The sequence below is a fragment of the Rhizobium sp. 42MFCr.1 genome, assembly GCF_000377185.1.
GTDB classification, from domain to species: domain Bacteria; phylum Pseudomonadota; class Alphaproteobacteria; order Rhizobiales; family Rhizobiaceae; genus Rhizobium; species Rhizobium altiplani.
The window spans coordinates 1-56528 of the sequence record NZ_KB897830.1 but is presented as its reverse complement, the minus strand read 5'-3'; the positions used below and the strand labels follow the sequence as shown (position 1 = coordinate 56528).

Here is a 56528-nt window from a genome sequence, read left to right as displayed (position 1 = left end):
ATGTCGGCGGCCGGCGGATTGCGCCGAAGCACGAGGAGGAACCGGTTGCCGCGCAGGAGGATGGCGGAGGAGGCCGCCTTCGGAATGGAACTCATGGGGTTGCCGCGTTGGTCTCTGTTGGGATGTGCTTGGCGCCGCCATCGTTCCGCCGGATATTGAACGCGGCGATTCGATGGAGCTCTCGTGACTTATATCATTTATACTGCAGCAGCTGTTTTCGAGATTGCCGGCTGCTTCACCTTCTGGGCCTGGCTGAGAATGGCAAAGCCCGTCTGGTGGCTGGCGCCCGGTATGGTGTCCCTCGCGCTATTTGCATGGCTCCTCACTTTCGTGCCGAGTGAGGCCGCCGGCCGCACCTTCGCTGCCTATGGCGGCATCTATATCGTGGCTTCTCTGATGTGGCTGTGGATCGTCGAGAACCGTGTGCCCGACCGCTGGGACATTGGTGGCGCGCTCGTCTGCCTTTGCGGCTCGGCAATCATCCTACTCGCACCGCGCGGCTGAGGCGGCTAGCCTTGACCGTCGCCGGACGGAGTGCAAAGACATCCGAATGTGTGGACGTTATGCCCTGACGATATCCCCGGAGGAATTGAAGGAAGTTCTGGGGATCATGGATCTCGAGGACTTTCCCGCGCGTTACAACATTGCGCCGACCCAGCCCATCCTCGTCGTCGTTTCGGATGAAACGCGGGAGAAGGGCAGCAACCTCCCGGAGCGGCGCGCGGTGCTCGTACGATGGGGCTTTACGCCGGGATGGGTGAAGGATCCCAAGCAATTTCCGCTGTTGATCAATGCCCGCGCCGAAACGGCGATCGGCAAGGCGTCGTTTCGTGCGGCGATGCGCCATCGGCGCGTGCTCGTGCCAGGCTCCGGCTTCTATGAATGGCATCGCCCCGGCAAGGAGAGGGGCGAGAAGTCCCAGACCTATTGGATCAGGCCGCGCCGCGGCGGCATTGTGGCGTTCGCCGGCCTGATGGAAACATGGTCGTCCGCAGACGGTTCGGAAGTCGACACCGGTGCGATCCTGACGACCGCGGCAAATGCCGCCATCGCTCCGATCCATGACCGCATGCCCGTCGTCATCAAGCCGGAAGACTTTTCGCGCTGGCTGGATTGCAAGACACAGGAGCCACGGGACGTCGCCGACTTGATGAAGCCGGTCGAAGAAGATTTTTTCGAGGCGATCCCCGTCTCCGACAAGGTCAACAAAGTGACCAATGTGGGGTCCGACCTCCAGGACAAGGTGGCTGTTGATAAGCTGCCGTCGCCGCCTGAAAAGAAAAAGCCGGATGACGGCCAGCTCAGCTTCTTCTAATCTGATAATCCCACCGCATAATTCTTCCGGAAAATCACATGATCTCCATTTCTGCCGCGCTTTCCGGCTTCTTCCTTGGTGCGTCGCTCATTATCGCCATTGGTGCACAGAATGCGTTCATTCTGCGCCAGGGCCTGCTGCGCTCACACGTCTTCATCCTGTGCCTGATCTGCGCCGTATCGGATGCAGTGCTGATCGCAGCCGGCGTTGCCGGGCTGGGAACGCTTGTTGCCCAGTCGCCGACGCTCCTCTCGGCTGTGACGCTAGGTGGGGCAATTTTTCTCGGTTCGTATGCCGTTCTGGCATTCCGTCGCGCTCTTCATCCCGGCTCGATGCAGGCGGGTTCTCCGCAGACACTGGGTCTGAAGGCTGCAGTCGCGTCTTGCCTAGCCTTTACCTTTCTGAACCCGCACGTCTACCTGGACATGGTCGTTCTGATTGGCAGCCTGTCCGCGCCCTACAGCGGTGCAGACCGCATCGCCTACGGTGTCGGTGCCGCGACGGCGTCGTTCATCTGGTTTTTCGGCCTAGGCTACGGCGCTCGCCTGTTGCAGCCGGTTTTTGCAAAACCCGCAGCCTGGCGGGTTCTCGATGTCATCATCGGCATTGTCATGGGGCTGCTGGCGATCAGTCTGCTGGTCCGCTTCTTCCACCCGGCCTAGGCTTCCGGCATGCCGGCGAGCGCCAACCCTGCGAGGATCGGCTCGATCCGGTTAGGGTTCTTGGCGGCTTGGCCGGCGCGGATGCGGGCGACTGTGACGCCGGGCGAGAATGCAAGCAGACCCGCAAGGTGCCGCCGCGCTTCGTCCATGCGTCCGAGTTTTGCATTGGCCGCAATCATCATCCAGAAGCACGGACCGTAATAGGCATTCGCCGCCATGGATTTGCGCCCCCAGGCCAGAGCCTCTTCATAGTTCCCGCGGACCATTTCGACATGAGCCAGCCCGGTAAGGTTCCAATGAGCACCACGGCTGTTTGGACTCAGTCGTTCGGCGCGCAGGAAATATGTGACGGCCTCATCGAGACTGCCGCAATGGAGGTTCGCGACGCCCGCATAATTGACGACGTCGAGGTTGTTGGGGTTGAAGGCAACGGCCTGGCAGACCAACTCGAAACCTCGATCGTACTGCTTCAGGTACTGCATCAGAGTATTGCCGCAGATCCCCACGACGGACGCGTCGCCGTGGCCATGCACAAGCGCCCGCTCGATGTAGTTCTCGCAGAGTGCTCGCTGATCCTCGACCCCCGGCAGCTTCCAGCCCAGAGTGCCGCGTTGCATAAGCAACCCGACTGCCGTCGCAAGATAGGTCGCGTTGTTAGGCTCGAGGGCGATTGCCTTGTTGATCAGGGCGAGGGAGGCGTCGTTCCGCTCTGGCATGTCGGAGTAGAAGCTTCCCATGGTCTGAAGGTAGAAATCATAGGCTTCAATGCTCTCTGGCCGCTCCCTTCGGGAAAGCGCGATCTCGGCAGACTTGATCTGGGGCTCAACAATCGAGACGACGCTCTCAGTGATGCGATCCTGGAAATCAAAAATTTCTTCCGCAGAGCCATCGTAGTGCTCTGCCCACAGGTGCGCACCGGTCGCGCCTTCGACGAGCTGTGCGGTAATGCGCAAGCGGTTACCGGCGCGCCGCACGCTGCCTTCCAGCACGTAGCGTACGCCAAGCTCGCGAGCGACCTGGCGCACATCGATCGCGCGGCCCTTGTAGATAAAGGAGGAGTTGCGGGCGATCACCGCGAAGGAGCGGAAACGACTGAGCGCCGTGATCATGTCTTCGACAACGCCATCGGCGAAATACTCCTGCTGGACATCGCCGCTCATATTCTGGAAGGGAAGCACGGCCAGCGACGGCCGGAGGTTGTCTTTTGCCTTTTGCAAGAGAGCACTGGTAGGGCTTGGGTGAGCGTCCGGCTGCCATTTCCAGATCCGGACTGGCCGATCGATGTTCCTGAGTTGGACGTCGCCACCGTCCTCGAATTCCGCGTCGACGCGGCCTACGATGTTCTCCCTGACGCTCGATGCGATGCAGACACCGCCGGGTTCCGCCAGCGGTTCCAGACGCGCGGCAATGTTTACGCCGTCACCATAAATATCGTCACCATCGATAACGACATCGCCGAGATTGATCCCGATGCGCAACGTGATTCCTGGATGGGAGGCGACGTTGCCCGAAGCGGCGGCGGTGCGTTGCACCGAAAGCGCGAACTTGACCGCATCAACGGCGCTGCCAAACTCGACGAGAGCGCCGTCGCCAACAAGCTTGATGACGCGGCCGTTGTGATTCTCGACCTCAGGATTGAAGACAGACAGCCGGTAATGCTTCAACGCGGCAAGCGTGCCTGCCTCATCCTTTGCCATCATCCGCGAATAGCCAACGACATCAGCGACAAGGATCGCACTGAGCTTGCGATTTGTCTGGACGTCGATCATATCGCCTCCGAACTGGCCTATGGACATCCTAGCAGTTCGGTTCAACCACGTCGCGCGGGATAAGGACGCGCGTTGGATTTTCAATGAAGCATGGAGGCAAGAGCCTGATCTTGGCGCTGTCGGTCCCATCGACAGCGCGGCATTTGCCTCGCCCTAGGCAATCTTCTTGACGAGCGGTGGCTTGCTCTTGAGCATCAGGGCGGCCGCAAGAACGGCCTTCAGGCCGAGCGGGCGGTAGTTGGCGCTGAGGTCGGACTTCGCCGGCTGTTCGACGCTTGTCTTCTTCGGGGTCACAATACTCTCCTCACGTGTGCTGTCCCTAGACTCTTATATTTATTACTCTTTTGCGTGTAATAGCGACAAAATCGAGGCGCCGCTTATCAGGAATTGTGTATCCGATGCATATTTCGCGAGGCTTGAGTCAGGCATTCTTCGGCAAAGGAGAGTTGAAAAATGTCAGATGTGACGGCCGATATCGTCCTCGCCGACACCCGGTTCCTCGATGGTCAGCGTGCCGTATTTCCGCTTCCACTTGCGCGCGCCGAACGGCAGCGTCAGCAGGTAGATGACGGCGGTCACGACCATGACTTCCCATGTGAAGCTCGACAGTAGCGCCACGTAGAGAACGACCCCGAGCATGACCGGCAGCACCAGATCACGCCGCAGCCTGCTGCCCTCGGACTTGCCCGACCAGACAGGAAGGCGGCTAATGAGCAGGAACGCGATCAGAACCGTATAAACGGATGAAAAATAAGCGAAAGTGCGATCGGTCGTCAGCCCAAGGAAGCCGAGATAGACGGGCAGCAGCACCAGCATCGCGCCGGCTGGCGCGGGCACGCCGACGAAATATTCCGACTGCCAGGTTGCCTTGTTCTCGCGCTCGGCCATGACGTTGAAGCGAGCCAGACGAAGGCCCGCCGCAATGGAGTAGATCAGGGCGGCGATCCAGCCGATGGAGCGGGCCTGATCCAGTGCAAAGACATAGACGACAAGCGCGGGCGCGACGCCGAAATTCACGATATCAGCCAGCGAATCCATCTGCGCGCCGAACTTCGACGTCGCCTTCATCAGGCGGGCAACGCGGCCGTCGATCCCATCGAGGAATGCGGCGAGAAGCACCATGCCGACCGCAAGCTCGTACCGGTTCTCGAATGCAAGGCGGATGCCGGTGAGGCCGGCACAGATCGCCAGGATCGTGATGAGATTGGGAATGATAAGGCGAAGCGGGATCTCGCGAAGCCGTGGTCCGCGGCCCGAATCGTCAGGCGGACCGTTGGGCTCGAAAGGCGGGAAGGGCGTTTCCATGTCGCGCTCCAGTCTAGCTTCGACGGCTGACGACCGGGCCCTTGGTGGAGCCGAATTCGGCCAGCACGGTTTCTCCGGCAATTGCCGTCTGGCCGAGCGTCACCCGGGGCGCTGCGCCGGCCGGGAGAAATACATCAAGGCGCGAACCGAAGCGAATCAGGCCGAAGCGTTCGCCGGCATCCAGAGGCTCGCCGGTATTGGCCCAGCAAAGGATACGCCGAGCAACGAGGCCGGCGATCTGAACGACCCCGATCTGGCCGTGCGAGGTTTCGATGACAAGACCGTTGCGTTCGTTGTCTTCGCTTGCCTTGTCGAGTTCGGCATTCACGAAGCTGCCCGACCGGTAGTTGACGCTGACGATCCGCCCGCGCACCGGGGAGCGGTTCACATGGCAGTTGAAGACGTTCATGAACACCGAGATGCGCAGCATCGGCTCGCTGCCGAGATTCAGTTCGGCGGGCGGTACGACCATCTGGACCGACGACACTTTGCCATCGGCCGGCGAGATGACGAGATCGTCATCCTGCGGCGTCATTCTCTCGGGATCACGGAAGAAATAGGCGCACCACAGCGTCAGGATGAGCCCGATCCAGAACAGCGGCTTGAAGATCCAGCCCAGAATGAGCGAGGCGACGAGGAAGGCGGCGATGAAGGGATAACCTTCCTTGTGCACCGGAACGATCGTGTTGCGTACCGTATTGAACAAGCTCATTTATGCCGCGCTCCTAAAGCATGTCTCCCGAAAGCGGCAACCGGTTTCGGGCCAAAGACATGCGTGAAAACAAAGAACTAAAGCGCAACAAGCGAATCTGAAAGATCGCGTTGTGCTTTGACGCTCTTTTCTCATCGCTGGTTACAGGGAAACCGCAGCTGGGGCAATGCTGCGGCTCCTTGACCACACATCTATGACGGGCTTCTGAACAGCAAAGCAGCTCAAATGCCGTCCATTCAGGCTAGCTCGCCGGAGCAAGCCTGTTCACAACCCCCATGTCATCGCTCTCGCGGACCTGCTTCAGATGCTCTTCGGCCTGCGTGGCCTCGCGCTGGCGGTTCCACATCGAGGCATATAGGCCATTTTTCTGGAGAAGTGCGGTGTGGGTGCCGCGTTCAGCAATCTCGCCGCTTTTCAGAACGATGATTTCGTCTGCGCCGATAACCGTTGACAGCCGGTGGGCGATGACGAGCGTTGTGCGGTTCTTGGATACGACATCGAGTGCGGTCTGGATATCGCGCTCGGTGGTGGTGTCGAGGGCCGACGTTGCCTCGTCGAGGATCAGAATCGGCGGCGCCTTTAGGACCGTTCGGGCGATCGCAACGCGCTGTTTCTCACCGCCGGAGAGTTTCAGGCCACGCTCGCCAACCTTGGTATCAAAGCCCTCGGGCAACAGATCGATGAAGTGAGCGATCTGGGCGATCTCGGCTGCTGCCTTGACCTCTGCATCAGTAGCCGATGGACGCCCGTAGCGGATGTTGTAGGCAACCGTATCGTTGAAAAGGACGGTGTCTTGCGGGACCATCCCGATGACCGATCGCAGGCTCTTCTGGGTCACTGTCCGGATGTCCTGGCCATCGACCGAGACCGAACCGCTTTGAATGTCATAGAAACGATAGAGCAAGCGCGACAAGGTCGATTTACCGGCGCCCGACGGACCAACCACGGCGACCGTCTTGCCCGCAGGCACTTCGAAGGAGATACCTTTTAGGATCGGACGGGCAGGGTCATAGGAAAAGTGCACATCCTTGAAGGAGATGGCACCTTGCCTGATATCCAAAGGCGCCGCCTCGGGCGCATCCATCACTTCAGCCTTGACTTCGAGGAGATCGAACATCTGCTCGATATCCGTCAACCCCTGGCGAATTTCACGATAGACAAAGCCGATGAAGTTCAAGGGAACGGAAAGCTGCAGCAGCATGGCGTTGACGAAGACGAAGTCGCCGACCGTCTGCTCGCCACGTTGGACGGCAAGGGCCGACAGGATGAGCATCACCGTCGTGCCCAGGCCAAAAATCACGCCCTGGCCGAAGTTGAGCCAGCCGAGCGAGGTCCAGACATCCGTGGCCGCCTTCTCGTAGCGTTCCATCGACCTGTCGAAGCGCCGGGCCTCCATCTCCTCGTTGCCGAAATACTTGACCGTCTCGAAGTTGAGGAGGGAGTCGATAGCCTTGGTATTGGCGTCGGTATCGCTGTCGTTCATCGCCCGGCGGATCGCGATGCGCCAGTCGCTGGCGCGGATCGTGAACCAGATATAGGCCCAGACGGTGAACGCGGTGACGGCGAGATAGGAAAAGCCGTAGCCCCACCAGAAGATGATGGCCGTCAGCAAAAATTCGATCAGCGTCGGCACGGAGTTGAGGATCGTAAACCGCACGATGGTCTCGATCCCTTTGGTGCCACGCTCGATGACACGCGAAAGTCCACCCGTCTTGCGTTCGAGATGAAAGCGCAACGACAGTTCATGCATGTGCACGAAGGTCTTGTAGGCCAATTGCCGGACAGCATGCTGCCCGACGCTGGCAAAGAGCGCGTCGCGCAACTGGTTCAGACCGAGCTGGATGAGGCGGGTGAGGTTGTAGGCAATGACCAACGCCGTCGCGCCGACAAGCAGGTCCGGCAGCTTGCCGGCGAGGTCCATCTTCCCGTTCAGCGCATCGGTCGACCACTTGAAGAAATAGGGGACGAGCAGCAGTACGAACTTGGAAACGAGGAGGTAAACCGAAGCCCAGACGACCCGCATCTTGAGATCCGGGCGACCTGTTGGCCACATGTAGGGCCACAGATTGAACAGCGTCCGCAGGAGGTTGGAATCAGAGACTGTCTTGTCGTTTGCCATGCGAATCTCCCGCCGAAAGGCGCTGATGGCGCTGCGTTGCCGACAAATTTGGGAGCCGCGGAAATGCCGAAAGGGGCTCGCCGGACATGATCGTCGTCACCGCCACACAGGGGTTGGCGGGACCAATACAACAAATGGGTGCCGCAGGAAAAGAGCGGCCGGACGTGATATCCGTCCGGCCGCTCTATCAAGATGGGATCGCCTTAGAGGTGTTCGCCCGACAGCCGCTTGCGGTGAAGCTCTTCCGCGTTCGGCAGGGCATCCTTGGGAAGGCCGAAGATCTGTCCCGGCAAGATGCGGTCCGGGTTTGTGATCTTGTCCTCGTTGGCGACATAGATCGTCGTGTAGCGAACGCCCGCACCATAGACGCGCCGCGATATCTGCCAGAGCGTATCGCCGCGGCGGATAATGACCGTCTCGTTGCTCGGTGCGAGCGGCGCCTGCTCGATCGTCGTCGGACCGCCCTGGTCTCCAGCGATCTCGTTGGTCGCAGGTGCATTCGGCGCGGCCGGTGCAGTGGAAGGAGCGGTCAGCTGGGCGATGTCGGCGCCGAGCTTGCCCAGCGCATCGCCGACGGATTTCGCATCCTTTGGCAGAGCCTGCAGCATGCTCAGGGCATCGGCTGCGGCCTGGGCTGTGGTCGAAGCCTGCTGCCTAACGTCGGCTGTGGCATCGGCCGCGGTGCGGAATTCCACGATGGCACGCAGGGCGAACTCGGTGGCAGAGCGGGCAGCCGCGAGCTCTTCCACTCCCGGTATCTTGCCGTCGGCGAAGAGCCCGTTGAGCAGGGAGAAGGCCTTGGCGGCATCATTCTTCAGCTTTCCGAGCGTACCTTCATCCAGTGGCACGGTCCCCGCCGCGCTTCCGCCGTTAGGCTTCACGCTCTGCGCGGCAACCGTGACCTGATTTCCTTCCGGGCGGTTGAAATTCACCGACGCGCGAACGGCGACCTTACCGGCGTCATTGAGAACATCGACGCGAATCTTGTGATCGCCGACCGAAAGCGGCATCACGCCATCGACAACAAAATGACCGTCGGGACCGGCCTTCGCCTTGCCGATCAGCTGGTCGTCGGCATAGGCGACGACGTTCGCCGAGGCCTTCGCCATGCCTGCGACAAAGATCTTGTCGCCTTCGATCTCGACGGCGCTGACCATGACATCGTTAGCCGTCGTCGGACCTGCACCAGCCGGCGCGCTCGCGGCATCCGACGAACTCGGAGCAGTACTGCCATTGGAGGCGACCTGAGTATCCGGCTTGGGCGCGGTTATGACGCGGCTGGCGGTGCCCGGCTTGGAGACCATCGCCAGCAGTTCGGAGTTCTTGCCATCCGTGGGAACGGATACGGTCGCAACTTCTTCCGATGTCGAAGCTTTGCCATCCTTGCCGGTGGCTCGCAGGACGAGCTGGTGGTCGCCGGCGGAGAGCGGATTATCGAGCACCGCAACGAAATCGCCAGTCGGGCCGACGTCCGTCGTCGTTACGACCTTGTCCCCATCCAGGATTTCAAGCTTGCTGTTCGGTACTGCCGAACCGGCGATGACCGTAGAGCCATCCGGTTCTACGCGCAGCACGTCGAAAGTGGGGAGCTCGTTGGCGTTTTCCGCAGGCGAGGCCGCGACCGACGGTTCGCTGGCCGGCTCCGGGGAGCCTGTCAGCGCCGCTTCGGCTTTTGCGATCGCCGTTGCCGCATCGGCAATATTCTCCGGTAGCGCCTTGACGATCGTCAGCGCCTTGGCTGCACCGTCTTTTGCCTTGGTGGCGGCGGCAGCCGTGACCGGGTTCGTGCCATCAGGAATCGCAAAGTCCGCAAGTGCCTGCAGTGAGGTCGTCGCCTTCGACTTGGCTGTCTCGAAAACTTCCTGTGTCGGACCCTTGCCGTCTGCAAAGAGCGCCTTAAGTTCGGAGATGGATTGGCCCGCCTCCGAAGCAAGCCGACCGACTTTCTGCGTGGTCTCTGCATCGTCGGGAACTGAAGGGCGCGATGTCTTGGCGGTTTCGGTGACTGATTTCTTTACTTCGGAGCCGGCCTGGTTAATTGCATCACCAACTTTGGCGGCGTCTCCGCCGATGCGGGGCATGACAAAAAAGACCATCAATAGAATTGCGATTACAAGCACTGCAAGGGCCAGCAAGCCGGCACGGTTTCTCATCATCACGTCTCCCCAGGCGGCAATCTTGCCGGACTTACTAAAATTGCTAGCGATTCCCGCTGCTTTGCACAAGCAGTCAAAGCGGTAAGGCAATAGTACGACGCAGCTTTTCCGTCATTTTTCTTGACTGGAGGCAGAGAGAATAGTTGTTTGCCCCTATGACAGATCAATCTCATTCCATTCGCTCCATTTGTGTTTACTGCGGCTCGCGACCGGGCAGCGATCCTCGCCATATGGCGGCCGGCCGTGCGCTGGGTAAGGAAATCGCGGACTACGGCCTGCGCCTCGTCTATGGCGGAGGCACCAAGGGCATCATGGGGGCTGTCGCGAGCGGCGTGCTTTCGAACGGGGGCCAGGTGACCGGGATCATTCCCGAGTTCCTGATCGACATGGAGGCTACTCGACATTCCCTCGGCCAGCTCAATGAACTGATTGTAACGCCTAACATGCATACCCGCAAACATGCGATGTTCGAGCGCTCTGATGCGTTCGTCGCGCTGCCGGGCGGCATCGGCACGCTCGAAGAAATCGTCGAGATCATGACCTGGGCGCAGCTCGGCCGTCACGAGAAGCCGATGGTCTTTGCCAACGTCAACGGCTTCTGGGACCCGATGATGGAGCTCATGCGCCACATGACGGACGAAGGCTTCGTCCACACCGCCCATCGCGTTCAGCCGCTCGTCATCGACGACATATCCGAGATCATCCCTGGCATCATGGCGCAGGCGGCTGAAATTGCTTCGGTCGACAGTGACGGCGAGGACGCCGTTATTTCGAAGATGTAGGGCCGGGAGTTAGCGCTCCCGGTTCCCTTTGACCATCGCCCAGCTGTAGAGGAAGAGTCCCGCCCAGATCAGTGGGAAGGCGATCATGCGTGCGGTGCCGAGAGGTTCGTGGAACACGAAGATCGCAATCAGGAAGATCATCGTCGGCGCGATGTATTGCATGATGCCGATGGTCGAAAGCCGCAGCAGCTTGGCGCCGTTGGCGTAGATCATCAGCGGTACGGCGGTAACGACGCCGCAACCGAGCAGCAGGGCCGTATCGGCCCCGCCGGTGCGAAAGAAGTGTCCTTCCCCGCTGCCGAGTTCGAGATAGAGAATGTAGAAAAACGCCGGGATGCTGAGGATCAGCACTTCGAGAAAGAAACCCTGGTTCGGGCCGAGCGGCAACGTCTTGCGAAACAGAGCGTAAAGCCCCCAGGAAATCGTCAGCGTCAGCGACACCCATGGAACACCGCCGCTATCGAGCGCCAGCACGACGACTGCAAGTCCAGCCAACGCAATCGCTCCGATCTGAATGGGGTGCAGCCGCTCCTTCAATAGCACGGAGCCGAGTAGGATGCTGAATAGCGGGTTGATGAAATAGCCGAGCGCCGCATCGAGCGAATGGCCGGCGCCGATCGCCCAGACATAGGTACCCCAGTTGACGGTGATCAGCGCTGCCGTGAGCGCTGCCATGGCCAGCATCCGCGGTGACCGCAGGGCTATCCGGATATCCTGGGTGCGGCCGAGAACGATGAGCACCAGACCTGCCAGGGGCAAGGACCAGAGAATTCGATGAGCAATGACCTCGGCCGGCGAGATATGAGCGACGGCCTTCATGTAGATCGGTAGGAAACCCCACAGAAGATAGGCTACCAGCGCAAAGGCGAAGCCACGGGGACTGTCTTCGTTTTTGGCAATCGCGGCGCTTGCATTAGCAGACATCGAGTGTTTCCATATTTGTTCTCGTTATGAGCCGCTTAACTTAACGGACGTGAATAGGCCAATTCATTTCGGTGAATATTGCCGGCCATCGCGATGGTGAAGGATATGGACGACGAAGCTCTTGCGCAGTGTCGCAGAGCATATGCATCACGGGTGCTTACGAAGGAAGGCATTCAGGACGACGATGCGTTGTTGCAGGCCTACGCGACTGTCCCGCGCGAGCGCTTTCTGGGGCCGCCACCGTGGAGGATGGCAGGTTGGTGCGGCTACGTCGATGTTCCCTGGGGCGATGCCTCCGTCGTCTATCAGGATGCGTTGTTTGCGCTTCAGCACAAGCGGCACGTCAACAACGGCAGCCCGAGCCTACACGCCCGGGGAATACACAAGCTGGCGCTCCGGCGCGGCGACATGGTCTGTCATGTGGGCGCCGGCAGCGGCTATTATACAGCGATCATGTCCCTGCTCGTTGGCGCCGAGGGTTGCGTGATTGCCGTGGAGTTCGACGGGGAACTGGCGGCGCGCGCTGAGGCCAATCTTCGGGACTATCCAAATGTGAAGGTCGTCCATGGCAACGGGGTGGAGTGGCCACGCGAACCGACCAATGCCGTCTACGTCAATTTTGCGGTTCACCGTCCCGCCGATCCCTGGGTGGAGCACCTGTCGATCGGTGGTCGGCTAATCTTTCCGCTCGGCGTTCCCGACGTCGATGCCACGGGGCCGACGGGATTGGCTTCCTATGCCGGCTTTTTCCTTTTTCGCCGTGAAGACGATGCTTACGCGGTGGAGTTTCTGTGCCCGGTGGCTTTCGTTTGGGCGGAGGCCGTATCCGGCGGATTTGACAGCTACAGACGGCTTGAAGCCTCGTTCGGCCGCGGCGGGATGCAACATGTTTGCGCCCTGCGCTGGAAAACCGAGCGACAGGGCGACGAATGGTATTCGGAGAAGGATTGGGGCCTTGTCTACAGCCGCTGACGGCTACTCCGCCGCGATCTTGCCCGCCAATTGCCGGTTCTTCATCAGCTTGTAGATGACCGAGTCAACAAGCGCCTGGAACGACGCATCGATGATGTTCTCGGACACGCCGACCGTCCACCAGCGCACGCCGTCGCTATCGGTGGATTCGATGAGAACGCGGGTGATGGCCTCGGTGCCGCCATTGAGAATACGCACCTTGAAGTCGGCCAGCACCAGATCGTCGATCTCATGCTGATACTTCCCGAAATCCTTGCGCAGCGCGAGGTCGAGCGCGTTGACCGGGCCGTCGCCTTCGGCAACCGACATGATCGTCTGCCCCTCGATGACGATCTTCACGACCGCTTCCGAGACGATCTTCACGCGGCCATGGGAATCGAAGCGGCGCTCAACCATGACGCGGAAGCCCTCGATCGAGAAGAATTCCGGGATGGTTCCGAGGGTGCGGCGCGCCAATAGTTCGAAGCTCGCGTCGGCGCCCTCGTAGGCGTAACCGGAAGCCTCCCGCTCCTTGACCAGCGCAATCAGGCGGTCGAGTTTCGGATCATCCTTGCCGACCTCGATGCCGCGGCGCTTCAAAGCGTTGATGAAATTCGCCTTGCCGCCCTGGTCGGAGACCATGACCTTGCGGAAATTGCCGACGCTATCAGGCGTCACGTGCTCGTAGGTGCGGGGATCCTTGAGCAGCGCGGAGGCATGGATGCCGGCCTTGGTCGCGAAGGCCGAAGCGCCGACATAGGGCATCTGGTGGTCCGGCGAGCGGTTCAGAAGTTCGTCAAATGCATGCGACAGGCGCGTCAGGTTGGTCAGCCGTTCACTGTCGATCGCCGTCTCGAAGCGATGGGAATAGGTTTCCTTCAGCGCCAGTGTCGGGATCAGCGTCACGAGATTGGCATTGCCGCAGCGCTCGCCGATCCCGTTCAAGGTGCCCTGGATCTGGCGAACGCCTGCCTCCACGGCTGCGAGCGAATTGGCCACCGCCTGACCGGTATCGTTATGCGCATGGATCCCGAGACAGTGCCCGGGAACGCCCGCCACGATCAGCGCCTCGACGATCGCGCGGATTTCCGGCGGCTGCGTGCCGCCGTTGGTGTCGCAGAGCACGACCCAGCGCGCGCCGGAGTCATAGGCCGTCTTTGCACAGGCGATGGCATAGGCGGGGTTTGCCTTGTAGCCGTCGAAGAAATGTTCGCAGTCGACCATTGCCTCCTTACCGGCGGCAACGGCGGTCTTGACGCTCTCGGCGATGCTTTCGAGATTTTCCTCGTTGGTGCAGCCGAGCGCGACCTTCACATGGTAGTCCCAGCTCTTGGCAACGAAACAGATCGCGTCGCTCTCAGCCTGCAGGAGGGCTGCGAGGCCCGGATCATTTGAGGCCGAGATGCCGGCTCGCTTCGTCATTCCGAAGGCGACGAAGCGGGCCCGTGTCGTGCGCTTCTCGCTGAAGAAGGCGGAGTCCGTCGGATTGGCGCCGGGATATCCGCCTTCGACATAATCAAGGCCGAACTCATCCAGCATGCTCGCGATCGCAATCTTGTCCTCGACGGAGAAGTCGATGCCGGGCGTCTGCTGCCCGTCGCGGAGCGTCGTGTCGAAGAGGTAGATCTTTTCGCGTGTCATGATGGTCGTCCTGTCGGCCTTGTGCCTCGTTATTGCTTTCCGGCGAACTTGTCCGTAGCCCGGATCAACTGGTCGAGGATGCCGGGCTCCGAATAAGCGTGTCCGGCGCCTTCGATCAGATGGAACTCAGCCTGCGGCCACGCCTTGTGCAGCAGCCAGGCGTATTTTGCCGGGCAGGGCATGTCGTAGCGGCCATGCACGATGACGCCTGGAATATCCTTCAGCTTGTAGGCATCGCGCAGCAGTTGGCCTTCGTCCATCCAGCCGGCATTGACGAAGAAGTGGTTTTCGATCCGGGAAAAGGCGTAGGCGAAGTCGGCATCCTCGAACTTGCCGCTGGTCGATTTTTCCGGCAGCAGCGTGATTGTCTCGCCTTCCCAGATGCTCCAGGCTTGAGCGGCCTCAAGGGCAACGGACCGGTCCGCACCGGTGAGCCGGCGATTGTAGGCCAGCATCATCTCGTGGCGCTCTTCGGGCGGGATCGGCGCGATGAAGCGCTCCCACTTGTCGGGGAACATTTCCGACACGCCGAACTGATAGTACCAGTCGAGCTCGGCTTTGGTCAGCGTATAGATACCGCGCACGACCAGTTCGGAAACGCGTTCCGGGTGCGTCTCGGCATAAGCGAGCGCCAGCGTCGAGCCCCACGAACCGCCGAATATCTGCCACTTCTCGACGCCTGCCATTTCACGCAGTCGCTCGATATCGGCGACGAGATGCCAGGTGGTGTTGGCATTGAGATCGGCATACGGCGTGGACTTGCCGCATCCGCGCTGGTCGAACAGCAGCACATCGTAGAGTGCGGGATCGAACAGGCGGCGGTGGCTCGGAGAGAAGCCGCCGCCCGGTCCGCCGTGCAAGAAGACTGCCGGCTTTGCACCCGCTGTGCCCGAACGTTCCCAATAGATCTTGTGGCCATCGCCGACGTCGAGATGCCCTGAGGCATAGGGTTCGATTTCGGGATAGAGGGTACGGAGCACTTCAGTCATGTTCTACGCCTTCGGTTGGCCAGATTGCAGTATCGTAATCGGGATGCTGGAAGGAGATGATCGCCTCCTGCCGTGCATAAAAATCGGGTTCTTTGTGAATGCGTTGGTCGAAGATAGTCTCGACCCAGGGAATGCGGGCGTCGTAGTTGACCTGGATCTGCGGGGCCAGGTCGCTGCGATCGTCGAACGTGCCGATCGCCAGTTCGAGGCCGCCCGGGTGGCGGTAGGTCATCGGCGTGCCGCAGTTCTTGCAAAAGCCGCGCTCGATATTGACCGACGACTGGAAATAGCTGGGTTCGCCGCGTGACCACTCCATGCCCTCGTCAGGCGCGGTCACAAGGGCGGAAAAGAGGCCGCCGAACTGCTTCTGACACATGCGGCAATGGCAGATCGAGGGGCGGCCAAGCTTGCCGCTGGTGCGGAATCTGACCGCGCCGCATTGGCAGCCGCCGGTTCGAATGGGTTCGCTCATGCTGACGCTCCGGTTGGCCAATGTGCTGTGTCGTGGTCGGGGTGCTGGTGATTGCTGGCGGCAATCGCGTTTTCGCGCTCGGGCGTTTCCGCTTCGGGCTCGATGGGCAGTACGTCGAGCTCATGAAACCAGCTCATCTTGCGTCCGGTGTTCGATTGCATCACCGGCTTGACGCTATCGGGATCGTCCAAGGAGCCGAGCACGATGTTGATGAAATCCGCATCCGGAACATCATAGAAAAGCGGCGTCCCGCAGTCGGCACAAAAGCCGCGGCGGACGATATCGGACGAGTGAAACCACTTCGGTTCGCCACGCGTCAGCGCAAAAACCCTTCGCTTGGCGGCGGCGAGCGGCATGAAGTAGTTTCCAGCCGCCTTCTGGCACATGCGGCAGTGGCAAAGGTGCGGATAGCCGAGTTCACCCACGACCTGGTAGCGAACCGCGCCGCATTGGCAACCTCCGCTCAGAGCCGCAGCTGTTGTCACGGGTTCCTCTCCTCGGGCCAGGTGGTCGTGTCGTGATCCGGATGCTGGTAGGAAACGATGTCGAGCACGAAGGGCGCAGCCTCAACGTCCTCTTCGGTCTCGCGCGCGGGCAACTCATGCAGGTGATCGACGAAGCCGATCTTGCGCTCCGTGCCGAACTGAATGACCGGCGGAAGCGCCGAGGGATCGTCGAAGGCGCCAGCCGCGATCGCCATGCCATCCGGCGCCTCGTATGTCAGCGGCGTACCGCAATCGGCGCAGAAGCCGCGCTCGACCAGGTTCGACGAGCGGAAGCGCTTACGCTCGCCGCGCGTCCACTCGAACTCTGCGCCACGGACGGAAACCAGGGGTGCGTAGTAGGCGCCAAACGCCTTCTGGCACATGCGACAATGGCAGATGGATGAATCCTTCAACGTTCCGCGAACCCGGAAGCGGATGGCTCCGCACTGGCATCCGCCGGTATAGGTGTTCATCTCTTCACCTCCCATGTCGTTACCCGCTCGCCAGTAGCCGGATCCTTGCCGTCCTTGAGCTGGATGCCTTCGGCAAGCAGCGTCTCGCGGATCTTGTCGGCCTCGGCGAAGTTCTTCGCCTTCAGCAATTCGAGTCGTACCTTCACGCGCCGGTCGATTTCGATCGCAACCGCCTCGTCGATCTCGGCCATCTCAGGAAGGACGCCGAGCAGCGCGGCACTCGCGGCGAACGTTGCGTGATCGCCGGACTGGGCAAGCGTATGCAACGCCTGGATCGCCGCCACCGTGTTGAGGTCGTCGGCCAAGGCCCTGACCACCGTGGCAGCGGGCTCTGCGCCCGCGGTATCGGCTGCTGGCCATTTGGCCAGAAGGCGCTCGGCTTCTTCCAGCCGCTTGACGGAAAAATCGATCGGCTCGCGATAATGAGTCATCAGCATTGCGAGGCGCAGCACGTCGCCTGGCCACTGCCGACCGCCGAACTTCTGAGCATGCAGCAGTTCATAGATGGTGACGAAGTTGCCTTCGGACTTCGACATCTTGCGGCCTTCGACTTGCAGGAAGCCGTTGTGCATCCAGACATTCGCCATGACCTTGGTGCCATGGGCGCAACGCGACTGTGCGATCTCGTTCTCATGGTGCGGGAAAATCAGGTCGAGACCGCCGCCGTGGATGTCGAAGACCTCGCCGAGATAGCGCTCGCTCATGGCCGAGCATTCGATGTGCCAGCCGGGGCGGCCACGGCCCCAGGGGCTCTCCCAGCCTGGCTCGCTCTCGCTCGAGAGTTTCCAGAGCACGAAGTCGCCGGGGTTCTTTTTGTGCGCATCGACGGCGATGCGGGCTCCGGCCTGCTGTTCATCGAGATTGCGCTTCGAAAGCTGGCCGTAGTCGACCATCGATTTCGTGTCGAACAGCACTTCGCCGGCCGCTTGATAGGCATGGCCCTTGGCGATCAGCTTCTCGATGATCTCGATCATCTGGGCGATGTTTTCTGTCGCCCGGGGCTGGATCGTCGGGTCGAGGCACCCGAGCGCCTTTGCATCTTCGACATATTGCGTCTCGGTCTTTTCGGTGACCAGGCGGATCGCCTCGTTCAGCGGCAAACCGGGATGGTCCCGCAGAGCCCTTGCATTGATCTTGTCATCGACATCAGTGATATTGCGCGCATAGGTGACGTGCTCGGCGCCATAGACGTGCCGGAGCAGGCGGAACAGAATGTCGAAGACAATGGCCGGGCGCGCATTGCCGATATGGGCGTAGTCATAGACGGTAGGGCCGCAGACATACATGCGCACGTTCTGCGGATCGATCGGCGCAAAGGCCGTCTTTTCGCGCGTCAGCGTGTTGTAAAGCTTCAGTTCCGGCTTCTTTGTGTCTGGCGCGCCGGCCATGTCTACTCTCCCCAAATGCAATGATCCGAAAAAAATGCTGCTACCCGGCAGGCCGGGGCGTTTCTCATCTTGGACTTTTCAGGAGACGAAAACGGCCAGGCCAGCGAGCGCGCTAGCGAATAATCTTCCGGCAGATAATGCAGACAACCGTTTTCATGGCGGGTTTTATGGCGCGCTAACCGGGTTTGGTCAAGGGGGGTGAGAAGCGGTCCGGCCCCTAACCGGAGCAATCGATCCAGTGAATCGATTGCAGCGCCGAACGCCCGAAGCGCAAGCGCAGGGCCGGGCTAATGCCATCCGCCGCGACCTCACGAAATTCTGCTACAACGCGTCAAGGAAAACGAAAGACCATTGGAGTGATGAAAACCCTCTATCGAACAGTCCTCGCGGTGGTGATTCTAGCTGTCGCGGTCGCATCGTATCTGGCATACGATCGCGCCATGGCACCGTTCATACCTCCGACGCTTGCGGACTATCCCATACAGGGCGTCGACATCAGCCACCATCAGGGTGCCATAGATTGGCAAGCGCTGGCACGCCAGCCGAACGTGCGTTTCGCGATCATGAAGGCGACCGAGGGGGGCGACCACCGCGACAAGCGCTTTGCCGAAAACTGGAAGGCGGCGAGGGACGCCGGCATCGTGCGTGGCGCCTATCACTTCTTCACCTTCTGCCGCCCCGGCCGCGAACAGGCGCGCAATGTCATGGGAACCGTCCCGGTCGAAATGGATGCGATGCCGATCGCGATCGACCTCGAATTTACCGGAAACTGCGGCAAGTTGCCGACGCTCGAGGAGTTGAGCGCCGAGATCAGCGCGTTCTTTGATGAGCTGAACGGTGCCTATCCCGGCAAACCGATCTTCTACCTGAACCAGCAATTCTTCGATCAGTACCTGAAGGGCAACGAGGCACGTTTTCCTGATCACTATCTCTGGCTACGCAGCATCGGCCAGGCGCCGAAACGGGAGGACTGCGGCGGTTGGTCGATCTGGCAATTCGCTGACAACGGCGGGCTGGATGGCATTAAGGGTTCGGTCGACCTTAACGCGCTCTGCCCATCGGAAACAGGTTTCGCGCACCTGTTCCCGGCTCTGGCCGCCAAGTGAAGCGTGCTTATTCCGGTAGGCGGTAGTCGACGAGCTTGTTCTCGCGGACGATGAAGAGCTTACCGGTTTCGGTCACATCAGGGCCGACCAGCGGCAGGATCGCCTTGGCGACCTCGGAGGGATGCGGCAACGTCTCGGGATCTTCTCCCGGGACAGCCTGGGCACGCATAGCAGTGCGGGTCGCACCCGGATCGACACTGGTGATCCGAAGCGGCGTGCGCTGCGTTTCGCCAGCCCACGTGCGCGCCAGTGCTTCGACGGCTGCCTTGGAAGCGGAGTAGGGGCCCCAGAACGGACGACACTTGTGCGCAGCACCCGATGAGAGAATGACGGCGCGGCCGGCGTCGGAGCGCGAAAGCAGCGGATCGACCGAGCGGATCAGCCGCCATGTCGCGGTGACGTTGATGTTCATCACCTTCTCGAAGGACTTTGCCTCGACATGTCCGATTGGCGAAATCACGCCGAGCACACCTGCGTTGGCGACGAGAATGTCGAGCTTGCCCCAGCGCTCGAAGATCGAGGCACCGAGCGCATCGATGGCGTTCATGTCGGCGAGGTCGAACGGGACGAGGGTAGCGGCGGAGCCACCAGCGGCCTTGATCGCATCATCGAGATCCTCGAGCCCGCCGACCGTGCGGGCGCAGGCAATCACATGCGCTCCAGCCTTTGCCAGCTCCAGCGCCGTGAAATAGCCGATACCTCGGGATGCGCCGGTAACGAGCGCGATCTTGCCTTCAAGGTTGATAGTCATTGTGCCCCGGTCCTGCGTCGCTGAAGAATTAAGGGGCGCAATAAGCGCCCCTTAATCAAATGTCAAAGCCAATGGCTGTCAGCCGTTGGTCGCGAGCAGGGAAACCTTGCGGCCCATCGTTTCGCCTTCCTTGTCGAGGAGGCGGGTCGGATAGTCACCGGTGAAGTAGTGGTCGGTAAACTGCGGACGGGCGTCATTGCGATCCTCGCCACCGACGGCGCGATAAAGGCCGTTGATCGACAGGAATTCCAGCGAGTCCGCGCCGATATATTTGCACATGGCCTCTAGGCTGTCGTACTGGTTGGCGAGAAGCTTCTCGCGATCAGGCGTGTCGATGCCGTAGAAATCAGGATAATAGATCATCGGACTTGCGACGCGCAGGTGCACTTCCTTGGCACCGGCATCGCGGATCATCTGCACGATCTTCAGCGACGTCGTGCCGCGCACGACCGAATCGTCGACGAGCACGACGCGCTTGCCTTCGATCATCGCCCGGTTGGCGGAATGCTTCAGTTTGACGCCAAAGGCGCGGATCTGCTGCGTCGGTTCGATGAAGGTGCGACCGACATAGTGGTTGCGGATGATACCGTATTCGAAGGGGATGCCGCTTTCCTGAGCATAGCCGAGTGCAGCCGGCGTGCCGCCATCCGGAACCGGAACGACGACGTCGGCGTCAACCGGGGCTTCCTTTGCAAGATTGATGCCCATGTTCTTGCGCGCGACATAGACGCTGCGACCGCCGACCACCGAGTCAGGGCGGGCGAAATAGACATATTCGAACAGGCAGAGGCGTTCCGGCTGGCCGTTGCCGGCCTTGCGCGCGTCGATCGAGATTGAACCATCAGGCTGGATCTCGCAGATGATGACTTCGCCGTTCTCGACGTCGCGGATGAATTTCGCGCCGATGATATCGAGTGCACAGGTCTCGGAAGCGAAGATCGGCTTGCCGTCGAGTTCGCCCATAACCAGCGGGCGGATACCCGTGGGGTCGCGTGCCGCGATGAGCTTCGTGCGTGTCATGGCGAGCATCGAATAGCCGCCTTCCATCTGGCGAATAGCATCAATGAAGCGGTCGGCCGTGGAGGTGTAGCGCGAGCGGGCGATGAGGTGGAGAACCACTTCCGTATCGGAGGTCGACTGACAGATGGCGCCACCGGCGATCAACTGGCGACGAAGGGTCAGGCCATTTGTGAAGTTGCCGTTGTGGGCGATAGCGATGCCGCCGACTTCAAGTTCGGCGAAGAGCGGCTGCACGTTGCGGAGGGCGACTTCCCCGGTCGTTGAATAGCGGTTGTGGCCGATGGAGATGTTTCCGGGCAGGCGAGCAAGCGTGGTCGGATTGGTATAATGGTCGCCGACGAGACCCATGTGACGTTCGGAATAAAAGCGCAGTCCATCGAACGAGACAATGCCGGCTGCTTCCTGCCCGCGATGCTGAAGTGCATGCAGGCCGAGCGCGGTCAGGGTAGACGCATCGTCATGGCCAAGAATGCCGAAGACGCCGCATTCTTCGTGGAGGGTGTCTCCATCGAATTCGTCATTAAGCGTCAAGGAATGGGACTGGTTCATCGATGCGGGCCTTTGCTCTCACAAGAATGGATCGGCTTTCCATAGCATGACGCCGTGATCATGCGTTTTAAACGGCTGAGGCCCGGCAGAGCGGATGCCCGGCCGGACCTTTATTCACGTTCCGCTCAGATGGCAATTGCCAGGCGGCGGGTCAAGCTGTTGAACACTGCGTCAATTAGACGGCTGCTGTGCGCCGGTTGCAGGGACAGGAGCTGCATCTTCGGCTGGCGCCGCCTGGTCGGATGCCGGCGCGTTGCCGCTGTCAGTATTGCCGCCCTGCGGCTGAATTTTGTCCATCACGCTCGCCCGCACCATTTGCGCGAATTCCGCCGGTAGTACGGACTGCAACTTGACGACCATCGAGTCCAGGAACGGCTTCGACTTGGCGTTGTTCACCCAGGCCGGGCGGTGATCCACGTCCACGAGCCAGTTCCAGAAGGCGACGGCCACGACGAGAAGAAGTATGCCCCTAGCCGCGCCGAAGAGAAAGCCCAAAGTGCGGTCCAGCGCCCCGATCCGGCTGTCGATGATGAAGTCCGCGATCTTCATGGTGATGAAGGAGATCACGATCAGCGCGATCAGGAACACGACAGCTGCCGAACCGACGAGCGCGATGCGGTCGTCGTCGGTGTACTTCTTCGCGTAGGGGACGAGGTAGGGATAGAAATAGTATGCGGCGGCTGCAGAGCCGCCCCAGCTTGCGATAGAAAGAACTTCGCGGGAGAAGCCGCGGACCATTGCAAGTACGGCGGAGAAAAGAACGACGCCGATGACAATACCGTCGAAAATCGTAATGGGCATATAAATTCAACTCCAGGACCGCCGTTTATATACGGCTTGGTCGCGCCTCATTGCGTGCTTCCTATAACATCACCGGTGTAGGCGATGAAAGGATCAAACCTCTTCTTCCACACGTCGCAGTGCGCCTTTCGAACCGGCAATGCGTGCAACCAGGTCCGGAAGGCTCTCGATCTCGCTCCAGCGACCGCCGGAACCCTTTGGCAGGTCGGCTGACGCCGAGGGAAGCAGCGCGGCAGAAAAGCCCAGCTTCTCGGCTTCTTTGAGGCGCTGGGACGTCTGTGAAACCGGCCGGACGGCGCCCGACAGGCTGACTTCGCCGAAATAGACACAATTGGCCGGCAGGGCAATACCGGCGAGCGATGAAACCAAGGCCGAGGCCACGGCGAGATCGGCCGCCGGTTCCGAGATGCGGTAACCGCCTGCAATGTTCAGATAGACGTCGTGCTGACCGAGCCGAACGCCGCAATGCGCCTCGAGTACGGCAAGGATCATCGACAGGCGCGCCGAGTCCCAGCCGACCACTGCGCGGCGCGGGGTGCCGAGCGATGTCGGGGCAACGAGCGCCTGCACTTCGACCAGGATCGGGCGCGTGCCCTCCATGCCGGCAAAGACGGCCGCTCCCGGTGATTTCTCGTTGCGCTCGCCAAGGAATAGCTCGGATGGATTGGCAACCTCGCGCAATCCCTTGTCCGACATCTCGAAGACACCGATCTCGTCCGTCGGCCCAAAGCGGTTCTTGACCGTTCGCAGGATGCGATAGTGGTGACCGCGATCGCCTTCGAAGTAGAGCACGGCATCGACCATATGCTCAACGACACGCGGCCCCGCGATCTGTCCGTCCTTGGTGACGTGACCGACAAGAACCATGGCTGCACCGGTCTGTTTCGCGAAGCGGATCATCGACTGAACGCCGGTGCGTACCTGCGTTACGGTTCCGGGCGCGGACTCGGCCAGTTCGCTCCAAAGCGTCTGGATCGAGTCGATGATCACGAGATCGGGCCGCTTGCCTTCGGCGACCGTCGCCAGAATGTCCTCCACATTGGTTTCCGCGGCGAGCAGCACATCGGTGTCGGCAGCCTGCAGGCGCTGCGCCCGCAGCCGTACCTGGGCGACCGCCTCTTCACCCGATACGTAGATGACGCGGTGGCCATGGCGCGATAGAGCTGCCGCTCCCTGCATCAGCAGTGTCGATTTGCCGATGCCGGGATCGCCGCCTATCAGCACGGCCGAGCCGCGCACGAAGCCGCCGCCGAGAGCCCGATCGAGTTCGGAAATGCCTGTGTGGATGCGTGGAGCTTCCTCGATTTCGCCTGACAGCGTCGTCAGGGTGACCGGCCGGCCCTTCTTCGGCGTCTTCGCCGGGCCGCCGCCGATGCCGCCCATCGGGTCTTCTTCGACGATGGTATTCCACTCGCCGCAGTTATCGCATTTGCCCGCCCAGCGGTTGTGGACCGCGCCGCAGCTCTGGCAGATGAAATGTGTCCTGGCCTTCGCCATCAATCATGCTTTCGGTTGGATGGCCGCAACGCGTCGCATCGAATCACTTTGATGGCTCAAATAATCATTCCCGGCACCGATCAAAACTAATGATTTCCCTATCAGGGGCTGCGGTGGCACCTGTTCTCCACTGTCTTGGAGGCCACGACGATGCTGGATTACTCGCTTGCGCATTGGATCGCGTTCTTGACCGCGGCGGTCCTGCTCAATCTGTCGCCCGGTCCGGACATGGCTTTCATTCTCGGCCACACCGTCAAAAGCGGCACGAGGACCGGCTTCGCCGCGCTGTTTGGCATCTGGACGGGCGCCGGCCTGCATGTGGCGATGGCGGCATTTGGTCTTTCGGCGATCCTCGCCGCCTCCGCGCTGGCCTTCTCGGTGGTGAAGTGGGGCGGCGCGATCTACCTCGTCTGGCTCGGCATTCAGGCATTGCGCTCGAAGGGCGGAGGAGGCCTGGTCAATGCGGCAAAGGATGTCCTGCCCTGGAGCCGCGTCTACAAGGAGGGCATCCTCGTTTCGCTGCTGAACCCGAAAGTCGCGGTCTTCTTCCTCGCCTTCCTCCCGCAGTTCGTGGTGGAGGGTGCCGGACCGACGTGGCTGCAGCTGGCGGTCCATGGCGTCTTCATCATTGTCGTTGTAGCCTTCATCGAGCCGCCGCTCATCCTGGCGGGAGGGCGCCTCGCCGATCTCATCAAACGCAGAAAGAGTATCGGCCTCTGGCTCGATCGCGGCCTTGGCGCGCTGCTGGTGGCACTGGGCGTGCGATTGGCGCTAACGACGCGCTAGGTCCTTAGTCTTCCTCGTGCAGGTAACGCCGCTCGTGCCGAAGGCCGATGCTGGTCAGGATTTCGTAGCCGATCGTACCCGCTGACCTAGCGACGTCGTCGACCAGCACGTTCTTTCCGAACAATTCCACGTAATCGCCTGCGCGCACTGCGTTTTCCGGAAGATCAGTGACGTCGAAAATCGTCAGGTCCATGGTGATTCGGCCGGCAATGGGAATCTTCCGGCCAGCCAGGAAGCCATAACCTCCCTCGGGCACGACCTGTCGCAGTGGCACGCCACCGCTCGACTGGCTACGCAGGTAGCCATCGGCATAGCCCGCCGACACGACGGCGAGCCTGCTGTCGCGGGTCAGTTGCAAGGCACGGCCGTAGCCGACGAACTCGCCTGCCTTGGCCGTGCGCACCTGAATGATCCGCGCCTCGGCGGTCACCACCGGTCGCATCGGGTTCGCCAGGCCGTTGACCGCTTCGCCGCCATAGAGTGCTATGCCGGGGCGCGTGAGATCGAAGTGATAGTCGCTGCCGAGGAAGATGCCGCCCGACGCCGCAAGACTTGAAACGATGCCTTCATACGCCGCGCTAACCTGCCGAAATGATTCAAGCTGTTGCTTGTTCATCTCCGAGGAATGGTCGTCACTGCATGCGAGATGGCTCATGACGAGCACCGGCGCAAAACTTGCCGGGCGTGAAACGTCGTCAGCGAGCGCCATTGCCTCTTCCATGGAAAGGCCCAGCCTGTTGAAGCCCGTATCGACATTGAGCGCGCAGGGGTAGTCGCCGTAGTCGGCAAGAACCGCCATCCAAAAGGCGAGTTGCTCCTCCGATGAGATGACCGGGACGAGGTCGTTTTCGAAGAGCCGCCGCTCTGTACCAGGCCAGACGCCGGACAGGACAAAAATGCGGGCGTCGGGCGCATAAGGCCGAAGCGTCACGCCTTCATCGACGGTCGCCACGAAGAAATCGCGTGCGCCGGCCATGAAAAGCGCCTCGCCTGCGTCTTCGATCCCGGTGCCGTAGGCATCCGCCTTCACGACCGCGGAGGCTCGCGCCTTGCCGGAGCGCCGCGCCATGTCCTTCCAGTTTTCCGTCAGCGCCGTCAGATCGACGGTCAGGCGCAGGCCAGCGGAGTCGAATGGGTCTTCATCTTCGAAACTATCAACAAAATCAGTCATCGTGCTTCACAAAAATAGGGAGAGTGCTAGTCGGGTCGCAGTCTAGAGATCAATAAGGCAAAGTGGAAGCAAGCCAAGGAGATATCCATCTTGCGATCACTTTTGTTCAAGACGCAGGGGCGCGCCTGCAGTAGTTTGGTTCGATGGAGAACGTATCGCAGAAAGAGGCGGCCGACGCGATGCCGCTGGCAGGCATGGAGCGGGCACGGTTCTGGCGCGACCGGCGTTTCCGTAACATGGAGTGCCTGAGCGCGAGCTTCGTGACGCATGAATATGCGCCGCATGCCCATGACACCTTCTCGATCGGCGCGATCGAAAGCGGCACGCAGATCGCGACGATGAAGGGCGTCCGGGAGGAAACCGGCGCAGGCGATCTCTATCTCATCGACCCGGGCGTCGTGCATGACGGTGTGCCGGGTGGCGATGGCTATCGCTACCGAATGATCTATCCGGACACCAAACTCTTCGTCGATATCCTCGAAGACGTGACCGGCAAGGCCTTCAACGCCACCCCATCCTTCCCCAAGGAGCTTCTCAGCGATCCCGAGATGGCCGCCACCTTCCACCCCGCCCATCGCGTCTTGGAGAGCGGCGCCGGAGCGTTGGAATCCGAGGAGGCGATGTTTCGCGTGCTTGCCGCGATCTTCCAGCGTTACGGCAGCACGATCGTCGTGCCGGTGGACACCAAGGAGCGCACCGCAGTCGGCCGCGCGCGAGACTATCTGACCGACAATTTCGACAGCGACGTCGGGCTGGACGAATTGGCTAACGTCGCGGGTCTGAGTCGCGCGCATCTCATCCGGGCATTCCGGCGCGAATATCACATCACTCCGCATGCCTTCCTGACCGACAAGCGGGTGCGCGAGGCGCGCAAGCTGTTGCGGGCAGGGCAAGCGCCCGCCGATGTGGCGATCCAGTGCGGTTTCGCCGACCAGGCGCACTTCACCCGCCATTTCAAGGCACGCACGGGCGTCACGCCGGGGCAGTATCGCGTGGGTTGATCACTTTCGTTCAAGACCATCGCCGTGCAACGGCTTAACACCCTCCGAACTTTCGCAGTTCTGGAGGTTTCAATGTTCACTCAAAGGCGACGGACAGACGATTTTCTTGCCGGGGCAAAGGCAATCCTGCCGCTCGTCGTCGCCGTCATTCCGATCGGTCTTGTCTTTGGCGCGGTTTCGGCCACGAAAGGGCTGTCTGCTCTCGAAGCCACTCTGATGAGCGCACTCGTCTTTGCCGGTGGCTCGCAGTTTGTCGCTATGGATATCTGGACGCACCCCGCCAGTTGGGCGGGCGTCGGATTTGCCGCCCTGCTTGTCAATATCCGCCATGTCCTGATGAGCGCATCGATCGGCACGAAGATGCAGGCCTTCTCGGGCTTGCGGAAGTATGCCGCCATGCTGTTCCTCGCCGATGAGATATGGGCGATCGCAGAGTTCCGTGTGGGCGTAGCGCGACTGACGCCATCATGGTTTGCGGGCGTCGCGGCGCCGTTCTATGCAGCCTGGGTCGGGTCGACCCTGGTTGGCGCATCGCTCGGGGCCTTCCTTGGCAACCCTGCCGCGATCGGGCTCGACTTCGCCTTTCCGGCAGTCTTCGTCGTGCTGACAATGGGTTTCTGGAAGGGACGCGCGACGGGCTCGGTGCTCGCCGCGAGTGCGCTGGCCGCTGTTCTGGTGCACCAATTCGTGCCCGGCGTTTGGTACATCGCAGCTGGGGCCCTCGCTGGACTTGCCGCGGCGCTTTGGACAGGCAAGACAAAGGCAGTCACGGCATGACCCTGGACTTACATACGCTTCTTGCGATCCTCGCCATGGCGGCTGCAACGGTGCTGACCCGCATGAGCGGCCTGTTTCTCCTTCGCCATGTCGAGATGACGGAACAGACTCGCACGGCCATCGAGGCGATACCGCCAGCGGTTCTGATGGCTGTCATCGCGCCCACCGCCTTTGCGACAGGCTGGGCCGAAACGGCGGCCTCCCTGGTGACGGCGCTCGCAGCGCGGCGGCTGCCGATGCTCGCAAGTGTTGCCGTCGGTGTGGCGACCGTTGCCATCCTGCGAACTGCCGGCTTGTAGATCGAGCAGTGTGCTGACGGAAAGGGTCCCGTCAGTGCTCTTCGTACTGAATGAAGGAGGGATCGGCGAGGTCGGCGAAGCGGGTGAATTCCGATTGGAAGGCGAGCTTCACCGTACCGGTCGGCCCGTGGCGCTGCTTGGCAATGATGACGTCGGCCGTACCCTTCACCTTGTCGAACAGCGCTTCCCATTCGGCATACTTCGGATCGTTCGGATCGCGCGGCTCGAGGTTCTTGACGTAGTATTCCTCACGGAACACGAAGAGCACGACGTCGGCGTCCTGCTCGATCGAGCCGGATTCACGAAGGTCGGAAAGCTGCGGGCGCTTGTCGTCGCGGCTTTCGACCTGACGCGACAGCTGGGAGAGTGCAATGATCGGAACGTTGAGTTCCTTACCGAGCGCCTTCAGGCCCGTCGTGATCTGGGTGATTTCCTGCACGCGGTTTTCGCCTGATTTGCCCGAGCCGGTCATCAGCTGGATGTAGTCGACGACCAGGCAATCGAGCCCGCGCTGGCGCTTCAGGCGGCGGGCGCGGGCGGAAAGCTGCGCGATCGAGATACCACCGGTCTGGTCGATATAGAGCGGCACCTTCTGCATCATCATCGAGCAGGCAACGAGCTTTTCGAAGTCGGCATCGTTGATGTCGCCGCGGCGGATCTTCGAGGAGGAGACTTCCGTCTGTTCCGAGATGATACGGGTGGCCAGCTGTTCGGAGGACATTTCGAGCGAGTAGAAGCCGACGACGCCGCCGTTCTTGGCCTTGTAGCTGCCATCGGGCTGCACTTCGCCTTCATAGGCAGCCGCGATATTGTAGGCGATGTTGGTCGCTAGCGAAGTCTTGCCCATACCCGGACGACCGGCAAGCACGATCAAGTCAGAACGCTGCAAACCGCCCATTTTGCCGTCAAGCGAATGGATGCCGGTGGAGATGCCGGACAGACCCCCGTCGCGCTCCTTGGCGACGGCTGCCATGTCGATCGCAAGCGCCACGGCATCGTTGAAGGACTGGAAGCCGCCATCGTAGCGGCCGTTCTCGGCGAGTTCGAACAGACGACGTTCCGTATCTTCGATCTGTGTCTGCGGCGGCATGTCGAGCGGGGCGTCATAGGCGATGTTGACGACGTCTTCGCCGATGGTGATCAGCGCGCGACGCAACGCCAGATCGTAGATCGCGCGACCATAGTCCTCGGCATTGATGATGGTGACGGCTTCGCGGGCAAGACGCGCCAGATATTCGGAGACCGTCATGTCACCGACCTTTTCCTCAGCCTTGAGGAAGGTCTTGATCGTCACCGGATTGGCGATCTTGCCCATGCGGATGATGTCGCCCGCGACTTCGAAAATCTTGCGATGCAGCGGTTCGTAGAGATGGATCGGCTTCAGGAAGTCCGACACCCGATAATAGGCGTCGTTGTTCATCAGGATCGCGCCGAGAAGCGCCTGTTCGGCCTCGATATTGTTCGGGGCTTCCCGGTAGTGCTGCTCCGCGGGAGCAACGGCGGCAATCTTTCGAGCGACGTCGTTCATCTTGATCCGTTCTGTCTTGTTCAGCTTCGGGTGTGGCGCGCGCGCGCGACAAAATCAAGTGCGGAAGAGAGAAGACGCCAATGCCGCTGTCGATACAGGGGAGCTTTGCCCATTGTTCGACTTCTCCACAGTCTCACTTGCGGTTAATGCAAAAATACCGAAAGTGTCACCTGCGGAACACGGCCAAAACGACTCACTTCCATTGTGCCTTATTTGGTAGTCTAGGCCTGTCGGAGGAGACTTGCATCCGAGCAGGCGCGTCGGCACTTGAAAAACAACGGAAAATAATATAGGTAGTAAAGATATAATTAGTGCACTAACAAAATGGGGCTGAAATATATGGCAAAACCCACCCTTGGGCGTGAGCTAATCGAAGACCTTGCTGCCTTCAATCGCAAGCTTAGGGCCGTCTTCGACAAGATAGTGCGGGAGCGCAGCATGACGTTGCCGCGCGCCCGGGTCTTCTTCACGCTCAACAAGAAAGATGGGATCAATCAGCGCGAACTTGCCGAACGGCTGGAGCTGGAGACGCCAACGCTCGTCAGGATCCTCGATGCGATGGAAGCGCAGGGCTTCGTGCAGCGGCGCGTGGCCGGCTCCGATCGCCGTGCCAAGGAAATCTACATCACCGAGACCGGCAAGGTCGTGGCGGGTGAGATTGAAGACATCGCAGTAAAAGTGCGGGCGCAGGTCATTGCCGGTATTCCCGAAAGCGATCTGAAGACTACTTTGGACGTGATACGGGCCATGCAAGCCAACCTGCAGGGCATTCGGGGAATTTGAGGTCCTGCCGATGAGCCTCGCCCAGACCGCCAACGACAATGTGGCGCCAAGGCCAGCCGGGGAGGCGAAGCCGGACACGCAACCGATGCCGTCGCCGCCTCCAGCGGCGGGCGTACCGATGCCGGCCTGGAAAATGCCGCTCTACATGGCGGCGTCGGTCCTGCTTTTTCTGACGCAGGGCCTCGGCATGAACCTGCTCACCGCCAATATCTATCAGCTGCAGGGTTCGTTTTCGGCGACCACGACTGAACTCTCCTGGCTGTCGGCGGCTTACATGGCGCCTTACGCCAGCATGTCGATTGCACTCTTCAAGATCCGTAGCCAATACGGCCTTCGCCGTTTCGCTGAACTCGGCATTATCTGCTTCGTCGCTGCGGCGGTGCTCAATCTTCTTATCACCGACCTGCATTCCGCAATCGTCGTGCGCACGCTGAGCGGCATGGCTGCAGCACCGCTGTCGACGCTCGGCTTCCTCTACATGCTGGAGCCTTTCCCCCAGGAAAAGAAGCTCTCGCTGGGGATCAGCCTTGCGCTGATGTGTACGTTGTTTGCTTCGCCGGTGGCGCGCATCGTCTCGCCCTCGCTGCTTCATTTCGGCGGCTACCAGGCGCTCTATATGTTCGAGATGGGGCTCGCGCTCGTCGCCTTTCCAATCATCTATCTGCTGCCGCTCACAGCACCGCCGCGGGCCAATGTCATCCAGCAGCAGGATATAGTGAGCTATCTCCTGCTGGCGGTCGGCTTCGGATGTCTCGCCGTCGTATTGACGCTTGGCCGGCTCTATTGGTGGTTCGAGGCGCCGTGGATCGGCGTGCTGCTGGCGGTGTCGGTCGGCTCGCTTGCGCTCATGCTCGCCATGGAGTTGCCACGCGCCAGTCCCCTGATCGATTTCCGCTGGCTGTTCACCGGCGCGAACATGCGGATGGCAGGCGTCCTGCTGCTCTTCCGCTTCGTCTCCTCCGAGCAGTCGTCAACCGCTGCCAATTTCTATCAGCAGCTCGGGCTTCTGAACGATCAGACCGTGACGCTCTACGCGATCATTCTCCTCGCCTCGTTGGTTGGTGGTCTTTTCTGCGCATTTCTGATGACGACCCGTTACGTCGAGACTGCCCACGTGCTGGCGCTCGCCCTTATTGCAGCCGGCGCCTTCATGGACAGCCAGTCGACGAGCCTGACGCGTCCGCCTCAGATGTATCTGAGCCAGGCGATGGTCGCCGCCGGTGCGGCGATGTTCCTGCCGCCTGTCATGGCGAATGGCTTCAAGGCGGCGATCTCCCGCGGCGTGCAGTATATCGTGAATTTCCTGGTGATCTTCGTCTTCACGCAGAGCATTGGCTCGCTCTTTGCCTCGGCGATGCTCGGGACTTTCGTGACGATCCGGGAGAAGTTCCACTCGAACGTGCTCGTCGAGCATATTCTGCTGCAAGATCCGATCGTGGCGCAGCGCATCTCCCAGATGAGCGCGGCCTACGGCAAAGTGCTTGGCGACAAGACGCTGCTCAACGCGGAGGCCCTGATGTTGCTCGCGCAGCAGGTCAGCCGCGAGGCCTATATTCTCGCCTACAACGATACGTTCCTTGTCATCGGCTACTCCTCCGTCTTCGGCCTGATCGTCATTCTTCTGCATCAAGCGTGGCGCCGGCTGCCGTGGTCAGGGACAGGCCAGTCCGATGCAATCCCCGCTCAATCGTGATCTCAGGGCGTCAGCATGTTGAAATTTCTTCGGTCCCCCTCGACCATCATCGCAGTGCTCGCCGGCATCGCCGGCGTCCTGCTCGTTCTCTATGCATGGCGCCTTCCGCCGTTCGTCACGTCAGTGGAGACGACCGACAATGCCTATGTTCGAGGCTACGTCACGATCTTGAGTCCACAGGTGAGCGGCTATGTCGTCGATGTGCCCGTGAAGGACTATCAGCAGGTCAAGCAGGGCGACACGCTCGCCCAGATCGATGACCGCATTTACGTCCAGAAGCTTGCCCAGGCGCGTGCTGCGCTCGACGGGCAGAAGGCGTCGCTCGAGAATTCCCGCCAGTCCGAGCTTGCGGCAAAGGCGAGTATCGCCTCCAGCGAGGCGCAGATCGATAGCGCGAACGCAGCGTTGACGCGCGCGCAGCAGGCCTGGGATCGCGTAAACAACCTCAGCAACCGCGGGATCGCATCGCAGAGCGAGACAGAGGCCGCACAGGCGACGCTTGACCAGGCAAAGGCCGCCCTGAACCAGGCGAAGGCCGCACTCGAGGTTTCCAAGCAAAACCTTGCCACGATCATCGTCAACCGTTCGCTGCTGGAAGCCAACGTCTCAAGCGCTGAAGCCGTGGTGCATCTGGCGGAAATCGACCTCCAGAACACCAGGATCCTGGCGCCACGCGACGGTCACCTCGGCGAAGTCGGGGTTCGAATCGGGCAGTACGTGACGGCCGGCACGCAGCTCATGGCGGTCGTGCCGGAGGACGTCTGGGTCGTCGCGAATTTCAAGGAAACGCAGCTTTACGGCATGCAGGTCGGCCAGCCGGTAACCATCACCGTCGATGCGCTCGGCAGGCGGCAGCTGAGGGGGTACATCGAGCGCTTCTCGCCGGCCGCCGGATCGGAGTTCGCGGTCATCAAGGCTGACAATGCGACCGGCAATTTCGTGAAGATCGCGCAGCGTGTCGGCGTGCGCATCCGCTTCGATCCCGACCAGCCGGCAGTCAAGGACTTGGGCCCGGGTCTCTCGGTCGTCGTCGATGTCGACAAAAGTGCCGCGCCGCAACAGAACACAGCATCCAAATAAGCAGAAAGCCCGGCGTGAGCCGGGCTTTCGTACATTCCAGAGAGGTTTCTCTGAAGATTAAGCTTCGTCGCCTTCGAGGTCGGCTTCCGGATCGAAGAAGTCTTCCGGACGCAGGGCGTCTTCGTCAACGCCGTAGATGGCATCGACGGAGGTGAGGGTTTCGCCCTTCGCCTGACGGCCAGCTTCTTCAGCCGAACGCGCAACGTTGAGCTCGACGTGAATTTCGACTTCAGCGTGGAGCTGCAGTTCAACCTTGTGCAGGCCGATCGACTTGATCGGGGTGTTCAGGTGAACCTGGTTGCGGCCGACGTTGAAGCCTTCGGCAGCGAGGATTTCAACGACGTCGCGAGCAGCAACCGAGCCGTACAGCTGGCCGGTTTCGCCAGCCGAGCGAACGACGATGAAGGACTTGCCGTCGAGAACGTCAGCAACCTTCTGTGCTTCCGACTTGCGCTCGAGGTTACGAGCTTCGAGCGTTGCACGCTCGGATTCGAAACGCTTCTTGTTGGCTTCGTTGGCGCGAAGAGCCTTGCCGAGCGGCAGGAGGTAGTTACGAGCGAAGCCGTCGCGAACCTTTACGGTTTCGCCCATCTGGCCGAGCTTGGAGATGCGTTCAAGAAGAATGACTTCCATGTTGGTGTTCCTTTCGTGTCTTTAGATTTTCGTGTCTGTCTGTTTGGGGGCATCGACATCCTTGTTCGGGGTCAGTGCGATCGCCTTGCGGGTATCGCTCAGTCCCACCACGAGGATGAAAAAGGCTGGCACCATCAGGACGAGCGATGCCAGGTAGCAGAGGATGAGTGCCGGCAGGCGCCAATCCTTGCCGCGCGTGCGGAAGTGCAGCGCGGCGAAGCCGGAAAGCAGGAAGCCGGCGCCGAAGGTGCCGACGACGGTTGCTCCGATCATCGCCGGTATGCCGCCGAAGAACGTGGCGGCAAGCCCAACGAGAAAAACGAAGATTGAATTGCGGTTCATGCGCAGTGCCGAAGGAATGTCCTCACGCGGACGCAGACCACGGCCGGATGCACTGACGATCCGGGTTGCGATGTGGTAGGCGGAAAACAGCATGACCACCCACATGCCACCCTGGATGGCAGGCAGCATGAGCAGGACCAGCGATTTGGTTTGTGCCGTCACTGCCGGATCGGGCGAAAACTCTGGCTGCTGCTGCGCAAGCGAGCCGAACAGGACATCGACCAGCCGGTCGATGAGCTCAGGACCGTAACCGATCATCACGCCAACGACGATCACCGCGATGGTGACGAGGCCGCAGAGATGCAGCAGGATATCCGAAAGCGGATACCAGGCCATCAGATGCTCAGGCCCGCCAAGCTCCGAGGCGGGACGGGCAAGATTCGCAAGGTGGCTGAGCCACCCGGCCGGAAGCAGCGTGACCAGCGTCATCATCAGCGCGAAGGACGGCGAGATGGCGATCGCGCCGACTACAGCGGCTGCGACGACGGCAGAGATTGCCGCCATGTTGCCCCAGCCGAGGCCGACGAGAAGAATGGGAAGTGCCGAAGCAGCGTAGAGGACCGCGCTGAACGACGGCTGCAGGCTCGCGCCGAGCACCAGAAGTGCTGCGGTCACTCCGGCGAGTGCGCCAATGCTTAGCGTTTTTGTGTTCAGTCGGTTCACGGTCGCTGTCCTGCTTCATCGAGCAGTTAGAGGGTTCTTCTGAACAGCTTCAGAAAAGCCTCAACATGGGTTTTAAGAGTTCCGATCCGCGCCCATCGCGAAAGGGAGAAGGGAAGGCACTGCTGCCTTCCCTCGATTTGGTCTCGTCGGCTGATTAAGCGACGACGTACGGCAGCAGGCCGAGGAAACGAGCGCGCTTGATCGCCTGGGCGAGTTCGCGCTGCTTCTTCTGGGAAACAGCCGTGATACGGGAAGGAACGATCTTGCCGCGCTCGGAAATGTAGCGCTGCAGGAGACGAACGTCCTTGTAGTCGATGCGCGGAGCGTTTGCGCCGGAGAACGGGCAAGTCTTGCGACGACGGTGGAACGGGCGACGAACCGGAGCGGAGGAAGCTTCAGACATTCTTAGATCTCCTTATGCACGGTCTTCGCGGGGAGCACGGTCCGGACGCGGACCACGCTGGAAGTCGCCATCCCGGCGCGGCGGACGGTCGCCGAACTCGCGGCGCGGGCCACGGTCGCCGCCTTCACGCGGGCCGCGGTCGTCGCGGTCGCGCTTCTGCATCATGGCAGACGGGCCTTCTTCGTGCTTTTCAACAGCGATCGTCATGTAGCGCAGGACGTCTTCGCTGATGCGCATCTGACGTTCCATTTCCTGCACGGCAGCAGCCGGGGCGTCGATGTCGACGAGAACGTAGTGAGCCTTGCGGTTCTTCTTGATACGGTAGGTGAGGGACTTGAGGCCCCAGTTTTCTACGCGCCCGACCTTACCGCCGTTAGCTTCGATAACACCCTTGTACTGTTCTACGAGGGCATCAACCTGCTGAGCGGAAATATCCTGTCGGGCAAGGAATACATGTTCATAAAGAGCCATGACAGCTTTGCCTTTCTTGCGTTTATTCAACCCGATATTCGGCGGCTAAGCCTCAACGACTGCTCCTGAATGGGCGGACCCAGGCAAGAAAAGCGTTTCCGAGACGGTCGAGAGCGGAGACACGGGAGGCTGGAACGCTTCCGTTCCGAACGATTTCCCGTAGGAAAACCGGCCCTCCGTTCAGCCACCAGCCAGAAGACCGGGTTTGCGAACAGGGCGCTTATACGGATTTTTGGCGGAAACGCAAGGGACAGTCAGCAATGTTCTCGTTGCGAGTTCAACGACGGTAGCCCGGCCTTGCGCAGCCCGTCGACGAAATGGTCGTAGTGACCGGGGTCGACGTAGGGCGTCAGGATCTTCCAGTAATGCTCCAGGTCGGCGGGGACATTCGCGAGAATTTCCGGGATCAGGCGCTGTGCCTCCTCGCGCCGCTGCAATTGCCCCAGGCTTGCAAGAAGAACGACGCGGTTGAAATAGGCGCGTCGCAGGGAAAGGCCGCGCTCGGAATAGTGGATCGCTTCCTCGTAGTTGCCGAGATGGTAGTTCGACAGCGCCAGCCGGTCGAGGATGAGGTAGGCCAGGGGATCATGCGGGCTGAGCCGCAGGGCCATATGGAGTGGATCGCAAGCTGCCGCAAAGTGGCCAGTGAAGATTCTGGCCCACCCAAGTCCCATATGCGCCAGCGCGAAATTGGGATTGAGATCGATCGCCTGCTGTGCCTCTTCTACTGCGGCCGGGGCGTTGTGAGCGACGAAATGGCCAAGACACATGGCGTAGTGGGAATAGGGATCGCGCGGATCGAGCGCCACTGCGCGCTCTGCCTCCGCCCGAAGTTCCGTGCTGTCCCTGTCGACATCGCTGCTGAAGCCGTGGAAACAGCGCGCGTAGAGCGAGCGAGCCAGCATCATGTGAGCGCGTGCGAATTCGGGGTCGAGCTCGATGGCTCGGCGATGCCAGGCTATGGATTCGATGAAGTGTTCGGCGGTATCCTGGGCATTGTGGAGCCATGTGCCGCGCATATGGCTTTCATAGGCATCAAGATTGTCCGTCGTTCTAAGCAGTGCCCGGCGGCTTTCGCCTATCAGGATTTCCGGCTCGATGGCGCCGACGACATTTTGGGTGAGCTCGTCCTGGATGGCGAAGATGTCGGCGATTTCGCGGTCGTAGCGCTGTGCCCAGAGGTGAACGCCGCTCTCCGCTTCGATCAGCTGCCCCGTGACGCGGACCCGCGTCCCGGACCTGCGCACACTACCCTCCACGAGATAGCGGACACCGAGATCGCGTCCAATCTGCTTCACGTCGACGGCCCGCCCCTTATAGGCGAAGGAAGAATTCTGGGCGATGACGAAAAACCAGCGGTAGAGCGAAAGCGCGGTGATGATGTCTTCGGTCAAGCCATCGGCGAAGAACTCCTGCTCTGGGTCATCGGACATGTTGACGAAGGGCAATACCGCAATCGAGGGTTTGTCAGGCAGTCGGAGCGGCCCCCCGAGCGCGCCGCCCTCCACGGGGTCCTCGCCGGTCCAGTCGACCTTATGCACAGGCACCGGGCGCGGAATGTTCTTCAGCGTACGATCGCCCATCGGCACGAGAGGGAAGTCCAGCTTCCCTTCGATCTGCTCGCGCAAGGCGCCAGAGATGCAGATACCCGAAGGTAGCGCCACCTCCTGAAGGCGGGCGGCGACATTCACCCCGTCGCCGAGCAGGTTATCGCCGGAAACCACGACGTCCCCGAGATTGAGCCCGAGGCGAAACTCCATTCGGCGATCCACAGGCAAGTCGGCGTTTCGGCGATTGAGCGCGCGCTGGATGGCGACCGCTGCGCGAACGCCTTGCACTGCGCTATGGAATTCCGCCACCACGCTGTCTCCGGAGCTGCCGAAAATCCGCCCGCCATGCTCGCAAACGAGGTCACCAATCGTGGTGCTGTAGACGCTCAGGGTCGCAAGCGCATCCTCCTCGTTGGCTGCAACAAGGCTGCTGTAACCGGCCACGTCGCCGGCAAGGATTACTGCGAGCTTCCGTTCCACGGAATGAGCTCCCCGCGGCCCTACACAGAGCCCTACAAACGTAGCTGAATTGCGCAGGACGGAGAAGCGGAAATTGCCGCGCGGGCAAAGTTCTCGAAACTTGTCGTTGTGGCGACTTGCGTGGGGCGGGCCCCGATGCAATGGTTTCAGGGCAGTGATCTGGCCGTCGACGGCCAGATCGTGACGCATCGTCCGGTTGCCTTAGATCGGCATCGGGTACTGGCGATGAACCGCCTCGATTTCCACGAGAAGGTCGTGCGACAGCTTGAGATTGACGGAGCTCAGGTCTGTCTCGAGCTGTTTCATCGTCGTCGCGCCGATAATCACCGAAGCCATGAAGCGGCGATGCAGGCAGAAGGCGAGCGCCATCGCAGCAGGATCGAGCCCATGCCGTGCAGCGATGTCGAGATAAGCCTTCGTCGGTGCTTCCTGCAAAGGCTGCAGCCGACCGCCGAGATCGCCATTGATCGCCCCGCGCGAGCCTTCCGGCTTGGCGCCGTCGATATACTTGCCGCTCAGGATGCCGCCGGCGAGGGGGGAATAGGCGAGCAGGCCGACATCCTCGTGATGCGACAGCTCCGCCAGATCGAGGTCGTGGTGGCGGTAGAGCAGATTATATTCGTTCTGGATCGTGGCAACGCGCGGCAGGCCGAGCTGTTCGGCGAGCGTCAGATACTTCTGGGTGCCCCAGGTGGTTTCGTTGGAAAGGCCGAAGGCGCGAACCTTGCCTTCGCTCACAAGAGCACCCATCGTTTCCAATATCTCCGTGATATTGGCGACGGCCTTGGCGTGGTCCTGCTTGAAGGGATCGTAGTGCCAAGCCTGACGGAAATGGAAATGTCCGCGGCTCGGCCAATGAATCTGGTAGAGGTCGACATAGTCGGTCCGCAGGCGCTTCAGGCTTGCCTCGATCGCCAGGCGAATATTCTTTGCGTCGGCACCGTCGCCGTTGCGGATGTAGGAACGGCCGGGGCCCGCGACCTTCGTCGCGAGCACGATATCCTTGCGCTTGCCCGTCTTCTGGAACCAGCTGCCGATGTAGTCTTCGGTCAGCCCCTGCGTTTCCGCCGAAACGGGCGTAGTCGGATAGAGCTCGGCCGTGTCGAAGAAGTTGACGCCCTCCTCGACGGAATGGTCCATCTGCTCGTGCGCTTCGATCTCGGTGTTTTGCGTGCCCCACGTCATGGTGCCGAGGCAGATTTCGGACACGGAAATATCCGTGCGGCCAAGTTTCCTGTATTTCATCTGAAAGCCTTGAAAGTGATCTGAAAAAGAAATGGTCTGGAGGGGCGGCGCAAATCTAGACTGTAATTGAGTAAGCGCAAGGGGCCAAAACGCTGCGTTCTCGCAGCTGCAAAAGCCTTGGAGCGCGGGGCTCCGGCACTTGACTCTGCAGGAAAGAATGTCAATTGGAGGCGAAATAACCAGAGGTCCAATTATAAAGGACATAGGATGACCATCGCTTTCACATTTCCGGGGCAGGGCAGCCAGGCTGTCGGCATGGGCAAGGATCTCGCTGAAAACTTCGCCGAGGCACGCGCCGTCTTCCAAGAAGTCGACGAAGCGCTGGGCGAGAAGCTGTCCGAGACGATGTTCAATGGGCCGGAAGATACGCTGACCCTGACGGCCAATGCGCAGCCGGCCTTGATGGCGGTGTCGATGGCGGTTATCCGGGTCCTCGAAACCAACGGCGTCGACCTAAAGGCAAAGGTCTCCTATGTCGCCGGTCATTCGCTAGGCGAATACTCAGCGCTCTGCGCCGCAGGAACCTTCTCGCTGGCCGACACTGCACGGTTGCTCCGCATCCGCGGCAACGCCATGCAGGCCGCCGTACCGGTCGGCGTCGGCGCGATGGCGGCCATTATTGGCCTTGAACATGCCGATGTCGCCGCCGTCTGCGAGGAAGCCTCGGCCGTCGGCTCCTGCCAGATCGCCAACGACAACGGCGGCGGTCAGATCGTCATATCAGGCGAGAAGGCGGCCGTCGAAAAGGGCGCTGCGATTGCGACCGAGAAGGGCGCCAAGCGCGCGATCCTGCTTCCGGTCTCCGCTCCCTTCCATTCTTCGCTGATGGCCCCAGCTGCAGAAGCGATGCGCGAAGCGCTGGCCGGCGTGAGGAAGTCCAACCCGGTCGTGCCTCTTATCGCCAACGTGCGCGCTGCGCCGGTGACCGACGCCGACGAGATTGCAAAGCTGCTCGTGGAGCAGGTGACGGGCCAGGTCCGCTGGCGCGAGACTGTCGAGTGGTTCGCGGCCAATGGCGCGACGACGCTTTACGAGGTCGGCTCCGGCAAGGTCCTGACCGGCCTTGCACGCCGCATCGACAAGACGGTGAACGGCATCGCCGTCAACACGCCTGCTGATATCGACGCGGCCGTTGCCGCCCTGATGGCCTGATAGATTTCACGATTACAAGGAACACTACCCATGCTCGATCTTTCCGGCCGCAAGGCTCTGGTTACCGGCGCATCCGGCGGCATCGGCGAAGAAATCGCCCGTATCTTGCATAAGCAGGGCGCAATCGTCGGCCTTCATGGCACCCGCGTCGAGAAGCTTGAGGCGCTGGCCAACGATCTCGGCGATCGTGTCAAGATCTTCCCGGCCAACCTCGCAGACCGCGATGAAGTCAAGGCGCTCGGCGTCAAGGCGGAAGCCGATCTCGAAGGTGTGGACATCCTCGTCAACAACGCCGGCATCACCAAGGACGGCCTGTTTGTGCGCATGAGCGACGAGGACTGGGATAGCGTCATCGAAGTGAACCTGACGGCGATGTTCCGCCTGACGCGCGAGATGACCCATCCGATGATGCGCCGCCGCTATGGCCGTATCATCAACATCACGTCGGTCGTAGGCGTGACCGGCAATCCGGGCCAGGCCAATTACTGCGCCTCCAAGGCGGGCATGATCGGCTTCACGAAGTCACTGGCTCAGGAGATCGCAACCCGCAACGTCACGGTCAACTGCGTGGCGCCTGGCTTCATCGAGTCCGCCATGACCGGCAAGCTGAACGACAAGCAGAAGGAAGCGATCATGGGAGCGATCCCGATGAAACGCATGGGCACCGGCGCGGAAGTCGCCTCTGCGGTTGCCTATCTCGCCTCGTCGGAAGCTGCTTATATGACAGGCCAGACGCTGCACGTAAACGGCGGCATGGCCATGATCTGAAACGGGAAACTGCGTTTCGAGGCAGTTTTCGCCGCAATAGCGTGTTGAGCAACCCGATGGGGTTGATTTTCTGGCTTTGCGGCAGACTTAAACCGTGTTAAGCGGGCCATGACTGTGAACAGTCTCCCGAGAAAGCAGACGGACCGGCGGGCTTTTGTGCAAGCCTGGGACATTTCTGGTAGCCGGGTTCAAAGAGTTTGCCGAGGGTGGCTTAACGGCGCCGCAGGCTGAAACAGGGTAGGGATGTCACAAGGCATTCTGATCAGGATATAAGGTCGAGGAAACCGACATGAGCGATATCGCAGAACGCGTAAAGAAAATTGTTATTGATCATCTTGGCGTCGACGCCGACAAGGTTGTTGAAAGCGCCAGCTTTATCGACGATCTGGGCGCTGACTCGCTCGACACCGTCGAACTGGTCATGGCGTTCGAAGAAGAATTCGGCGTTGAGATTCCGGACGACGCTGCAGACTCGATCCTGACGGTCGGCGATGCCGTGAAGTTTATCGAAAAGGCTCAGGCTTAATCCTGAGCGATTGAGAAAAGGGCGGACCCGGAGTCCGCCCTTTTTATTTCTGGCATGGTTCTCCAAGAACATAAAAGGCGGGGGAATGCAGTCGATGAGACGGGTCGTCATAACAGGTACCGGCATGGTATCACCCTTGGGATGCGGAACAGAAGTGACGTGGTCCCGCTTGCTTGCGGGTCAGAACGGCGCCCGCCTTGTCACTGAATTCGAAGTCGACGATCTGCCCGCAAAGATTGCCTGCCGCATTCCGGTTGGTGACGGCAGCAACGGCACCTTCAACGCCGACGACTGGATGGAGCCTAAGGAACAGCGCAAGGTTGATCCGTTTATCATCTACGGCATGGCCGCCGCTGATATGGCGCTTAAAGATGCGAACTGGCACCCCGAGAGCGATGAGGACCAGGTTGCGACCGGCGTCTTGATCGGCTCCGGCATTGGCGGCATCGAGGGCATTGTCGAAGCAGGCTATACGCTGCGCGACAAAGGCCCGCGCCGCATTTCGCCCTTCTTCATTCCTGGCCGTCTGATCAACCTCGTATCCGGACAGGTGTCGATCCGCCACAAGCTGCGCGGGCCGAACCACTCGGTGGTCACGGCATGCTCGACTGGCGCTCACGCGATCGGTGACGCTGCCCGTCTCATCGCGTTCGGCGATGCGGACGTCATGGTTGCTGGCGGCACCGAGTCCCCGGTCAGCCGCATCTCGCTCGCCGGCTTTGCCGCCTGCAAGGCGCTCTCCACCCAGCACAACGACGATCCGACCAAAGCGTCGCGCCCCTATGACAAGGACCGTGATGGGTTCGTCATGGGTGAGGGGGCCGGTATCGTCGTTCTCGAAGAGCTGGAACATGCCAAGGCGCGCGGCGCCAAGATCTATGCCGAAGTGGTCGGCTATGGCCTCTCGGGCGATGCCTATCACATCACGGCTCCGTCCGAGGACGGTGAAGGCGCGCAGCGCTGCATGACGATGGCGTTGAAGCGAGCCGGCTTGACCGCTGCCGATATCGACTACATCAACGCGCATGGCACGTCGACGATGGCCGACACGATCGAGCTCGGCGCGGTGGAGCGTCTGGTTGGTAATGCAGCCTCCAAGATCTCGATGTCGTCGACGAAGTCCGCGACCGGTCATCTGCTCGGTGCTGCCGGCGCGATCGAGGCCATCTTCGCAACGCTTGCAATCCGGGACAATGTCGCGCCTCCGACGCTCAACCTCGACAATCCTGAGCGCGAGACCGCGATCGACCTCGTCCCGCACAAGGCCAGGCAGCGGGAAATCAACGTCGCCCTGTCGAATTCCTTCGGATTCGGCGGCACGAATGCCTCGCTGGTGCTGCGCCGCTACGTCGCCTGAGTTCAGGCGTTGACGTTCTGGCGGTGGGGCTGCACCTTGCGCGGCGTGGCCCCACCTGCATTTTGCCGCATTGCTTAGCAAGAAGCGGGACTTGAGGCCAAGTTTAGAGGATTGCCGGTGAACGATACGAACCAAAACAACGGGACGATCGGCGAGGAGAGCCAGCAGACGCAGAGTGGGCCGATCATTCCCAAGTCGCCAAGCGAGGCGCTGCGGCCGGAACGCGTGCCCGAGCCGCCGAAGCGCTCGAAGAAAGCGCGCAGCCAGGTTATCATTTTCCTGAACTTCCTGATGACGCTGGTCGTCCTCGGCTGCGCAGCCGCTGTCTTCCTCTTCTACTACGCGATCTCGGCCTACCAAGATCCTGGTCCGCTGGAGACGAATACGAACTTCATCGTGCGAAATGGTGCCGGCGTTGCTGAAATTGCCGCGAGCCTTGAACGAAACAACATCGTCTCGGATGCCCGTATCTTCCGCTACCTCACGGCAACCCACCTTGATGATGGCGAGAGCCTCAAGGCGGGTGAGTACGAAATCAAGGCACATGCTTCCATGAACGACATCATGGAACTGCTGAAATCCGGGAAGTCGATCCTGTATTCCGTCGCCTTCCCCGAGGGCCTCACCGTCCGCCAGATGTTCAATCGCCTGAACGAGGATGCCGTGCTGGAAGGCGATCTCCCGGCTGTCGTCCCCGCAGAGGGAAGCCTCCGCCCGGATACCTACAAGTTCTCGCGCGGCACGAAGCGGGTCGAAATCATCGAGCAGATGGCTGCGGCCCAGCAGAAGCTGGTCGAGCAGGTTTGGGACAAGCGCGACCCGTCGCTGCAACTCAAGTCAAAGGACGAACTGGTCGTCCTCGCCTCGATCGTCGAGAAGGAGACTGGCGTTCCCGATGAGCGTGCCCACGTGGCTTCCGTCTTCCTTAACCGGCTGGGCAAGGGGATGCGCCTTCAATCAGATCCGACAATCATCTACGGGTTGTTCGGCGGCGACGGAAAGCCGACGGATCGCCCGATCTATCAGTCGGACCTGAAGAAGGAAACGCCCTACAACACCTACGTGATCAAGGGGCTTCCCCCGACGCCGATCGCCAATCCGGGCCGTGATGCGCTGGAGGCTGTCGCCAATCCGTGGAAGACGCAGGATCTGTATTTCGTCGCCGATGGCTCCGGCGGGCACGTTTTTGCAGCCACTCTTGAGGAGCATAACGCGAACGTCAAGCGCTGGCGCCAACTGGAAGCCGCCAAGGGAGCCGATCCCAATATTGCGGTCGACGGACAGCCCGAGAGCCAGACGCAGCCGGACACACCTGCCGCGCCTGCTGCCCAAAAGAAAAAGAAGACGAACTGATTTTTGGAGGCTCGCATGGCTTTGCAGTCCATGACCGGTTTTGCGCGGCGAGAAGGCACGAGCGGCCGTTGGCGTTGGGCTTGGGAGTTGCGTTCGGTCAACGGCAAGGGCCTTGACCTGCGCTTGCGCTTCCCGCCGGGGCTGGAGCGTATGGAGAGCGACGTGCGTCGCCTTGCCGGCGAGCGCTTCAGCCGAGGCAATATGCAGGCGTCGCTTTCCGTCTCTGCCGGTGAAAGCCGCATTGAAACCGTCCTCAATCAGGAAGCGCTTTCCGCTGTGCTCGCCTTGCGCGATCAGCTTGGCGGCATCATCGATCCCGCGCCGTTGCAGCTGGATACATTGCTCGCCATCCGGGGTATCATCGAATTCCGCGAGAGCGAGGACGGTGATGAAGCGATCGCCGCCCGCGATTCCGATATTGTGGAAGGCCTGATCGCAGCTCTCGCCGACCTACGGCACATGCGCGAGACGGAAGGTGCCGCTCTGTTGCGCGTACTTCTCGACCATGTGGCCACCATCGAGGGATTGACAGAGGTGATCGAGCGTGACCCCTCCCGCTCTCCGCAGGAGATCTCGACGAGATTGGCCGCGCAGGTCGCATTGCTGATGGATGGATCGGGAAAGCTGGATCGCGACCGGCTGCATGCGGAAGCTGCTCTGCTCGCCACCAAGGCGGATCTCCGTGAAGAGATCGATCGCCTGAAAGCGCATGTGGTTGCCGCTCGCGACCTGCTCGGCAAGGGCGGCCCGGTCGGGCGTAAGCTGGATTTCCTTGCACAGGAATTTAACCGAGAATCGAATACTATCTGCTCGAAGTCGAATGCCGCGGCAATCACCGCCGCCGGCATCGAACTGAAAGTCGTCATCGACCAGTTCCGCGAGCAGGTCCAGAATCTGGAGTGATACATGAGCCCGGCCCAGTCGAGCACACCCACCAAAATCGCCCGGCGCGGGCTGATGCTTGTCCTGTCCTCGCCCTCGGGCGCAGGCAAGTCGACAATTGCTGGCAACCTTCTCCGAGACGACCACAGCCTCGAAATCTCTGTCAGCGTTACGACCAGGGCCAAGCGGCCGAGCGAGATTGCCGGCAAGCATTATCACTTTATCACTGTACCGCAGTTCGAGAGGATGCGCGACTCAGGCGATCTGCTCGAATGGGCGGAGGTTCACGGCAACTTTTACGGCACGCCGCGCGAGCCCGTGGAATCGGCCATGGCCGAAGGTCGCGACATGCTGTTCGATATCGACTGGCAGGGTGCCTTGCAGCTTCAGGACAAGATGAAGGCCGATATCGTTTCGATCTTCGTGCTGCCGCCCACCATGACCGAACTGCAGTCTCGCTTGCATCGCCGGGCCGAGGATTCGGAAGAGGTCATTCGTACGCGGCTTTTGAATTCGCGCGCGGAGATCGAACGCTGGCGCGAATACGACTATGTCATCGTCAACGACGATCTCGATGAGGCTTTTCGCAATGTGAGCTGCATCGTCAATGCCGAACGCGTCCGCCGCGACCGGCGTTACGGCTTGTTCGATTTCGTCAACGGGCTGCTGACTGAAGAGCCGAACCTTTAGGACCTGCACGGTCGATGCAATGGTGCTTGCGGCTAGATCAACTGACCGGGCCGATATGCTGTCACGCGATTCACTATCCTGGAAAGTCGGCGTGCCCTAAGCGAACGCTGGCTAGAGGCAATTCGCCAGTCGAACAAACTCTTCGACTGAAAGCGTTTCGGCCCGTCGTTGCGGGTCGATATCCGCCTTCTTCAACAAGACTTCGCCCCCCAGCGGCTTTAGGCTCTGCCGCAGCATCTTGCGTCGCTGGCCGAAGGCGGCATGCGTGACCTTCTCCAGATCGGCGACCGAGCAGGGGATCGGGCTTTGCTTTGGGGTCAGATGAACGACAGTCGACGTTACTTTCGGCGGCGGCGTGAAAGCTTGCGGCGGAATGTCAAACGCCATCCGTGCGTTCGTACGCCATCCGCAAAGCACGCCAAGACGTCCATAGTGGTCGTCGTCTTCGGCCGCAACGACGCGCTCTCCCACTTCCTTCTGAAACATCAGCGTCAGCGAGTCCCAGAAAGGAGGCCACTGCTTCGGCAGGATCCAATTGACCAGCAGCTGCGTGCCGACATTGTAGGGCAGGTTGGCAATGATCTTCACCGGTCCCTCGGGCGTCAGAGCTTCGAAGTCCGTCTTCAGCGCATCGCCTTCGATGACCTCGAGCCTCCCCGGATAGTGATCCGCGATTTCCGAAAGCGCGGGTAAACAGCGAGAATCACGCTCGACGGCGATCACCTTCTTTGCACCCAATGCCAGAATGGCGCGCGTCAGGCCGCCGGGACCCGGACCGACCTCAAAAACCGTGGCTCCTTCCAAGGAGCCGGCTGTGCGAGCAACCTTCTGCGTCAGGTTGAGATCGAGCAAGAAGTTCTGGCCGAGCGCCTTGCGCGCATCGAGGCCATGGCGCTGAATGACATCGCGAAGGGGCGGCAGCCCATCCAAGGCAGCCATCAACGATGCCCTTCTGTGGTGCGTCCGAGGTGACCGGCGAGCTTCAGCGCCGCGACGAGACTGTTTTCACGCGCAAGGCCCTTGCCGGCGATCCCGAAGGCGGTGCCGTGATCGGGCGAGGTGCGCACAAAGGGCAATCCCAGCGTGACGTTGACAGCGTCGTCGAAGCCAAGTGCCTTGGCCGGTATCAGGGCCTGGTCGTGATACATGCAGATCGCAACGTCGTAACGCGCTCTGGCGTCGTCGTGGAACATCGTATCGGCAGGCAGCGGACCGATTGCGTTTATTCCCTCGGATCTCAGGAATTGGATGGCCGGTTTGATGACCGTTTCATCCTCTTTGCCGATCGCACCGTCTTCTCCGGCGTGTGGATTGAGACCGGCTATCGCGAGCCGGGGTTGCTCGATCCCGAAGCGACGCCTGAGATCGGCATCAGCAATCCGGCAAGTCTCGATGATGAGATCGGCCGTCAGTGCCTGAGGCACATCCTTGAGCGGAATATGAATTGTAACAGGAATGGTGCGGAGCTTCGGACCCGCGAGCATCATCACCGGCATCCCCGCCTGTCCAGTCGCACGCGCGGCGAGATCGGCCAGAAACTCAGTGTGTCCGGGGAAGGGAAAGCCGGATTCGTAGAGAACGGACTTGGCGATCGGGTTGGTGACGACGCCGAGGGCTTCGCCACTCATTGTCAGCGAGACAGCTCTTTCGATCGCGGCGATCGTGCTCTTTGCCGTCGCCACATGCGGCTCACCCGCTACAACGTCGATACCTGCGGCAATGGGGAGCACGGGGAGGGCATCTGCAAAGACATCATTGGCGTTGGTGCAATCGGTCTCGCGAATGGCGATCGTCAAGCCTAGGAGCTTGGCACGCGATGCCAGCACATCAGGGTCGCCAATGAACACGAACGGAGGCAGACCCAGCTCCCTGCGCCGCATCCAGGCCAGAAGTGTGACATCGGGGCCGACGCCGGCCGGATCGCCCTGGCTGAGAGCAAGCGGGCGCGAGAACGAGAGTGTCATCTTGCTCAGGGACGCATGATCTGCGCCTTCTTGCGCAGCTCTTCCATATATTTCTGGGCGTTCGGATTTTCCGGAGGGGCGTTCTTCCCTGCCTTCGCCTTATCAAGGTCTTCCTGGCGGAACACCATTTCGGCGGCTTGGTCATCAGAAACCTGGCGCTGGCTGCAGATGGCGATGTATTCGACACCTCTGTCGGTCACGCGCGTGGCGGTCGTGTTGCCCTTTGCCTGCTCGACAAGCGGCTTCCATTCGGCCGGAAGTTCCGGTGCAAGAACGCGACCAAGGTCACGGACTGACACGTCAAGCATCGTTGCTGCGAAGACCTTTGCCTGGTCACAACCCGGATACTTCGCGCGAGACGCCTCGGCTTCGCTCTTGCGTTTGCCGACGATGCCCTTCTTGTTGGCGGGAACGACGAAGATCATCTGCTGCAGAATATATTCGGTGGTTTCCGGCTTCTGCTTGTTCTCCATCATGCGGGCAACAAGGTCGGAATTCGACATGCGATTGCTCGAACCGTAGCGGGCATTGACAAGGCGCGGCCAGCTCATCTGCACGGCAATGAAAGCCTTGAAATGATCAACACCGACGCCGGCGCGTTCGAGAATTTGCGTCATCTGGTCCGTCGTCAACTTGTTGCCGCTCGCGAACCGCGCGAACGATGCGTTGACGTCGTCCTTGGAAACCGACATGCGGACGCGGGAAATTTCCTGCTGCTTCAGCGTCTGTTCGATCAGCTGTTCTTCCGCTGCTTTCGCATCAGCCTTTTGATGCTGCAGGCGCAGGAATGCCTGGCGCTTGGCGATGTCACCGCTGGTGATTGCTGTTCCGTTGACGACAACTCTGACTTCGCTTGCAGCAACAGCTGAGCCGGTCTGCGGCGAGGCAAAAGCCGCCAGCATCGCGAAAGTCGCACCGGCAATCATCGTCCTTACGGTTCTTCTTGCGCCAATCATCTATCGACCCTTCCCATTGACGCCGCGCACTCACGTCGCGGCGCGCATACCTTCCCGAGACACACGGGCATTACCGCTGCAAATTGAAAATTCAGCATATGCCTTAGATCTCAACTGGCGACAATGTCCTGCATAGTCTTACGGCGAAAGAAAGGCCCTTTCTTTCGCCGTATTACAGAACTGACAGTTAATTCTGGTAGATGGTTGGGCTGGCATCTATGGGCGTGCCGAGATTGATGTCGCCCAGCGTCCGGAAGGTCAACCTCGCCCCGATACTCCAGTCGCTCGCGGTTTCCGCGGTGGTATCGCGCTTGTCGATATATGCGATCGTGAAGATGGTGCATTCGTCTTCATAGGTAAGGCCGATTGTCTTCCTGACAACAGTGTTGTCCTGAAGGTCCCAAGCGACGCCGCCAAATACCGTCCAATAATCCTTGAACTTAACAGCAGCCTTGGCCTGGATCTCATCATTGTCCTCGGCGAAGCCGTATTCCGGCTGCGCTGAGACATGCGTGTAGATCATCTGACCTTGGAAATTGTCGGTCTGGTAACCGGCCGTCAAATCGCCACGACGGAAATCCAGGTCCTTGTCGTCAAGCCGATAGGAAGCTGCAAGGGCAACGCCCTGTGGCGTTTCGATCCCGCCGAGTCCGACGAAGTCGGAGACGTCCGTTTCGAGGCCGGAGTCGGCGCCGACGTTTACCAGATCAGCCGTGTCAAAGGAGTTTTGGCCGCCGAGCTGGTAGGATTGGCCGAAGATACCGTGCAGCTTGTAGCCGTTGTCAAACGTACCGGTGTACTGGAAGCCGACATTGGCGCGCGTGCCACCTTCGATACGGTCGTAGCCGGAGAACTTATCACGCTCGAAAAGATTGGTCGCATCGAACACGAAGCTCTGCGCATCTTCGTTCGGAAGAGAGCCGGCAAGCCGTTCGTCGGGCCGTGCATAAAGCTGAACAATCGGTTCGAACAGGTGTGTGCTGTTCGCGGTCGTACCGAGGATCGGGTAGCGCATTTCCAACCCTGCGGTAAACATCGAACGCGTCGCTGCATTACCGTCGTCGTAATTGCCGTCATAGACAAAGGTGCCGGAGGTCGGCGGCGGCGTCATGTTCAACGCCAAGGCATCGCCGCGGGCTGCAAGCAGCGGAGTGATCAAGAAGCCCTGAGGCGTGACAAAGGTCCGCTTCCATTCCAGTTCGCCCGTAAGGCGAGATGTCTGGCCCTCAAGGCCGCGGAACCGATCAAAGCCTGCGACGCTATAAAAGTCGTCGTGCGTGCGCGACAGGTTCGTGAAGTTGACATCGGCAGATAGTTCACCTCCGGCGAGCGGCTGCGGCGCCACGAAGTGATAGTCCATCACCGGGTAAACGATTGCCTGCTGCTTCTCGGCGATATCATTCGGATCGGCGTTCTGAACGTCGAAATAGAACGAGCGCAGATCGAAATAATTCCGCTTGCCGAGACCCGTCAGGTAAACTTGGTTGGTATGTGTACTTTCGTCCAGACCCTTCAGGTTATAGGTGCGAGCGAAGTTGTTGTCACTCTGAACCATCACGTCCCAACCAAACGCCCATCGCGGGTTGATTTGGAAGGCCCCCTTCGACGCTACGACACCGCGGAAGTCATTTTCGGCATCGCTAGTGCCGGGCGTAAAGGTCCCCGGGCTGAGCTGGTCGATACCGGCCACGCGCAAGGTGTGCGTGCCGTTCTCGAATCTCTGGCGGAATTCCGCGTCCGCCAGGAAACCCTGGGTGGTGTAACCCGTGCCGGTCACCGTGACGTCGCTGCTCGGCGAAATGACGTAATAGTACGGGACAGAAAGGCCGAAGCCGAGATTCTGCGATGCGCTAAAGGTCGGGAAAAGGAAGCCGGACTTCCGCTTCACGGTATTGTCGGGGACCTCGATCCACGGAACGTAGGCGAGCGGGTGGCCAAGGAGCTCGAAGCGCGCCTTTTCAAGGCGAATCGTATGCTTGACGCCGTCCTGAATGACGCGTTCAGCCTTTACCTGCCAGAAGGGAGGTCGTTCCGGTCTTTCAGCGCAAGGCAAACAGGCGGTATAGACGCCCCTGTTCAGGATCATTTGCGTGCCCCCAACACGCTGGCCGGTTTCGGCAACCAGGCGCGTATTGTCGGGGGTCTCAATTCGGAGCGCGTTTACGAACCCGTTGGCAAAATCGTCGGTGATGTCAATCTTGTCACCGTACATGCGGTTGCCGTCGGGGGCGATCAACTCCACGTTGCCGAGCGCCATCAGGCGGCGGGTCTGCTGATTGTACTCGACGCGTTGCGCCACCAATCTGTAGCCGGCGTAGTTAATCTGTACACCGCCGATGGCCGAAACGATCTGCGCGTCCTTGTTGTAGACGAGTTCGTTTGCCGACAGAATCAGCTTCTGGTCGGCGGACACGTTCGGCCTCAAGCCTTGCAGGGCATCCTGGGCGAAAGCAGCAGGAAAGCCATTCGAATAGGTAGACAGGGCCGCGCCTAGGAGCAGGGCAACCAACTGTTTACTAAGAGTCTTGCGGTCGCCTGCCGCCACTAGCCATCCTCCTGATGAAGCAGAATTGTTGCACCCAAAGCCAAGGCAACAATGACCGGAATCCACGTTGCCACGAAAGGCGGGACAACCCCACTGCTTCCGAATGCTTTTACAAGCACGGTGACCACATAAAGCACGAAGCCCGACAGGATTCCACCCAGAATCACCGACCTCGACTGGTTGAACCGGCTAAATTTTAGGGACACTGTTGCAGCAATGAGAGTCATTGCGACAAGCAACAGTGGTTGGGACAACAACGAATGAAATTGGGTCTCAAGCGCCTTGGTCGGAATCCCGAAGGATCTCGCCGCGTCAATTCGGCTCGAGAGATCAAAAAAGCCAATAGTTTCAGGGGCTGTCAGCCTCTGCTGGATGAAATCCTGTTTCAAATTGGTGCTTACGCGCACCTCATCGAGCCGTGTGGCGACTTCGCCCGGACGACGCTCGACAACGTTCTTAAGAAGCCAGTAACCATCTTCCAATTTTGCCGACGCGGCGTCCTGTCTCAGGATGATGTGATCGGACGAATCGAAATGCACGAACACGGCGTTCATAAGCAGCGTGCCGTTTTCGAGAATCGTATTCGCTCCGATGATCACGTCGTCCCCGCCGCTGATCTGGCGAATCCACGGAACTTGCGGCGCGGCGTTCGACCCTGAGACTTCTCCACGCCAGTTGCTCTCGATGACGGCAGCCTGACGTTGCCCCCAGGCTGCCAGCGGGTTGAGGACGGTCATGACCAGGACGCCGAGCAAAAAAGCGCCTGCGAGGAAGGGAGACATGAACTGCCAAACCGAGATGCCGGCAGCACGCGTCACGACCAGTTCGTATTTTCGGTTGAGCCCGATTAGAACGGTCATGCCCACAAAGAGGGCAATGAAGGGCACGGTCTGCTGCAAGATGAGCGGCAGACGCACCGCCGTCATCGCGAGCCCGCCGGTCACGGTGTAGCCGGGAAGACCGGAGAGTCGGCCAGCGGTCTCGCTGAAATCAACGAGGTAGACGATGCCAATCACGCCGAGAAAGAACCACATTGTGGTCAGCAGGTATCGACGGAAGAAGTAACGGCCGAGTGTCCCGAGAATCATGCGCTGCCTCCGGCGGAGGGATCTGCCGACCGACCAAAGCGTCGCGACAGTCTCTGCCAAGAGGCGGAGATTCGGTCGCTCATCGCGGACACGACCGACAGGCGCTTGTGGTGCGACAGAGATGCGATTGCCAAAAGGCTGGCGACCACGGGAATCGCATAGAGCACGCCGATATACTCTGGATCCGTGTCGATCTGGTTGGCGGCGTAGAACGACGCCCAACGAATACCGAACGCGAAGATGAGCGCCGCGACCATGGGGTGCAACCGTGCTTCGCGGTGGGAGCGAGCATCACCGGCGATCGCGAGCGAAATCAGCGCAAACACCATCGGAAGAACCCAATCCGTCATGCGGCGGTGCAATTCGGCACGATAACTACCGGGTCTGGCGATGTAATCCTTGTCGTTCGGATCCGGATTGAAGAGGAACGCAAGCTCGCGGTCGGATGCGCGAAGAGTCGCCTGACCGCGGTTTTGGGTCAGATCGGACAGGTCGAAGGAGTAGGAATCGAAACGAATGACGGAGACTTCACCGGTTTGCGTTTTGCGGTGAACCTCGCCATCATGCATGATGAGTGACGTGCCCTTCTCGTCAACGGCGCCTTCACGTGCGTAGTAGATAAGCTCGAATGCGGGGTCGCGCTCATCGACGACGAACAAGCCCTTGAGCACGCGTCCGGCCAATCTCTCGGATATCTGTACGTAGAGGCCGGTGTCGATGCGGCGGAAGTTCTTCTCTTCAATCACGGTCGAGAGCAGATCCGCATAGGCAGCGGCCACCATCTGGCGAACCCCCGTCTTGGCCTTCGGCTCGACGACGTTGTCCACCAGAAACGAAAAGATGCTAATGACGGCGGCGAGGATGAGGATCGGGCGCAGGATAATGCTGCGCTTGGCGCCAGCCGCGTCGATGACGGTCAGCTCCGAATCGTTGTTCATTGTCGTCAGGGTCTGCGTCACACCGATGACAAGTGCGAACGGCAGCACGATCGGAATGATCGACGGTAGAATCAGCGTTGCCAGCTTGGCGAACGATCCCATCGACTGGCCGCTGTCGGTTACGAGATTGACGCGCTGCAGGACCTGAGTCGTCCAAATGATCGCGAGCACCGGCAACAGGGCAACGAGAAACATCTGGCCAACGCGCCGGAGTATGTATGTTTCAAGCAGTTTCATTAATGCCCTTGAACGCCATTTGCGAACCAATGCCGCTACGCAGCGAAATCCATCTACGCTGTTTGGGTCTCTTTTGCGACAAGCTGGAGTCGAAAATTCATTCAAATTTCAGATTTTTTTTTGCCCTGTGGCGAATCGGTAAGCGCAAGAAGACCTGCAAAGACAACAACGGACGAAAGCCAACCCAGGATGACGTCTGAAAGGTAGTGCGCGCCAAATGCAAGACGCATGGCAGGTGTCAGAAAGGCGATCGCTGTGAGGGGGAGGGCAAGCGCGAAGCGCGCCGGCTGTGGTATCAGGAAAATCAGACAGAAAACCCAGCCGGCGCCTGCCGCTTCGCCGGAAATGAAAGAGCAGTTCGATACGCATTTTCCGATCATGGAGCCCGCCTGCACGAAGTCGAGGTGGCCACCAAAATCCAGCGTTTGGGACGGTCGCGGTCTACCCCAGTATGTCTTGAGAATGAGATTGGCGAGGATCACGGGGCCGATCATCAGCGACGTGAGCGCAATCTTGAAGGAGCGGGCGCGCGCGAGGTTGAAAGTGGATCCGCAGTGCCCGTAGCACTCCAAAAGTTTCCACAAGAGGACGATGGCGATGAGGTAGGGAAGCCGGAAGAACAGCGTTCTCAGGAACCCGAGATAAGCCTCGTGCCGGTAGGGAAAGTAGCCGCAGTTTTTTCCGAATGTGGCTGGAGTGCTGCATGCCTCGCGCACAAAGAAATGCGCTGATGCGTAGACATCGATCTGCGGAAAGCCATTGAACAGCAGAAGCAGCAGCCACCACAGACAGAAAAGACCTATAAACACACGTGCGGGATCGCTGTCGGGCATTGGTATGCGCCAAGACGTCCTCGTCCCTGCAGGCATCAAAAGGGAAAGCAATTCGGAATTCCTGTGGACTCAATTCCGCGGGAGGAATATGCGCCGAAGATGACATCCCTTTAACGGGTTGGCGGTTAGTCAGGCCGCCACGGCCTCATCCCGAAGACTTGTTTTTGGGGGTGAAACCCGAAATGATCGGATAGAGCGGATTTAGGACAATCCCACTGGAGAAGACATGTCAGCCAAGTTCGATATCTCATTTGCAAGCTCCACCGAGATCGCCGGTGGCTACGCGGTCCTCCTGCAGGCAAGCGGAGCGGATCTTGCCGCCGGGGGCAAGCTTGCGGATCCCGCTGGCGTCATCGCGAGAGCCGCAAAGATCGCCGGCTTCTCCGCCAAGGCGACGACTGTGCTGGATCTCGTTGCGCCCGAGAGGTCCGCGGCTGAGCGGCTTATCGTCGTAGGACTCGGCAAACCTGAAGAGCTGACCGCTCACGATTGGCTGAAGGCTGGCGGCGTCGCCGCATCCAAGATCAAGAAGGCCGAAAAGGTCGCAATCTTCGTCGATGCGCCGGGTGCCGGCGTCGGAGCGAAGGAAGCGGCGGATTTTGCGCTTGGAATGCTTTTGCGCGCCTATAGCTTCGATACCTACAAGACCAAGAAGAAGGACGAGGACGGCAATGGCCGGAACGGGCAGGTGCCGATCAAGATCGTTACCGCCAAAGCGACAGAGGCGGCAGAAGCCTTCAAGCTCTCGGAAGCCGTTGCGGCGGGCGTTAACCTGGCCCGCGATCTTGTGAACGAGCCGCCGAATGTTCTGGGTCCGGTGGAGTTTGCCGCCAAGGCAAGCGAGTTGCAGAAACTTGGGGTCGAGGTGGAAATCCTCACCGAGAAGGAAATGCAAAAGCTTGGCATGGGCGCCCTGCTGGGCGTGGCACAAGGCTCGGTCCGGCCCCCGCGTCTGGCGGTCATGCAGTGGAAGGGCGGCAAGAGCGGCGAGAGCCCGATCGCCTTCATCGGCAAGGGCGTGGTCTTTGATACCGGCGGCATTTCGATCAAGCCCGCTGCCGGCATGGAAGAAATGAAGGGTGACATGGGCGGTGCTGCCGCTGTCACCGGCTTGATGCACGTCCTCGCTGCCCGCAAGGCAGCCGTGAACGCGGTCGGCATCATCGGTCTGGTCGAAAATATGCCCGACGGAAACGCGCAGCGTCCCGGCGACATCGTTACCTCGATGTCGGGCCAGACGATCGAGATCATCAATACCGATGCTGAAGGCCGGCTCGTTCTGTGTGACGCGTTGTGGTATTGCAACGATCGCTTCAAGCCGAAATTCATGATCAATCTGGCAACATTGACCGGCGCTATCCTTGTTGCGCTCGGCAATGTCCACGCCGGTCTGTTCTCGAATGACGATGAGCTCTGCGCGCAGCTGACCGCTGCCGGCCTGACAAGCAGCGAAAAGCTGTGGCGCATGCCGCTCGGCAAGGAGTACGACAAGCTGATCGACAGCAAGTTCGCCGACATGAAGAACTCCGGCGGCCGTCATGCGGGATCGATCACCGCCGCTCATTTCCTGAAGCGATTCGTGCAGGAAACGCCTTGGGCACACCTCGACATCGCAGGAACGGCAATGGGCTCGCCGCAGGATGAGATCAATCAGTCCTGGGGTTCCGGTTACGGTGTACGCCTGCTCGATGAGCTGGTGCGTGCCAACTACGAGTCATGACGGAAGTTCTGTTTTACCATCTGACGGAATCCAAGCTGGAGGATGCCCTCCCGCCGTTGCTCGAGAAAAGCGTCGAGCGCGGCTGGCGGGTCGCGGTGCAGTTGAAAGACGCTGCGCGACGCGACCTGCTCGATCAGCATCTCTGGACATTTCGCGAAGATAGCTTCCTGCCGCATGGCACGGATGAGGGGGACCTGGCGGCAGATCAGCCGGTTCTCCTTACGGTTTCCGAAGGGAATTCCAACGCGGCGACGGTACGATTTATCGTCGATGGCGCTGAGCCGCCGCCGGTCGAGCCTTATAGCCGGATCGTCTTCATGTTCGATGGTTACGACCAGGCGCAGCTCGAAGGGGCTCGCGCGCAATGGAAGAAGCTGAAAGGCGAGGGACATAACCTCACCTATTGGCAACAGACCCCGGAAGGGCGCTGGGAAAAAAAAGCATGAAAAAGCCCGCTTCAAGCGGTCCGCTTCAAGCGGGCTTATACATTGCGAGGCCGGTGCATCGGTTATGATGCACCGGCCTCGTTTGCCATTGAGGTGATTGCAACACCGCAGTGACGATGCGCAGAGCGGTTGGTCCTAGCGGGCCTGAACTTTCGTTCGTAAAAAAGCAGAACCCTTTGCGCATTTCGAGGCTTCGTCGAACCGTTGAGAGAGCTTCGCGCTCGCGTATAAGGGAGACATCGCCTCATGACCTATACTAGCCGCTTTATCGGCATCGACATATCGAAATCGTCCTTCGACA

Annotated in this window: 55 protein-coding genes (1 of these 55 running past the window's edge); 22 read left to right on the top strand and 33 right to left on the bottom strand. The window is 60.3% G+C overall.

The features are described 5' to 3' along the window. On the bottom strand, positions 1–95 hold the 5' portion of the coding sequence (locus tag C934_RS0114650) for an NUDIX hydrolase (protein WP_018857411.1). The gene continues 325 nt to the left of window position 1, outside the view; 95 of the gene's 420 nt are visible here — the first part of the coding sequence; its start codon is at positions 93–95; its stop codon lies off the left edge, out of view. 88 nt (positions 96–183) lie between these two features. On the opposite strand from C934_RS0114650, the gene C934_RS0114645 reads away from it, so the two are divergent. From C934_RS0114645 to C934_RS0114635, 3 genes are read left to right on the top strand one after another with little or no spacing between them, the layout of a single operon-like run. After that, a complete protein-coding gene (locus tag C934_RS0114645; protein WP_018857410.1) occupies positions 184–504 on the top strand; it encodes a YnfA family protein in 321 nt (106 codons plus the stop codon). A gap of 46 nt (positions 505–550) precedes the next feature. Beyond that, positions 551–1315 (top strand): SOS response-associated peptidase, encoded by a 765-nt coding sequence (locus tag C934_RS0114640; protein WP_026371810.1) that lies wholly within the window; start codon positions 551–553, stop codon positions 1313–1315. 38 nt (positions 1316–1353) lie between these two features. After that, a complete protein-coding gene (locus C934_RS0114635; RefSeq protein WP_018857408.1) occupies positions 1354–1977 on the top strand; it encodes a LysE/ArgO family amino acid transporter in 624 nt (207 codons plus the stop codon). On the opposite strand, the gene C934_RS0114630 is transcribed toward C934_RS0114635, so the two are convergent. The 6 genes from C934_RS0114630 to C934_RS0114600 all read right to left on the bottom strand — a co-directional run bounded on the left by C934_RS0114630 (position 1974) and on the right by C934_RS0114600 (position 10038). Continuing rightward, positions 1974–3746, bottom strand: coding sequence for an adenylate/guanylate cyclase domain-containing protein (locus C934_RS0114630; protein ID WP_018857407.1), 1773 nt, complete (start codon positions 3744–3746; stop codon positions 1974–1976). The genes C934_RS0114635 and C934_RS0114630 overlap by 4 nt on opposite strands. A 153-nt stretch (positions 3747–3899) precedes the next feature. Beyond that, positions 3900–4040: a hypothetical protein gene (locus C934_RS35165; RefSeq protein WP_007531226.1), complete on the bottom strand. Its 141-nt coding sequence runs from the start codon at positions 4038–4040 to the stop codon at positions 3900–3902. A 162-nt stretch (positions 4041–4202) separates the two neighbouring features. Beyond that, positions 4203–5051 carry a CDP-diacylglycerol--serine O-phosphatidyltransferase gene (pssA, locus tag C934_RS0114615; RefSeq protein WP_018857405.1) on the bottom strand — a complete coding sequence of 283 codons (849 nt, stop codon included), beginning with the start codon at positions 5049–5051 and terminating at the stop codon, positions 4203–4205. A 13-nt stretch (positions 5052–5064) separates the two neighbouring features. After that, positions 5065–5763: a phosphatidylserine decarboxylase gene (locus C934_RS0114610; protein WP_018857404.1), complete on the bottom strand. Its 699-nt coding sequence runs from the start codon at positions 5761–5763 to the stop codon at positions 5065–5067. Between the two features lie 241 nt (positions 5764–6004). Continuing rightward, a complete protein-coding gene (locus C934_RS0114605; RefSeq protein WP_018857403.1) occupies positions 6005–7882 on the bottom strand; it encodes an ABCB family ABC transporter ATP-binding protein/permease in 1878 nt (625 codons plus the stop codon). Between the two features lie 203 nt (positions 7883–8085). Further along, entirely contained in the window at positions 8086–10038 is a 1953-nt protein-coding gene (locus C934_RS0114600; protein ID WP_018857402.1) for a LysM peptidoglycan-binding domain-containing protein, read from the bottom strand. Between the two features lie 155 nt (positions 10039–10193). On the opposite strand from C934_RS0114600, the gene C934_RS0114595 reads away from it, so the two are divergent. Continuing rightward, positions 10194–10820, top strand: a complete 627-nt coding sequence (locus C934_RS0114595; RefSeq protein ID WP_026371809.1) for a TIGR00730 family Rossman fold protein — start codon at positions 10194–10196, stop codon at positions 10818–10820. Between the two features lie 9 nt (positions 10821–10829). On the opposite strand, the gene rarD is transcribed toward C934_RS0114595, so the two are convergent. Next, positions 10830–11744 (bottom strand): EamA family transporter RarD, encoded by a 915-nt coding sequence (gene rarD / locus C934_RS0114590; RefSeq protein WP_018857400.1) that lies wholly within the window; start codon positions 11742–11744, stop codon positions 10830–10832. A 105-nt stretch (positions 11745–11849) separates the two neighbouring features. On the opposite strand from rarD, the gene C934_RS0114585 reads away from it, so the two are divergent. Then, the gene (locus C934_RS0114585; protein WP_037089793.1) at positions 11850–12716 is read left to right on the top strand and encodes a protein-L-isoaspartate O-methyltransferase family protein; all 867 of its coding nucleotides are present in this window, start codon (positions 11850–11852) and stop codon (positions 12714–12716) included. A 3-nt stretch (positions 12717–12719) separates the two neighbouring features. On the opposite strand, the gene cimA is transcribed toward C934_RS0114585, so the two are convergent. From cimA to cysS, 6 genes are read right to left on the bottom strand one after another with little or no spacing between them, the layout of a single operon-like run. Continuing rightward, entirely contained in the window at positions 12720–14336 is a 1617-nt protein-coding gene (cimA, locus tag C934_RS0114580; protein ID WP_018857398.1) for a citramalate synthase, read from the bottom strand. 29 nt (positions 14337–14365) lie between these two features. Beyond that, positions 14366–15325 (bottom strand): prolyl aminopeptidase, encoded by a 960-nt coding sequence (pip, locus tag C934_RS0114575; protein WP_018857397.1) that lies wholly within the window; start codon positions 15323–15325, stop codon positions 14366–14368. Further along, entirely contained in the window at positions 15318–15797 is a 480-nt protein-coding gene (locus C934_RS0114570) for a GFA family protein (protein ID WP_018857396.1), read from the bottom strand. The genes pip and C934_RS0114570 overlap by 8 nt, the downstream gene beginning before the upstream one ends. After that, positions 15794–16282 carry a GFA family protein gene (locus C934_RS0114565; protein WP_018857395.1) on the bottom strand — a complete coding sequence of 163 codons (489 nt, stop codon included), beginning with the start codon at positions 16280–16282 and terminating at the stop codon, positions 15794–15796. The genes C934_RS0114570 and C934_RS0114565 overlap by 4 nt, the downstream gene beginning before the upstream one ends. Continuing rightward, the gene (locus C934_RS0114560; RefSeq protein WP_018857394.1) at positions 16279–16755 is read right to left on the bottom strand and encodes a GFA family protein; all 477 of its coding nucleotides are present in this window, start codon (positions 16753–16755) and stop codon (positions 16279–16281) included. The genes C934_RS0114565 and C934_RS0114560 overlap by 4 nt, the downstream gene beginning before the upstream one ends. Continuing rightward, entirely contained in the window at positions 16752–18143 is a 1392-nt protein-coding gene (gene cysS / locus C934_RS0114555) for a cysteine--tRNA ligase (RefSeq protein WP_018857393.1), read from the bottom strand. Before cysS ends, C934_RS0114560 begins: the two co-directional genes overlap by 4 nt. A 359-nt stretch (positions 18144–18502) precedes the next feature. Here cysS and C934_RS0114550 point away from each other — a divergent pair, with 359 nt between their 5' ends. Continuing rightward, positions 18503–19249, top strand: a complete 747-nt coding sequence (locus tag C934_RS0114550) for a glycoside hydrolase family 25 protein (protein WP_018857392.1) — start codon at positions 18503–18505, stop codon at positions 19247–19249. A 7-nt stretch (positions 19250–19256) separates the two neighbouring features. On the opposite strand, the gene C934_RS0114545 is transcribed toward C934_RS0114550, so the two are convergent. The 4 genes from C934_RS0114545 to radA all read right to left on the bottom strand — a co-directional run bounded on the left by C934_RS0114545 (position 19257) and on the right by radA (position 23867). Then, entirely contained in the window at positions 19257–20000 is a 744-nt protein-coding gene (locus C934_RS0114545) for an SDR family NAD(P)-dependent oxidoreductase (protein WP_018857391.1), read from the bottom strand. Between the two features lie 78 nt (positions 20001–20078). Then, positions 20079–21569: an amidophosphoribosyltransferase gene (gene purF, locus C934_RS0114540; protein WP_018857390.1), complete on the bottom strand. Its 1491-nt coding sequence runs from the start codon at positions 21567–21569 to the stop codon at positions 20079–20081. Between the two features lie 171 nt (positions 21570–21740). Beyond that, the gene (locus C934_RS0114535; RefSeq protein ID WP_018857389.1) at positions 21741–22370 is read right to left on the bottom strand and encodes a CvpA family protein; all 630 of its coding nucleotides are present in this window, start codon (positions 22368–22370) and stop codon (positions 21741–21743) included. 93 nt (positions 22371–22463) lie between these two features. Next, a complete protein-coding gene (gene radA, locus C934_RS0114530) occupies positions 22464–23867 on the bottom strand; it encodes a DNA repair protein RadA (RefSeq protein WP_018857388.1) in 1404 nt (467 codons plus the stop codon). Positions 23868–24017: 150 nt separating this feature from the next. Between radA and C934_RS0114525 the strand changes: the two genes are divergently transcribed. After that, on the top strand, positions 24018–24653 hold the full coding sequence (locus tag C934_RS0114525; protein WP_018857387.1) for a LysE family translocator: 636 nt from the start codon (positions 24018–24020) through the stop codon (positions 24651–24653). Between the two features lie 4 nt (positions 24654–24657). Here C934_RS0114525 and alr read toward each other — a convergent pair whose 3' ends face one another. Further along, positions 24658–25824 (bottom strand): alanine racemase, encoded by a 1167-nt coding sequence (alr, locus tag C934_RS0114520; RefSeq protein WP_018857386.1) that lies wholly within the window; start codon positions 25822–25824, stop codon positions 24658–24660. Between the two features lie 179 nt (positions 25825–26003). On the opposite strand from alr, the gene C934_RS0114515 reads away from it, so the two are divergent. The 3 genes from C934_RS0114515 (at position 26004) to C934_RS0114505 (ending at position 27901) form a co-directional block, all read left to right on the top strand. After that, positions 26004–26825, top strand: a complete 822-nt coding sequence (locus C934_RS0114515) for an AraC family transcriptional regulator (RefSeq protein WP_026371808.1) — start codon at positions 26004–26006, stop codon at positions 26823–26825. Positions 26826–26897: 72 nt separating this feature from the next. Then, positions 26898–27602, top strand: coding sequence for an AzlC family ABC transporter permease (locus C934_RS0114510; protein ID WP_018857384.1), 705 nt, complete (start codon positions 26898–26900; stop codon positions 27600–27602). Then, complete coding sequence (locus C934_RS0114505; RefSeq protein WP_018857383.1) at positions 27599–27901, top strand: AzlD family protein; 303 nt, start codon at positions 27599–27601, stop codon at positions 27899–27901. Before C934_RS0114510 ends, C934_RS0114505 begins: the two co-directional genes overlap by 4 nt. A 31-nt stretch (positions 27902–27932) precedes the next feature. Here the strand turns inward: C934_RS0114505 and C934_RS0114500 are convergent, their stop codons facing one another. Next, positions 27933–29429, bottom strand: coding sequence for a replicative DNA helicase (locus C934_RS0114500; protein ID WP_018857382.1), 1497 nt, complete (start codon positions 29427–29429; stop codon positions 27933–27935). 339 nt (positions 29430–29768) lie between these two features. Between C934_RS0114500 and C934_RS0114495 the strand changes: the two genes are divergently transcribed. From C934_RS0114495 to C934_RS0114485, 3 genes are read left to right on the top strand one after another with little or no spacing between them, the layout of a single operon-like run. Next, entirely contained in the window at positions 29769–30212 is a 444-nt protein-coding gene (locus tag C934_RS0114495; RefSeq protein ID WP_018116191.1) for a MarR family winged helix-turn-helix transcriptional regulator, read from the top strand. 10 nt (positions 30213–30222) lie between these two features. Next, positions 30223–31905, top strand: a complete 1683-nt coding sequence (locus C934_RS0114490) for an MFS transporter (protein ID WP_018857381.1) — start codon at positions 30223–30225, stop codon at positions 31903–31905. A 15-nt stretch (positions 31906–31920) separates the two neighbouring features. Beyond that, positions 31921–32985: an HlyD family secretion protein gene (locus tag C934_RS0114485; RefSeq protein WP_018857380.1), complete on the top strand. Its 1065-nt coding sequence runs from the start codon at positions 31921–31923 to the stop codon at positions 32983–32985. Between the two features lie 57 nt (positions 32986–33042). Here the strand turns inward: C934_RS0114485 and rplI are convergent, their stop codons facing one another. From rplI to C934_RS0114455, 6 genes are all read right to left on the bottom strand, one after another. Continuing rightward, on the bottom strand, positions 33043–33618 hold the full coding sequence (gene rplI / locus C934_RS0114480; RefSeq protein WP_018857379.1) for a 50S ribosomal protein L9: 576 nt from the start codon (positions 33616–33618) through the stop codon (positions 33043–33045). A 21-nt stretch (positions 33619–33639) separates the two neighbouring features. Continuing rightward, complete coding sequence (locus C934_RS0114475) at positions 33640–34623, bottom strand: DUF2232 domain-containing protein (RefSeq protein ID WP_018857378.1); 984 nt, start codon at positions 34621–34623, stop codon at positions 33640–33642. A gap of 154 nt (positions 34624–34777) precedes the next feature. After that, entirely contained in the window at positions 34778–35026 is a 249-nt protein-coding gene (gene rpsR, locus C934_RS0114470; protein WP_004680498.1) for a 30S ribosomal protein S18, read from the bottom strand. Positions 35027–35038: 12 nt separating this feature from the next. Then, positions 35039–35497: a 30S ribosomal protein S6 gene (rpsF, locus tag C934_RS0114465; protein WP_018857377.1), complete on the bottom strand. Its 459-nt coding sequence runs from the start codon at positions 35495–35497 to the stop codon at positions 35039–35041. Positions 35498–35751: 254 nt separating this feature from the next. Next, a complete protein-coding gene (locus C934_RS0114460) occupies positions 35752–37527 on the bottom strand; it encodes an adenylate/guanylate cyclase domain-containing protein (protein WP_018857376.1) in 1776 nt (591 codons plus the stop codon). A gap of 201 nt (positions 37528–37728) precedes the next feature. After that, positions 37729–38772 (bottom strand): aldo/keto reductase, encoded by a 1044-nt coding sequence (locus C934_RS0114455; protein ID WP_026371807.1) that lies wholly within the window; start codon positions 38770–38772, stop codon positions 37729–37731. A gap of 207 nt (positions 38773–38979) precedes the next feature. On the opposite strand from C934_RS0114455, the gene fabD reads away from it, so the two are divergent. The 7 genes from fabD to gmk all read left to right on the top strand — a co-directional run bounded on the left by fabD (position 38980) and on the right by gmk (position 45500). Continuing rightward, positions 38980–39924: an ACP S-malonyltransferase gene (gene fabD / locus C934_RS0114450; RefSeq protein ID WP_018857374.1), complete on the top strand. Its 945-nt coding sequence runs from the start codon at positions 38980–38982 to the stop codon at positions 39922–39924. Between the two features lie 30 nt (positions 39925–39954). Next, positions 39955–40692, top strand: coding sequence for a 3-oxoacyl-[acyl-carrier-protein] reductase (gene fabG, locus C934_RS0114445; RefSeq protein ID WP_018857373.1), 738 nt, complete (start codon positions 39955–39957; stop codon positions 40690–40692). Positions 40693–40981: 289 nt separating this feature from the next. After that, a complete protein-coding gene (locus tag C934_RS0114440) occupies positions 40982–41218 on the top strand; it encodes an acyl carrier protein (protein WP_003547058.1) in 237 nt (78 codons plus the stop codon). Positions 41219–41312: 94 nt separating this feature from the next. Continuing rightward, positions 41313–42575 (top strand): beta-ketoacyl-ACP synthase II, encoded by a 1263-nt coding sequence (fabF, locus tag C934_RS0114435; RefSeq protein WP_026371806.1) that lies wholly within the window; start codon positions 41313–41315, stop codon positions 42573–42575. Between the two features lie 111 nt (positions 42576–42686). Further along, on the top strand, positions 42687–43928 hold the full coding sequence (gene mltG, locus C934_RS0114430) for an endolytic transglycosylase MltG (RefSeq protein ID WP_442965923.1): 1242 nt from the start codon (positions 42687–42689) through the stop codon (positions 43926–43928). A gap of 15 nt (positions 43929–43943) precedes the next feature. Then, positions 43944–44831, top strand: a complete 888-nt coding sequence (locus C934_RS0114425; RefSeq protein WP_018857370.1) for a YicC/YloC family endoribonuclease — start codon at positions 43944–43946, stop codon at positions 44829–44831. Positions 44832–44834: 3 nt separating this feature from the next. After that, positions 44835–45500, top strand: coding sequence for a guanylate kinase (gmk, locus tag C934_RS0114420; RefSeq protein ID WP_018116250.1), 666 nt, complete (start codon positions 44835–44837; stop codon positions 45498–45500). A gap of 111 nt (positions 45501–45611) precedes the next feature. On the opposite strand, the gene rsmA is transcribed toward gmk, so the two are convergent. The 7 genes from rsmA to C934_RS0114385 form a co-directional block, all read right to left on the bottom strand. Beyond that, the gene (gene rsmA / locus C934_RS0114415; RefSeq protein WP_018857369.1) at positions 45612–46439 is read right to left on the bottom strand and encodes a 16S rRNA (adenine(1518)-N(6)/adenine(1519)-N(6))-dimethyltransferase RsmA; all 828 of its coding nucleotides are present in this window, start codon (positions 46437–46439) and stop codon (positions 45612–45614) included. Beyond that, positions 46439–47464, bottom strand: coding sequence for a 4-hydroxythreonine-4-phosphate dehydrogenase PdxA (gene pdxA / locus C934_RS0114410; protein WP_018857368.1), 1026 nt, complete (start codon positions 47462–47464; stop codon positions 46439–46441). The genes rsmA and pdxA overlap by 1 nt, the downstream gene beginning before the upstream one ends. A 5-nt stretch (positions 47465–47469) precedes the next feature. Continuing rightward, positions 47470–48420 (bottom strand): peptidylprolyl isomerase, encoded by a 951-nt coding sequence (locus C934_RS0114405; RefSeq protein ID WP_018857367.1) that lies wholly within the window; start codon positions 48418–48420, stop codon positions 47470–47472. A 187-nt stretch (positions 48421–48607) separates the two neighbouring features. Further along, complete coding sequence (locus C934_RS0114400) at positions 48608–50965, bottom strand: LPS-assembly protein LptD (RefSeq protein ID WP_018857366.1); 2358 nt, start codon at positions 50963–50965, stop codon at positions 48608–48610. Further along, complete coding sequence (gene lptG, locus C934_RS0114395; RefSeq protein WP_018116849.1) at positions 50965–52053, bottom strand: LPS export ABC transporter permease LptG; 1089 nt, start codon at positions 52051–52053, stop codon at positions 50965–50967. Before lptG ends, C934_RS0114400 begins: the two co-directional genes overlap by 1 nt. Then, on the bottom strand, positions 52050–53228 hold the full coding sequence (gene lptF, locus C934_RS0114390; RefSeq protein WP_025659817.1) for an LPS export ABC transporter permease LptF: 1179 nt from the start codon (positions 53226–53228) through the stop codon (positions 52050–52052). Before lptF ends, lptG begins: the two co-directional genes overlap by 4 nt. Positions 53229–53329: 101 nt before the next feature. Further along, positions 53330–54061 carry a phosphatase PAP2 family protein gene (locus C934_RS0114385; protein ID WP_018857364.1) on the bottom strand — a complete coding sequence of 244 codons (732 nt, stop codon included), beginning with the start codon at positions 54059–54061 and terminating at the stop codon, positions 53330–53332. A gap of 226 nt (positions 54062–54287) precedes the next feature. Between C934_RS0114385 and C934_RS0114380 the strand changes: the two genes are divergently transcribed. Together C934_RS0114380 and C934_RS0114375 are read left to right on the top strand one after the other, a co-directional pair. Further along, a complete protein-coding gene (locus C934_RS0114380; protein ID WP_018857363.1) occupies positions 54288–55781 on the top strand; it encodes a leucyl aminopeptidase in 1494 nt (497 codons plus the stop codon). Further along, positions 55778–56227: a DNA polymerase III subunit chi gene (locus C934_RS0114375; RefSeq protein ID WP_018857362.1), complete on the top strand. Its 450-nt coding sequence runs from the start codon at positions 55778–55780 to the stop codon at positions 56225–56227. The genes C934_RS0114380 and C934_RS0114375 overlap by 4 nt, the downstream gene beginning before the upstream one ends. Positions 56228–56528 lie beyond the last annotated feature (301 nt).

What these genes read in the sequence shown, in the direction of transcription:
- C934_RS0114550 (WP_018857392.1), top strand. Translation starts at nt 18,503, where the DNA reads ATGAAAACCCTCTATCGAACAGTCCTCGCGGTGGTGATTCTAGCTGTC.
- cysS (WP_018857393.1), bottom strand. Translation starts at nt 18,143, where the DNA reads ATGGCCGGCGCGCCAGACACAAAGAAGCCGGAACTGAAGCTTTACAAC.
- C934_RS0114385 (WP_018857364.1), bottom strand. Translation starts at nt 54,061, where the DNA reads ATGCCCGACAGCGATCCCGCACGTGTGTTTATAGGTCTTTTCTGTCTG.
- purF (WP_018857390.1), bottom strand. Translation starts at nt 21,569, where the DNA reads ATGAACCAGTCCCATTCCTTGACGCTTAATGACGAATTCGATGGAGAC.
- radA (WP_018857388.1), bottom strand. Translation starts at nt 23,867, where the DNA reads ATGGCGAAGGCCAGGACACATTTCATCTGCCAGAGCTGCGGCGCGGTC.
- C934_RS0114440 (WP_003547058.1), top strand. Translation starts at nt 40,982, where the DNA reads ATGAGCGATATCGCAGAACGCGTAAAGAAAATTGTTATTGATCATCTT.
- pssA (WP_018857405.1), bottom strand. Translation starts at nt 5,051, where the DNA reads ATGGAAACGCCCTTCCCGCCTTTCGAGCCCAACGGTCCGCCTGACGAT.
- C934_RS0114490 (WP_018857381.1), top strand. Translation starts at nt 30,223, where the DNA reads ATGAGCCTCGCCCAGACCGCCAACGACAATGTGGCGCCAAGGCCAGCC.
- C934_RS0114535 (WP_018857389.1), bottom strand. Translation starts at nt 22,370, where the DNA reads ATGCCCATTACGATTTTCGACGGTATTGTCATCGGCGTCGTTCTTTTC.
- rsmA (WP_018857369.1), bottom strand. Translation starts at nt 46,439, where the DNA reads ATGGCTGCCTTGGATGGGCTGCCGCCCCTTCGCGATGTCATTCAGCGC.
- rpsR (WP_004680498.1), bottom strand. Translation starts at nt 35,026, where the DNA reads ATGTCTGAAGCTTCCTCCGCTCCGGTTCGTCGCCCGTTCCACCGTCGT.
- C934_RS0114610 (WP_018857404.1), bottom strand. Translation starts at nt 5,763, where the DNA reads ATGAGCTTGTTCAATACGGTACGCAACACGATCGTTCCGGTGCACAAG.
- cimA (WP_018857398.1), bottom strand. Translation starts at nt 14,336, where the DNA reads ATGACACGCGAAAAGATCTACCTCTTCGACACGACGCTCCGCGACGGG.
- C934_RS0114505 (WP_018857383.1), top strand. Translation starts at nt 27,599, where the DNA reads ATGACCCTGGACTTACATACGCTTCTTGCGATCCTCGCCATGGCGGCT.
- C934_RS0114510 (WP_018857384.1), top strand. Translation starts at nt 26,898, where the DNA reads ATGTTCACTCAAAGGCGACGGACAGACGATTTTCTTGCCGGGGCAAAG.
- C934_RS0114500 (WP_018857382.1), bottom strand. Translation starts at nt 29,429, where the DNA reads ATGAACGACGTCGCTCGAAAGATTGCCGCCGTTGCTCCCGCGGAGCAG.
- C934_RS0114425 (WP_018857370.1), top strand. Translation starts at nt 43,944, where the DNA reads ATGGCTTTGCAGTCCATGACCGGTTTTGCGCGGCGAGAAGGCACGAGC.
- C934_RS0114560 (WP_018857394.1), bottom strand. Translation starts at nt 16,755, where the DNA reads ATGAACACCTATACCGGCGGATGCCAGTGCGGAGCCATCCGCTTCCGG.
- C934_RS0114455 (WP_026371807.1), bottom strand. Translation starts at nt 38,772, where the DNA reads ATGAAATACAGGAAACTTGGCCGCACGGATATTTCCGTGTCCGAAATC.
- pip (WP_018857397.1), bottom strand. Translation starts at nt 15,325, where the DNA reads ATGACTGAAGTGCTCCGTACCCTCTATCCCGAAATCGAACCCTATGCC.
- fabD (WP_018857374.1), top strand. Translation starts at nt 38,980, where the DNA reads ATGACCATCGCTTTCACATTTCCGGGGCAGGGCAGCCAGGCTGTCGGC.
- pdxA (WP_018857368.1), bottom strand. Translation starts at nt 47,464, where the DNA reads ATGACACTCTCGTTCTCGCGCCCGCTTGCTCTCAGCCAGGGCGATCCG.
- rarD (WP_018857400.1), bottom strand. Translation starts at nt 11,744, where the DNA reads ATGTCTGCTAATGCAAGCGCCGCGATTGCCAAAAACGAAGACAGTCCC.
- lptF (WP_025659817.1), bottom strand. Translation starts at nt 53,228, where the DNA reads ATGAAACTGCTTGAAACATACATACTCCGGCGCGTTGGCCAGATGTTT.
- C934_RS0114545 (WP_018857391.1), bottom strand. Translation starts at nt 20,000, where the DNA reads ATGACTATCAACCTTGAAGGCAAGATCGCGCTCGTTACCGGCGCATCC.
- C934_RS0114375 (WP_018857362.1), top strand. Translation starts at nt 55,778, where the DNA reads ATGACGGAAGTTCTGTTTTACCATCTGACGGAATCCAAGCTGGAGGAT.
- C934_RS0114525 (WP_018857387.1), top strand. Translation starts at nt 24,018, where the DNA reads ATGCTGGATTACTCGCTTGCGCATTGGATCGCGTTCTTGACCGCGGCG.
- C934_RS0114585 (WP_037089793.1), top strand. Translation starts at nt 11,850, where the DNA reads ATGGACGACGAAGCTCTTGCGCAGTGTCGCAGAGCATATGCATCACGG.
- C934_RS0114640 (WP_026371810.1), top strand. Translation starts at nt 551, where the DNA reads ATGTGTGGACGTTATGCCCTGACGATATCCCCGGAGGAATTGAAGGAA.
- C934_RS0114515 (WP_026371808.1), top strand. Translation starts at nt 26,004, where the DNA reads ATGCCGCTGGCAGGCATGGAGCGGGCACGGTTCTGGCGCGACCGGCGT.
- C934_RS0114595 (WP_026371809.1), top strand. Translation starts at nt 10,194, where the DNA reads ATGACAGATCAATCTCATTCCATTCGCTCCATTTGTGTTTACTGCGGC.
- fabF (WP_026371806.1), top strand. Translation starts at nt 41,313, where the DNA reads ATGAGACGGGTCGTCATAACAGGTACCGGCATGGTATCACCCTTGGGA.
- alr (WP_018857386.1), bottom strand. Translation starts at nt 25,824, where the DNA reads ATGACTGATTTTGTTGATAGTTTCGAAGATGAAGACCCATTCGACTCC.
- C934_RS0114635 (WP_018857408.1), top strand. Translation starts at nt 1,354, where the DNA reads ATGATCTCCATTTCTGCCGCGCTTTCCGGCTTCTTCCTTGGTGCGTCG.
- C934_RS0114630 (WP_018857407.1), bottom strand. Translation starts at nt 3,746, where the DNA reads ATGATCGACGTCCAGACAAATCGCAAGCTCAGTGCGATCCTTGTCGCT.
- lptG (WP_018116849.1), bottom strand. Translation starts at nt 52,053, where the DNA reads ATGATTCTCGGGACACTCGGCCGTTACTTCTTCCGTCGATACCTGCTG.
- rpsF (WP_018857377.1), bottom strand. Translation starts at nt 35,497, where the DNA reads ATGGCTCTTTATGAACATGTATTCCTTGCCCGACAGGATATTTCCGCT.
- gmk (WP_018116250.1), top strand. Translation starts at nt 44,835, where the DNA reads ATGAGCCCGGCCCAGTCGAGCACACCCACCAAAATCGCCCGGCGCGGG.
- C934_RS0114600 (WP_018857402.1), bottom strand. Translation starts at nt 10,038, where the DNA reads ATGATGAGAAACCGTGCCGGCTTGCTGGCCCTTGCAGTGCTTGTAATC.
- fabG (WP_018857373.1), top strand. Translation starts at nt 39,955, where the DNA reads ATGCTCGATCTTTCCGGCCGCAAGGCTCTGGTTACCGGCGCATCCGGC.
- C934_RS0114570 (WP_018857396.1), bottom strand. Translation starts at nt 15,797, where the DNA reads ATGAGCGAACCCATTCGAACCGGCGGCTGCCAATGCGGCGCGGTCAGA.
- C934_RS0114380 (WP_018857363.1), top strand. Translation starts at nt 54,288, where the DNA reads ATGTCAGCCAAGTTCGATATCTCATTTGCAAGCTCCACCGAGATCGCC.
- C934_RS0114405 (WP_018857367.1), bottom strand. Translation starts at nt 48,420, where the DNA reads ATGATTGGCGCAAGAAGAACCGTAAGGACGATGATTGCCGGTGCGACT.
- C934_RS0114605 (WP_018857403.1), bottom strand. Translation starts at nt 7,882, where the DNA reads ATGGCAAACGACAAGACAGTCTCTGATTCCAACCTCCTGCGGACGCTG.
- C934_RS0114485 (WP_018857380.1), top strand. Translation starts at nt 31,921, where the DNA reads ATGTTGAAATTTCTTCGGTCCCCCTCGACCATCATCGCAGTGCTCGCC.
- C934_RS0114495 (WP_018116191.1), top strand. Translation starts at nt 29,769, where the DNA reads ATGGCAAAACCCACCCTTGGGCGTGAGCTAATCGAAGACCTTGCTGCC.
- rplI (WP_018857379.1), bottom strand. Translation starts at nt 33,618, where the DNA reads ATGGAAGTCATTCTTCTTGAACGCATCTCCAAGCTCGGCCAGATGGGC.